Source organism: Chryseobacterium sp. C3 (assembly GCF_014218905.1).
GTDB lineage: Bacteria > Bacteroidota > Bacteroidia > Flavobacteriales > Weeksellaceae > Chryseobacterium > Chryseobacterium mucoviscidosis.
Window position 1 is genome coordinate 57672 of the sequence record NZ_JACLCU010000008.1, and the last position, 55618, is coordinate 113289.

General features: G+C 35.4%; 73 protein-coding genes (2 of these 73 only partly in view). 58 read left to right on the plus strand and 15 right to left on the minus strand.

All coding sequences use genetic code 11. The features are described from left to right. Positions 1–443, minus strand: the 5' portion of a protein-coding gene (gene rmuC / locus H6W53_RS17215) for a DNA recombination protein RmuC (RefSeq protein ID WP_410500803.1). 1066 nt of this gene lie to the left of the window's left edge; only the first 443 of its 1509 coding nucleotides appear in the window; the start codon lies at positions 441–443; its stop codon lies off the left edge, out of view. Between the two features lie 274 nt (positions 444–717). Between rmuC and H6W53_RS17220 the strand changes: the two genes are divergently transcribed. Beyond that, positions 718–1377 (plus strand): SGNH/GDSL hydrolase family protein, encoded by a 660-nt coding sequence (locus H6W53_RS17220; RefSeq protein WP_185208580.1) that lies wholly within the window; start codon positions 718–720, stop codon positions 1375–1377. Between the two features lie 49 nt (positions 1378–1426). Here the strand turns inward: H6W53_RS17220 and H6W53_RS17225 are convergent, their stop codons facing one another. Beyond that, positions 1427–2182 carry a DUF5995 family protein gene (locus tag H6W53_RS17225; protein WP_185208581.1) on the minus strand — a complete coding sequence of 252 codons (756 nt, stop codon included), beginning with the start codon at positions 2180–2182 and terminating at the stop codon, positions 1427–1429. A gap of 142 nt (positions 2183–2324) precedes the next feature. Between H6W53_RS17225 and H6W53_RS17230 the strand changes: the two genes are divergently transcribed. Next, positions 2325–2498 carry a bacteriocin-like protein gene (locus H6W53_RS17230; protein WP_157967225.1) on the plus strand — a complete coding sequence of 58 codons (174 nt, stop codon included), beginning with the start codon at positions 2325–2327 and terminating at the stop codon, positions 2496–2498. A 36-nt stretch (positions 2499–2534) separates the two neighbouring features. Here the strand turns inward: H6W53_RS17230 and H6W53_RS17235 are convergent, their stop codons facing one another. The 4 genes from H6W53_RS17235 to H6W53_RS17250 form a co-directional block, all read right to left on the minus strand. Beyond that, positions 2535–3269 carry a hypothetical protein gene (locus tag H6W53_RS17235; RefSeq protein ID WP_185208582.1) on the minus strand — a complete coding sequence of 245 codons (735 nt, stop codon included), beginning with the start codon at positions 3267–3269 and terminating at the stop codon, positions 2535–2537. Positions 3270–3281: 12 nt separating this feature from the next. Then, a complete protein-coding gene (locus H6W53_RS17240) occupies positions 3282–3794 on the minus strand; it encodes a YciI family protein (RefSeq protein ID WP_185208583.1) in 513 nt (170 codons plus the stop codon). A 4-nt stretch (positions 3795–3798) separates the two neighbouring features. After that, on the minus strand, positions 3799–4977 hold the full coding sequence (pncB, locus tag H6W53_RS17245) for a nicotinate phosphoribosyltransferase (protein ID WP_185208584.1): 1179 nt from the start codon (positions 4975–4977) through the stop codon (positions 3799–3801). Positions 4978–5071: 94 nt separating this feature from the next. Then, positions 5072–5548, minus strand: a complete 477-nt coding sequence (locus tag H6W53_RS17250) for a Dps family protein (protein ID WP_087706511.1) — start codon at positions 5546–5548, stop codon at positions 5072–5074. A gap of 231 nt (positions 5549–5779) precedes the next feature. On the opposite strand from H6W53_RS17250, the gene H6W53_RS17255 reads away from it, so the two are divergent. From H6W53_RS17255 to H6W53_RS17285, 7 genes are all read left to right on the plus strand, one after another. Then, the gene (locus tag H6W53_RS17255) at positions 5780–5989 is read left to right on the plus strand and encodes a hypothetical protein (protein ID WP_185208585.1); all 210 of its coding nucleotides are present in this window, start codon (positions 5780–5782) and stop codon (positions 5987–5989) included. A 515-nt stretch (positions 5990–6504) separates the two neighbouring features. After that, positions 6505–7254 (plus strand): hypothetical protein, encoded by a 750-nt coding sequence (locus tag H6W53_RS17260; protein ID WP_185208586.1) that lies wholly within the window; start codon positions 6505–6507, stop codon positions 7252–7254. 103 nt (positions 7255–7357) lie between these two features. Further along, positions 7358–7771, plus strand: coding sequence for a 30S ribosomal protein S12 (rpsL, locus tag H6W53_RS17265; protein WP_027381287.1), 414 nt, complete (start codon positions 7358–7360; stop codon positions 7769–7771). 23 nt (positions 7772–7794) lie between these two features. Further along, positions 7795–8271, plus strand: a complete 477-nt coding sequence (gene rpsG, locus H6W53_RS17270; RefSeq protein WP_066695920.1) for a 30S ribosomal protein S7 — start codon at positions 7795–7797, stop codon at positions 8269–8271. 6 nt (positions 8272–8277) lie between these two features. Next, positions 8278–10395, plus strand: coding sequence for an elongation factor G (gene fusA, locus H6W53_RS17275; RefSeq protein WP_076391836.1), 2118 nt, complete (start codon positions 8278–8280; stop codon positions 10393–10395). A gap of 17 nt (positions 10396–10412) precedes the next feature. Further along, the gene (gene rpsJ, locus H6W53_RS17280; protein ID WP_002661363.1) at positions 10413–10718 is read left to right on the plus strand and encodes a 30S ribosomal protein S10; all 306 of its coding nucleotides are present in this window, start codon (positions 10413–10415) and stop codon (positions 10716–10718) included. Positions 10719–10906: 188 nt separating this feature from the next. Then, positions 10907–11413 (plus strand): low affinity iron permease family protein, encoded by a 507-nt coding sequence (locus tag H6W53_RS17285; protein WP_076391838.1) that lies wholly within the window; start codon positions 10907–10909, stop codon positions 11411–11413. Between the two features lie 19 nt (positions 11414–11432). Here the strand turns inward: H6W53_RS17285 and H6W53_RS17290 are convergent, their stop codons facing one another. The 7 genes from H6W53_RS17290 to H6W53_RS17320 form a co-directional block, all read right to left on the minus strand. Then, positions 11433–14141, minus strand: a complete 2709-nt coding sequence (locus tag H6W53_RS17290) for a hypothetical protein (protein WP_185208588.1) — start codon at positions 14139–14141, stop codon at positions 11433–11435. A gap of 140 nt (positions 14142–14281) precedes the next feature. Beyond that, entirely contained in the window at positions 14282–15259 is a 978-nt protein-coding gene (locus H6W53_RS17295; protein WP_185208825.1) for a hypothetical protein, read from the minus strand. Further along, complete coding sequence (locus H6W53_RS17300) at positions 15259–15672, minus strand: hypothetical protein (protein WP_185208590.1); 414 nt, start codon at positions 15670–15672, stop codon at positions 15259–15261. Before H6W53_RS17300 ends, H6W53_RS17295 begins: the two co-directional genes overlap by 1 nt. 279 nt (positions 15673–15951) lie before the next feature. Then, on the minus strand, positions 15952–16752 hold the full coding sequence (locus H6W53_RS17305; protein WP_185208592.1) for a hypothetical protein: 801 nt from the start codon (positions 16750–16752) through the stop codon (positions 15952–15954). A 14-nt stretch (positions 16753–16766) separates the two neighbouring features. Then, positions 16767–17498, minus strand: a complete 732-nt coding sequence (locus H6W53_RS17310) for an MIP/aquaporin family protein (protein ID WP_185208595.1) — start codon at positions 17496–17498, stop codon at positions 16767–16769. A gap of 17 nt (positions 17499–17515) precedes the next feature. Next, positions 17516–19012: a glycerol kinase GlpK gene (gene glpK, locus H6W53_RS17315; protein WP_185208597.1), complete on the minus strand. Its 1497-nt coding sequence runs from the start codon at positions 19010–19012 to the stop codon at positions 17516–17518. Between the two features lie 20 nt (positions 19013–19032). Continuing rightward, complete coding sequence (locus H6W53_RS17320) at positions 19033–20622, minus strand: glycerol-3-phosphate dehydrogenase/oxidase (protein ID WP_076391850.1); 1590 nt, start codon at positions 20620–20622, stop codon at positions 19033–19035. Positions 20623–20737: 115 nt separating this feature from the next. Between H6W53_RS17320 and H6W53_RS17325 the strand changes: the two genes are divergently transcribed. From H6W53_RS17325 to rplQ, 30 genes are all read left to right on the plus strand, one after another. Beyond that, positions 20738–21502, plus strand: coding sequence for a DeoR/GlpR family DNA-binding transcription regulator (locus H6W53_RS17325; protein ID WP_185208599.1), 765 nt, complete (start codon positions 20738–20740; stop codon positions 21500–21502). 142 nt (positions 21503–21644) lie between these two features. Next, complete coding sequence (locus tag H6W53_RS17330) at positions 21645–22451, plus strand: GLPGLI family protein (protein WP_317169757.1); 807 nt, start codon at positions 21645–21647, stop codon at positions 22449–22451. Positions 22452–22747: 296 nt separating this feature from the next. Then, positions 22748–23374 (plus strand): 50S ribosomal protein L3, encoded by a 627-nt coding sequence (gene rplC, locus H6W53_RS17335; protein WP_076391854.1) that lies wholly within the window; start codon positions 22748–22750, stop codon positions 23372–23374. After that, entirely contained in the window at positions 23365–23994 is a 630-nt protein-coding gene (rplD, locus tag H6W53_RS17340) for a 50S ribosomal protein L4 (protein WP_076391856.1), read from the plus strand. The genes rplC and rplD overlap by 10 nt, the downstream gene beginning before the upstream one ends. Positions 23995–23997: 3 nt before the next feature. After that, positions 23998–24288: a 50S ribosomal protein L23 gene (gene rplW, locus H6W53_RS17345; RefSeq protein WP_042720941.1), complete on the plus strand. Its 291-nt coding sequence runs from the start codon at positions 23998–24000 to the stop codon at positions 24286–24288. 21 nt (positions 24289–24309) lie between these two features. Continuing rightward, positions 24310–25131 carry a 50S ribosomal protein L2 gene (gene rplB, locus H6W53_RS17350; protein WP_027381305.1) on the plus strand — a complete coding sequence of 274 codons (822 nt, stop codon included), beginning with the start codon at positions 24310–24312 and terminating at the stop codon, positions 25129–25131. Positions 25132–25133: 2 nt separating this feature from the next. After that, a complete protein-coding gene (gene rpsS, locus H6W53_RS17355; protein WP_002983209.1) occupies positions 25134–25412 on the plus strand; it encodes a 30S ribosomal protein S19 in 279 nt (92 codons plus the stop codon). A 2-nt stretch (positions 25413–25414) separates the two neighbouring features. Next, positions 25415–25813, plus strand: a complete 399-nt coding sequence (gene rplV / locus H6W53_RS17360; RefSeq protein ID WP_050020604.1) for a 50S ribosomal protein L22 — start codon at positions 25415–25417, stop codon at positions 25811–25813. An 8-nt stretch (positions 25814–25821) separates the two neighbouring features. Further along, complete coding sequence (rpsC, locus tag H6W53_RS17365) at positions 25822–26574, plus strand: 30S ribosomal protein S3 (RefSeq protein ID WP_087708000.1); 753 nt, start codon at positions 25822–25824, stop codon at positions 26572–26574. Positions 26575–26671: 97 nt separating this feature from the next. Next, positions 26672–27097, plus strand: a complete 426-nt coding sequence (gene rplP, locus H6W53_RS17370; protein ID WP_029297776.1) for a 50S ribosomal protein L16 — start codon at positions 26672–26674, stop codon at positions 27095–27097. Positions 27098–27109: 12 nt separating this feature from the next. Then, positions 27110–27295, plus strand: coding sequence for a 50S ribosomal protein L29 (gene rpmC / locus H6W53_RS17375; RefSeq protein ID WP_027381309.1), 186 nt, complete (start codon positions 27110–27112; stop codon positions 27293–27295). Positions 27296–27307: 12 nt separating this feature from the next. Then, positions 27308–27562 (plus strand): 30S ribosomal protein S17, encoded by a 255-nt coding sequence (gene rpsQ, locus H6W53_RS17380; RefSeq protein ID WP_029297775.1) that lies wholly within the window; start codon positions 27308–27310, stop codon positions 27560–27562. A gap of 2 nt (positions 27563–27564) precedes the next feature. Further along, on the plus strand, positions 27565–27933 hold the full coding sequence (gene rplN, locus H6W53_RS17385) for a 50S ribosomal protein L14 (protein WP_007839504.1): 369 nt from the start codon (positions 27565–27567) through the stop codon (positions 27931–27933). Positions 27934–27952: 19 nt separating this feature from the next. Further along, positions 27953–28279 carry a 50S ribosomal protein L24 gene (gene rplX / locus H6W53_RS17390; RefSeq protein ID WP_076391862.1) on the plus strand — a complete coding sequence of 109 codons (327 nt, stop codon included), beginning with the start codon at positions 27953–27955 and terminating at the stop codon, positions 28277–28279. Positions 28280–28292: 13 nt separating this feature from the next. Next, entirely contained in the window at positions 28293–28844 is a 552-nt protein-coding gene (rplE, locus tag H6W53_RS17395) for a 50S ribosomal protein L5 (protein WP_072883928.1), read from the plus strand. 3 nt (positions 28845–28847) lie between these two features. Beyond that, positions 28848–29117, plus strand: coding sequence for a 30S ribosomal protein S14 (gene rpsN / locus H6W53_RS17400; RefSeq protein WP_029297771.1), 270 nt, complete (start codon positions 28848–28850; stop codon positions 29115–29117). 146 nt (positions 29118–29263) lie between these two features. Next, on the plus strand, positions 29264–29662 hold the full coding sequence (gene rpsH / locus H6W53_RS17405) for a 30S ribosomal protein S8 (RefSeq protein ID WP_029297768.1): 399 nt from the start codon (positions 29264–29266) through the stop codon (positions 29660–29662). A 17-nt stretch (positions 29663–29679) separates the two neighbouring features. Next, positions 29680–30225 carry a 50S ribosomal protein L6 gene (gene rplF / locus H6W53_RS17410; RefSeq protein ID WP_087707999.1) on the plus strand — a complete coding sequence of 182 codons (546 nt, stop codon included), beginning with the start codon at positions 29680–29682 and terminating at the stop codon, positions 30223–30225. Between the two features lie 15 nt (positions 30226–30240). Then, a complete protein-coding gene (rplR, locus tag H6W53_RS17415) occupies positions 30241–30594 on the plus strand; it encodes a 50S ribosomal protein L18 (protein ID WP_185208602.1) in 354 nt (117 codons plus the stop codon). A 19-nt stretch (positions 30595–30613) separates the two neighbouring features. After that, positions 30614–31135, plus strand: a complete 522-nt coding sequence (rpsE, locus tag H6W53_RS17420; protein WP_047401284.1) for a 30S ribosomal protein S5 — start codon at positions 30614–30616, stop codon at positions 31133–31135. Between the two features lie 11 nt (positions 31136–31146). Then, positions 31147–31323 carry a 50S ribosomal protein L30 gene (rpmD, locus tag H6W53_RS17425; RefSeq protein WP_007839493.1) on the plus strand — a complete coding sequence of 59 codons (177 nt, stop codon included), beginning with the start codon at positions 31147–31149 and terminating at the stop codon, positions 31321–31323. Positions 31324–31342: 19 nt separating this feature from the next. Beyond that, positions 31343–31792, plus strand: a complete 450-nt coding sequence (rplO, locus tag H6W53_RS17430) for a 50S ribosomal protein L15 (RefSeq protein ID WP_087707997.1) — start codon at positions 31343–31345, stop codon at positions 31790–31792. Between the two features lie 9 nt (positions 31793–31801). After that, positions 31802–33181, plus strand: a complete 1380-nt coding sequence (gene secY / locus H6W53_RS17435) for a preprotein translocase subunit SecY (RefSeq protein WP_072953559.1) — start codon at positions 31802–31804, stop codon at positions 33179–33181. A 3-nt stretch (positions 33182–33184) separates the two neighbouring features. Then, positions 33185–33400 carry a translation initiation factor IF-1 gene (infA, locus tag H6W53_RS17440; protein ID WP_055861802.1) on the plus strand — a complete coding sequence of 72 codons (216 nt, stop codon included), beginning with the start codon at positions 33185–33187 and terminating at the stop codon, positions 33398–33400. 64 nt (positions 33401–33464) lie between these two features. Next, positions 33465–33581: a 50S ribosomal protein L36 gene (gene rpmJ / locus H6W53_RS17445; protein WP_007839480.1), complete on the plus strand. Its 117-nt coding sequence runs from the start codon at positions 33465–33467 to the stop codon at positions 33579–33581. A 9-nt stretch (positions 33582–33590) separates the two neighbouring features. After that, entirely contained in the window at positions 33591–33968 is a 378-nt protein-coding gene (gene rpsM / locus H6W53_RS17450) for a 30S ribosomal protein S13 (protein ID WP_076391870.1), read from the plus strand. Positions 33969–33980: 12 nt separating this feature from the next. Then, entirely contained in the window at positions 33981–34370 is a 390-nt protein-coding gene (gene rpsK / locus H6W53_RS17455) for a 30S ribosomal protein S11 (RefSeq protein ID WP_002983263.1), read from the plus strand. A 97-nt stretch (positions 34371–34467) separates the two neighbouring features. Next, complete coding sequence (gene rpsD, locus H6W53_RS17460; protein ID WP_029297746.1) at positions 34468–35076, plus strand: 30S ribosomal protein S4; 609 nt, start codon at positions 34468–34470, stop codon at positions 35074–35076. A gap of 33 nt (positions 35077–35109) precedes the next feature. After that, entirely contained in the window at positions 35110–36105 is a 996-nt protein-coding gene (locus H6W53_RS17465; protein WP_185208605.1) for a DNA-directed RNA polymerase subunit alpha, read from the plus strand. A gap of 6 nt (positions 36106–36111) precedes the next feature. After that, positions 36112–36636, plus strand: coding sequence for a 50S ribosomal protein L17 (gene rplQ / locus H6W53_RS17470; RefSeq protein WP_076391872.1), 525 nt, complete (start codon positions 36112–36114; stop codon positions 36634–36636). 58 nt (positions 36637–36694) lie between these two features. On the opposite strand, the gene H6W53_RS17475 is transcribed toward rplQ, so the two are convergent. Next, positions 36695–37114 (minus strand): hypothetical protein, encoded by a 420-nt coding sequence (locus H6W53_RS17475; RefSeq protein WP_185208607.1) that lies wholly within the window; start codon positions 37112–37114, stop codon positions 36695–36697. Between the two features lie 182 nt (positions 37115–37296). Here H6W53_RS17475 and H6W53_RS17480 point away from each other — a divergent pair, with 182 nt between their 5' ends. The 6 genes from H6W53_RS17480 to H6W53_RS17505 all read left to right on the plus strand — a co-directional run bounded on the left by H6W53_RS17480 (position 37297) and on the right by H6W53_RS17505 (position 44709). Further along, positions 37297–37929, plus strand: a complete 633-nt coding sequence (locus H6W53_RS17480; RefSeq protein ID WP_087707992.1) for a response regulator — start codon at positions 37297–37299, stop codon at positions 37927–37929. Between the two features lie 5 nt (positions 37930–37934). Continuing rightward, positions 37935–38666, plus strand: coding sequence for a hypothetical protein (locus tag H6W53_RS17485; protein ID WP_185208609.1), 732 nt, complete (start codon positions 37935–37937; stop codon positions 38664–38666). 579 nt (positions 38667–39245) lie between these two features. After that, positions 39246–40031 (plus strand): sensor histidine kinase, encoded by a 786-nt coding sequence (locus tag H6W53_RS17490; protein ID WP_185208611.1) that lies wholly within the window; start codon positions 39246–39248, stop codon positions 40029–40031. A 133-nt stretch (positions 40032–40164) separates the two neighbouring features. Next, positions 40165–41916 (plus strand): hypothetical protein, encoded by a 1752-nt coding sequence (locus H6W53_RS17495; protein ID WP_185208613.1) that lies wholly within the window; start codon positions 40165–40167, stop codon positions 41914–41916. A gap of 123 nt (positions 41917–42039) precedes the next feature. Beyond that, on the plus strand, positions 42040–43332 hold the full coding sequence (eno, locus tag H6W53_RS17500; RefSeq protein WP_076391886.1) for a phosphopyruvate hydratase: 1293 nt from the start codon (positions 42040–42042) through the stop codon (positions 43330–43332). Positions 43333–43422: 90 nt separating this feature from the next. Then, the gene (locus H6W53_RS17505) at positions 43423–44709 is read left to right on the plus strand and encodes a citrate synthase (RefSeq protein ID WP_076391888.1); all 1287 of its coding nucleotides are present in this window, start codon (positions 43423–43425) and stop codon (positions 44707–44709) included. Between the two features lie 74 nt (positions 44710–44783). On the opposite strand, the gene H6W53_RS17510 is transcribed toward H6W53_RS17505, so the two are convergent. Next, complete coding sequence (locus tag H6W53_RS17510; protein ID WP_185208615.1) at positions 44784–45215, minus strand: hypothetical protein; 432 nt, start codon at positions 45213–45215, stop codon at positions 44784–44786. Positions 45216–45756: 541 nt separating this feature from the next. Here H6W53_RS17510 and H6W53_RS17515 point away from each other — a divergent pair. From H6W53_RS17515 to H6W53_RS17575, 13 genes are all read left to right on the plus strand, one after another. Then, complete coding sequence (locus tag H6W53_RS17515; RefSeq protein WP_185208617.1) at positions 45757–46671, plus strand: dimethylarginine dimethylaminohydrolase family protein; 915 nt, start codon at positions 45757–45759, stop codon at positions 46669–46671. An 88-nt stretch (positions 46672–46759) separates the two neighbouring features. Beyond that, positions 46760–47155 carry a four helix bundle protein gene (locus H6W53_RS17520; RefSeq protein ID WP_185208619.1) on the plus strand — a complete coding sequence of 132 codons (396 nt, stop codon included), beginning with the start codon at positions 46760–46762 and terminating at the stop codon, positions 47153–47155. An 82-nt stretch (positions 47156–47237) separates the two neighbouring features. Further along, the gene (gene ctlX / locus H6W53_RS17525; protein ID WP_185208621.1) at positions 47238–48161 is read left to right on the plus strand and encodes a citrulline utilization hydrolase CtlX; all 924 of its coding nucleotides are present in this window, start codon (positions 47238–47240) and stop codon (positions 48159–48161) included. Between the two features lie 24 nt (positions 48162–48185). Then, positions 48186–48545 (plus strand): S-adenosylmethionine decarboxylase family protein, encoded by a 360-nt coding sequence (locus H6W53_RS17530; RefSeq protein WP_076391896.1) that lies wholly within the window; start codon positions 48186–48188, stop codon positions 48543–48545. A 3-nt stretch (positions 48546–48548) separates the two neighbouring features. Continuing rightward, positions 48549–50021, plus strand: a complete 1473-nt coding sequence (locus tag H6W53_RS17535; protein ID WP_185208623.1) for a DUF4178 domain-containing protein — start codon at positions 48549–48551, stop codon at positions 50019–50021. Positions 50022–50024: 3 nt separating this feature from the next. Then, positions 50025–50222, plus strand: coding sequence for a hypothetical protein (locus H6W53_RS17540; RefSeq protein ID WP_185208625.1), 198 nt, complete (start codon positions 50025–50027; stop codon positions 50220–50222). 11 nt (positions 50223–50233) lie between these two features. Next, positions 50234–50449: a DUF350 domain-containing protein gene (locus H6W53_RS17545; protein WP_185208627.1), complete on the plus strand. Its 216-nt coding sequence runs from the start codon at positions 50234–50236 to the stop codon at positions 50447–50449. Then, complete coding sequence (locus tag H6W53_RS17550) at positions 50442–51956, plus strand: polyamine aminopropyltransferase (protein WP_185208629.1); 1515 nt, start codon at positions 50442–50444, stop codon at positions 51954–51956. Before H6W53_RS17545 ends, H6W53_RS17550 begins: the two co-directional genes overlap by 8 nt. A gap of 58 nt (positions 51957–52014) precedes the next feature. After that, positions 52015–52353 (plus strand): hypothetical protein, encoded by a 339-nt coding sequence (locus tag H6W53_RS17555; RefSeq protein ID WP_029297707.1) that lies wholly within the window; start codon positions 52015–52017, stop codon positions 52351–52353. Beyond that, the gene (locus H6W53_RS17560) at positions 52337–52636 is read left to right on the plus strand and encodes a type II toxin-antitoxin system RelE/ParE family toxin (RefSeq protein WP_185208632.1); all 300 of its coding nucleotides are present in this window, start codon (positions 52337–52339) and stop codon (positions 52634–52636) included. The genes H6W53_RS17555 and H6W53_RS17560 overlap by 17 nt, the downstream gene beginning before the upstream one ends. A 121-nt stretch (positions 52637–52757) precedes the next feature. Next, complete coding sequence (locus tag H6W53_RS17565; protein ID WP_228457827.1) at positions 52758–54245, plus strand: NAD(P)-binding protein; 1488 nt, start codon at positions 52758–52760, stop codon at positions 54243–54245. A gap of 69 nt (positions 54246–54314) precedes the next feature. Beyond that, positions 54315–55340, plus strand: coding sequence for a hypothetical protein (locus tag H6W53_RS17570; protein ID WP_185208634.1), 1026 nt, complete (start codon positions 54315–54317; stop codon positions 55338–55340). Positions 55341–55369: 29 nt separating this feature from the next. Further along, on the plus strand, positions 55370–55618 hold the beginning of the coding sequence (locus H6W53_RS17575; protein ID WP_185208636.1) for a discoidin domain-containing protein. Its footprint extends 1509 nt past the window's final position; only the first 249 of its 1758 coding nucleotides appear in the window; its start codon is at positions 55370–55372; the stop codon falls past the right edge of the window.

Here is a 55618-nt window from a genome sequence, read left to right on the forward strand (position 1 = left end):
GCGATCTCTTCTTTCTGCGTCTGCAAAGATTTCTGTAAGCTTTCGTTAATTGCGGAAAGCTCGGAGTTTTTTGCAAACAAAGTCTGTTTTTCTGTTAAAAGATTTTCGATCTGAAGATTCTGTTTCGCATTAAATTCTTTCTGTTCGGAAAACTGAGTGTTTAAAGAAGCGTGTTCCGCAGAAATTTTGGCAAATTCATTTTTCAAATCATTAAGAAGATCGCTCTGCTGTGCATTGATTTCTTTTTCCCTGCTGATATTTTGTGTTAATTCCTGAATTTTCTGATTGGAATTTTCTAAATCGGAACTGTTTTTAATGTGTAAATTATTGAGTTCATCGTAAGAATTCCTCGAAACGGTAGAAGATTTCTGGGCGAAATATAAAATAACCGCACCAAGAATTCCTCCGGCTATAAATCCTATAATTAAATATGTCATCTCCATTTTTCAAAATTACAAAAAGGAAAATTGATTTCTTTTATGGAAAACCGTAAGTTTTATATTAGGAATTATTTTTTTTAGCGGCAAAAGCTGCAAAAGATCATTATAATACGTTGATTACGATATTCAAAATTTTCGGTGTAATAAAAAATTAAAAATCTTTTGTGACATTGTATTTAAAAATTAATCAACTAAAAGTTTTGGTTTTTCGGAAAAGATATTTGCAGGATCAATTTGTTTTCCGTTATTTCATCTTTTCAAATCAAAAATAAGTTTCATGAAATTCTTAAGCATTGCGGCCGTTATGTTTTCAGCATTGTTTTCCGCACAGGATTTTGCCAATTATGCGAAATACGAAAAGCAAAATCAGGAAGTTGTAGCGAAAAAAATGGCTCCAAATTCTGTTTTTATGGGAGATTCTATTACGGAAGGCTGGTTTTCTACAGATCCTTCATTTTTTACAAAGAATAATTTTGTCGGAAGAGGAATCAGCGGACAAGTGACTTCGCAGATGCTTTTGAGATTCCGTGAAGATGTTATCAATTTAAAACCGAAAAGAGTCATTATTCTTGCCGGAACCAATGATATTGCCGAAAATCAGGGGCCGATTTCTCTGGATAAAGTTTTCGGAAATATTGTTTCGATGGTGGAACTGGCAAAAGAAAATAATATAAAAGTGGTGCTTTGTTCGGTGCTTCCTGCTTACGATTTCGGCTGGAGAAAAGATATGCATCCGGCGGAAAAAGTAATTGCCCTGAATAAAATGATCGAAGCGTATGCGAAAAAGAACAATATTCCGTACGTGGATTATCATTCCGAAATGAAAGATTCCCGAAACGGACTGGACAAAATCTATACCGAAGACGAAATTCATCCAACGGCAAAAGGCTACGAAAAGATGGAAGCCATTTTGATGAAAAAACTGGGCAAAAACTAAGAATCTTATTTGGGTCGGATTAAATTAATTGTAAGGTTACATAAGAAACTTAAACATTTTTGGTAGAAGCCAAAATTTCTATGTTTTTTACAACGTCATTGCTTTCACATTTTTTCAATTCCTTTAATAAAGAAGGAGTGAGGATTTTAGGATTCAAAATTTGGGTGGCAACTTTTGCGGCGGCATAATCTACGATTCCGATTACGTTTTCTCTCAGAAAGTTGGGTGTATTTGATGCAATAACGGCGGTTGCCCATGAAGTGTCTCTTGCTTTTGAAATGGCAAAATCCAGAATGACGTTGTCTTTTCCGTTCGAAAGCTTATCAATTAATTCTACTGGATAACAAATCTTGTTTAAAGAATCCTGAACTTTTTGATTAATGGAAGCGATTACATTATTGATGTTTTCAAAATCTTTTTTCAGCGGATTGATTTTTCGGTAGGGCATAATGGAAGAAGCGGAAATTCCCAGATCGAGATTGATGTGAGCATTCATGCCTAAGAAAATGTGCTGTAAGATGAGCAGATTTTTATTCTTTGCGGCTTCAAAAGCGATAAACCAGGAGTTGGTGCATTTTTGTCCTTTCGAATAAGCTTCCCAAGCTTCAAGATAACGTGTGGCAAAAGCAATATCCAGTACAGTCATTCTCGGATTGTCTTCAAATTTTTTCTGTTGAATTCCTTTAAGAACCTGCGCCGTCATAATTCTGTAGGTACAGGCAAAATATCCGACCGGACTTTGATTTTCTTTCGCCCAGATGATGATTTCGTCTAATTTTTTCAGAACTTCTTCTATGGTTTTCATAATGTTTTGTTTTTTATAAAGATAAGAAAACCTTGTGTAAATTTTTGTGTGAAAATATTTTGTATATTTAAATCTCCATAAAAGGAATTATTATAGAGGTGTCCGAAAATCTTAAGAGTAGGAGCAAATTAAACAAAATACTATGAAAAATTTAAAGTCTTTAAACAGAAAAGAGCTGAAAGCAATTGCAGGTGGCGCTTATGAAAACTGCCAGGTTCCTTTAGAATACGGAGTCTGTAATCCGGGATATACCTTCTGCAGTAATCCTTATTGTTGTGTACTTGCGCGTAAACCTTATATTTGCATTGATTATTAGAAAAAACAGGCTGTCATAATTTTGACAGCCTGTTTTTTATTTTTCGTAATACGTTATCTGAATTTTATTATCATGAACTTTCATAATTCCTTTTTTAGGATGTTGGAAATATAATTCAATATCATTCTCTGCTTTTTTAACAATAATGGGTTCTGAATAAAAAATCTTTTCAGGAAGTTCAGTTACTGTTTCAAACCGGTTATTTTTTAATTCCGAAATGGTTGTTTTTGTTCCGTCAATACCTGAAATTATTGAATACAGTTTTTTGTTATAAACGAAACTTGATACGATGAGAACTCTTGTTGTATCAAGAATTTTTTTTGTTCCTAAAGTTGATTCTGATTCATATTCGCGAGTTATAATATCAGGATGATAAACCGGAATTTTTTGTGTTGTTGCCATTTTTTCAGGATCTGCAATTTCAAGAATCTCTGAAAATCCCATCATATGCGCCAAAGAATTCGAAACGTAATATTTTCCTTTTATTTTATTTACAGAAACAGGGCAGGTTGCCACTGCATAATGAATGACATTGTTTTGTCTGTTTTTAAAATAAACAGTTCCTCCCCATTCACCGGAGCAGCTTTTCCGCACTTCGTATTTTTCATCTTTATAAAGTAATCCGGAAAAGTTGGTTTCCTCTTCTTTTAAATGCTTAAGTTCATCAATAATATTTTTTGAAACATGATTTATTTTTACTTCGAATACGGAAGATTTATTCTTGCAGTTGATTAATGATAGTAATAATAAAACATAAGATAGTTTTCTCATTGACCTGAGTAATTAAGGATTTTCTTTCGCAATTTCCTCATGGTGCTTCAGGTACAATGGCAAAGCTGCCGATCCGTACCATGGGAAGATTTCATATCCGAAGACTCCTGCTTTTACAGCGGGATCTGTTTTTACCCATGATTCTGCTTCTTCTTTGGATTTTGTATTGAAGATGAACATCCCTTCAAAATTTTGTTTGTTATCTGAGGTGAACGGACCTGCCACTACAACTTTTCCTTCTTTAGCAAGTTTTCCGATATTGGCTAAATGTTCTTTCATTAACTCAGCCATTTTTGTCTTGTCTTCAATTTTTGTAGTTCCTGTTATCAGCATTACGATTACGTACGGCTTCATTCCGTATTTATCGGCTCCCAGTTCTGTAGCCAGTTCTTGATTAAATGTATTTTTGGAGCTTGTGTTAGAAGCGTTTTCTCCAGCTTTTCCAGATTGCCCGTCTTTCCCTTTTGTAATGACACATGAAGAAAGAAATAGAGACAAACCTATCAGCAATGAAAATTTTCTCATCGTTTTACTCTTTTATTCTTAAAAATTCTTTAGCCAATTCAATCATTTTAGGATCTCCGGTATATTTTCCGTGTTCATCTGATAATTTTACAGTTGGAATCCATTCTTTGTTCGGAGCCTGAACACCGATAAGTTTCATGACGATATTCATCGGTTTTAAACCGACATCATTCGTAAGATTGGTTCCGATTCCGAAAGAAACTCCGATTTTTCCTTTGCAGTAATTGGTGATTTCTTCTACTTTTTCAAGATTTAGACCATCTGAAAAAATGATATATTTGAATAGCGGATTAATGCCGTGTCTTTCATAATGAGCAATGGTTTTATCCGCGAATTCCAGAGGATCGCCGCTGTCGTGACGAACACCGTCGAAAAGTTTCGCAAACTTTTTATCAAACTGCTGGAAGAAAACATCTGTGGTATAGGTATCTGAAAGCGCAACTCCCAAATCTCCACGGTAAACATCCACCCAATGTTCCAAAGCCAGTTCGTTTGCCATTTTAAAACCGTATTCTGCTGCGTGGAACATAAACCATTCATGAGCATGGGTTCCGATAGGTTTTACACCGTATTTCATGGCGAAATGTACATTAGAAGAACCGATGAATGTAGAGTCTTTCTTTTGTGTTAAAGCTTCCATAACCAGATTCTGAACTTTATGAGAGTGTCTTCTGCGGGTTCCGAATTCTGCGAAATTAACGCCCAGTTTTGCCAGTGTTTCAGCTTTTTCCAGTGTTTTGTTCATCACCACTTCATTGGAGTCTCTTTCCATGTGGTTCATTTCGTAGTGAAGCTCGCTGATAAGCGCCAATAATGGGACTTCCCAAAGTATCGTTCTGTACCATAGTCCTTCAACGGTTACGGAAAGATCGTTTCCTTCCTGATGAATTTTAACTTCGGAAGGATCATAATGATAACCTTCAAGGAAATCAAGATAGGGAAGATCAATATAAGGGCAGGTTCTTGCCATGAACTTTTTTTCGTCTTTCGTCAGCTTCAGTTCTGCCATCTTATCAACGGCTTCTCTTAAAGCAGCGTCAAAGCCTTCCGGAAACTGGTGTTTTCCGCGGTTGATGAATTCATATTTTACCACAGAACTAGGGAATAATTTCACCACCGCATTCTGCATCGTTATTTTATAAAAGTCGTTATCTAAAATGGAGTTTAATCGTACGTTGTGCATGATTGTGTAATTTATACGCAAATATAGTTATTAAAAATAAAATCACCTAAATGTAAGGTGATTTTTTTTAATTTTCCGGATATTTTTTCTTTCTTTACTTTCCAAGATAGGAGTTGTACATCCAAACTTCTTTTTCCTGTTCTGTAATATAATCGCTCATTTGCGAGTTGGTTCCTTCGTCTCCTGCTTTTTCCGTCATATCCAAAAGTTCTCTCTGAAGATCGATAACTACTTTAAATGAATTTAAAATGTTTTCAACACTTTTTGTAGCATCGCTTACTTCCACGCTTTCTTTTATGGTTGACACTTTAAGGTAATCTGAATAATTATGAGCCGGTGTAGCACCTAACGTTAAAATTCTTTCTGCAATTTCATCAATCTTTAGAACAAGACTGTTGTAAAGCTCTTCAAATTTTGGGTGAAGCGTAAAGAACTGATCTCCTTTAATGTTCCAGTGAGAGCCTCTTGTATTCTGATAAAATACAGAATAGTTAGCTAAAAGAATATTTAATTTTTCTGAAATCTTTTTGCAGTCGGTTTCTTTAAGACCGATAATGTTGGCGTTTTTCATATCTCTATTGTAGTTTATTTTTCTGTAACAATATTAAGTAAATATTGTGCCGAAAATGCGGTTTCGTGATTGATGATACTTATCTTTGATATTTTTAGAATGAATTTAAACATGGAAGCTTCGTCAAAAGTTAATTTGAAAAGTTTTATAGTCTCTCTTCTTTTTTTTGCTGCTGTATGTGCAGTTTATTTTTTGATATCCTTATCGAAGACTGACGGACATTATATATATTTGATAGACGATGCATATATCCATTTGGCAATGGCTAAAAATTTTGCGCTGTATGATGTTTGGGGAGTAACGAAATATAAATTTTCTTCAACTTCTTCTTCTCCTTTATTTACCTATATTTTAAGTGTTTTAATAAAAGTTTCCGGAAATAATGATTTCCTTTCGCTTTGGGTAAATATTTTTTTGGAGTCGGAACGGTTTATTTTCTGAATAAATATTTTTCGGGTGTTTTCAATACGGCAAAAAATATCGTGCTTTCAGTGCTTTTTACCCTTTTCTTTTCTGTAATGCATTTGCAGGTTTTATCCGGAATGGAGCATGTTTTCCATGTTTTTTTATTTGTGATAAATATTTTTTGTCTTTCAAATTTTAAAAACAGATATTCTGTTTTTGGATTTTACCTCACTTTATTATTGATGGGGTTGGTACGTTTTGAAAGTATGTTTTATTTTGTAATTCTTGCTTTTCTGTTTTTTTTAATTAAAAAATGGAAGCATGTATTCTTGATTTTGCTGGTAGGTTTTATCCCGATTGTACTGCTTTGTTATTTTAATTTTCATCATGATGGCTATTTATTTCCGAATTCAGTAATTGTAAAAGGAACGAGGTTTACTTTTGATTCCCATTTTCCGAATCAGTTGAAAACTATTTTTCTTGATAATTTTTTGTTAAATGTGAGCTTTTATAAAATTGGGCTCTTTCCTATTATGATTTGTCTGATTTTAATGATTAGAGATTTTAGAACAAAGAACTTTCAACAAATAGTTAAAGATCATTTTTTACTGATTGTTATTTCTTTGCTAATGATCTGTCACTCTATGTTTGCTGATCTGAAAGGAATGTTCAGGTATGAAGCTTATATTCTTACGGGTTTTTCCATGGCTCTGATTCCAAAACTTAAGGGCTTATTTGAAAATTTCAGGACTTACATTAAAAAGGAATTAATTATTTCAGGATTTATCTTGGCAAATATTTTTTTGTTGATATATAAATTTTCCTTCGCTCACAAAATGCTGATTGACGGGGGCAAAAATATTTATGAACAGCAAATTCAGTCTGCAAGATTTCTGCATACCTACTATGATAAGTCAAAGGTTGTTGCCAATGATATTGGAGCTGTTACATATTATACAGATATTCATTTGCTTGATATAGCGGGTTTAGGTTCGAAGGAAACAATTGTCTTTAATGAAAATAAAAGGCATGCAGATTCTCAGTTTCAAATTTTTCTAACAAAATATACTACTGTAAGTAATTATGATATTGCCATCATTTACGAAGCATGGCTTCAAACTTACATCCCCAAAAACTGGACAAAGGTAGCCGAACTCAAGATCAGTAATCCTATTACGGTAGCAAAAGATAAGGTGTCCGTTTATTCAGTTAATGGTAATAATCTGGAAGAACTTAAAAATAATATCAAAGATTTTCACTGGAACAGAAATGTTCGTATTACAATTGTTGATAAACCGTAAGTATCTGTTAATTAAATTTTAAATAAAAATATTATTTCTATATAACTGCTTGTTAATTAAAAAAATATTACTATTTTTGCACCCTAAAATAAAAAGCAATTAAATGCCTACTATTCAACAATTAGTAAGAAAAGGAAGAGCCACGCTTGCCAAGAAGAGCAAATCGGCTGCCCTAGATTCTTGTCCACAAAGACGTGGTGTATGTACGAGAGTATATACTACTACACCTAAGAAACCTAACTCTGCACTAAGAAAAGTTGCAAGGGTAAGACTTTCTAACGGTAAAGAAGTGAATGCCTATATCCCGGGCGAAGGACACAATCTTCAGGAGCACTCGATAGTATTGGTTAGAGGCGGAAGGGTGAAAGACCTACCGGGAGTACGTTACCACATCGTAAGAGGTGCATTAGACACTGCAGGTGTAAATGGAAGAACGCAGAGAAGATCGAAGTACGGAGCTAAGAGACCTAAACCAGGTCAGGCACCAGCTGCACCAGCAAAAGGAAAGAAAAAATAATCATTAAATAAGGTACAGAAACAATGAGAAAGACGAAAGCGAAAAAAAGACCGTTGTTACCAGATCCAAAATTTAATGATCAGTTGGTAACGAGATTCGTAAACAATTTAATGCTTGACGGTAAGAAGTCAATCGCATTCAAAATTTTCTATGATGCGTTGGATATCGTAGAAACTAAAAAAGGAGATTCTGAAAAAACAGCCCTTGAAATCTGGAAAGATGCATTAACAAACGTTATGCCTCACGTAGAAGTACGTTCTAGAAGAGTAGGTGGAGCTAACTTCCAGATCCCAATGCCAATCAGAGCAGATAGAAAAATTTCTATGGCAATGAAATGGTTAATTAGCTACTCTAAAAAGAGAAATGATAAGTCTATGGCTTTGAAATTAGCTAATGAGGTAGTAGCTGCTTCAAGAGAAGAAGGTGCTGCTTTCAAAAAGAAAACAGATACTCACAAAATGGCGGAAGCAAACAAAGCTTTCTCACACTTCAAATTCTAATCTGAAATGGGAAGAGATCTTAAATTTACAAGAAATATTGGTATTGCTGCTCACATTGATGCAGGTAAGACTACCACTACAGAAAGGATTTTATTCTATACAGGTGTAAACCACAAAATTGGAGAAGTTCACGATGGTGCTTCTACAATGGACTGGATGGAACAGGAAGCAGAAAGAGGTATTACTATTACTTCTGCTGCAACTACTTGTAACTGGAATTTCCCAACAGATCAAGGTAAGAAATTACCTGAAACAAAACCTTACCACTTCAACATTATCGATACACCGGGACACGTTGACTTCACCGTAGAAGTAAACAGATCTTTGAGAGTATTGGACGGTTTGGTATTCTTATTCTCTGCAGTAGATGGAGTAGAGCCTCAGTCTGAAACAAACTGGAGATTGGCTGACAACTACAAAGTTGCGAGAATGGGATTCGTAAACAAAATGGACAGACAGGGTGCTGACTTCTTGAACGTTGTAAAACAAGTAAAAGAAATGTTAGGATCTAATGCAGTTCCAATCGTTTTACCAATCGGTGCTGAAGAAGATTTCAAAGGAGTTGTAGACTTAATTAAAAACAGAGCGATCATCTGGGATGAAGCAGGACAGGGAGCAACTTATGAAGTAGTTCCGATTCCTGAAGACATGAAGGATGAAGTTCTTGAATATAGAGAGAAATTAGTAGAAGCTGTAGCTGATTATGATGAGACTTTGATGGAGAAGTTCTTCGAAGATCCGGATTCAATTTCTGAAGAGGAAATCAACGAAGCATTAAGAAAAGCGACTATCGATCTTTCTATTATCCCAATGACTTGTGGATCTTCTTTCAAAAACAAAGGAGTACAGTTCATGCTTGATGCTGTTTGTAAATATCTTCCTTCTCCATTAGATAAGGATAATATCAAAGGAACAGATCCAAGAACTGACGCTGATATCGAAAGAAAACCATCTGTTGAGGAGCCTTTCGCTGCATTAGCTTTCAAAATTGCTACTGACCCATTCGTAGGTAGATTAGCATTCTTTAGAGCTTATTCAGGAAGATTGGATGCTGGTTCTTATGTACTAAACACAAGATCTGGTAACAAAGAAAGAATCTCAAGAATCTATCAGATGCACGCAAACAAGCAAAACCCGGTTGAATATATCGAGGCTGGAGATATTGGTGCTGCTGTAGGATTTAAAGATATTAAAACAGGAGATACATTATCTGATGAAAAGAACCCAATCGTTCTTGAATCAATGATCTTCCCAGATCCGGTAATCGGTATCGCTGTTGAGCCTAAAACGAAAGCTGACCAGGATAAAATGGGTAACGCTTTAGCTAAATTAGCTGAAGAAGATCCAACATTCCAGGTTAAGACAGACGAGGCTTCAGGACAAACTATTATCTCCGGGATGGGTGAGCTTCACTTGGATATCATCGTAGACCGTATGAGAAGAGAGTTCAAAGTAGAGGTTAACCAAGGTCAGCCGCAAGTAGAATACAAAGAAGCTCTTACACAAAAAGCCAGCCACAGAGAAGTTTACAAAAAACAGTCTGGAGGTAGAGGTAAATTCGCGGATATCGTATTCGAAATCGGTCCTGCAGACGAAGGTAAAACAGGTCTTGAATTCATCAACGAAATTAAAGGGGGTAACATTCCTAAGGAATTTGTTCCTTCAGTTGAAAAAGGATTCAGAGAAGCAATGAAGAACGGTCCTTTAGCTGGATTTGAGGTAGAATCTATGAAGATTACATTGAAAGATGGATCTTACCACCAGGTTGACTCGGATCAGTTATCTTTCGAATTGGCTGCGAAGCTAGGTTTCAAAGAATCTGGTAGAGCTGCTAAAGCGGTTATCATGGAACCAATCATGAAGCTTGAAGTAGTAACTCCTGAAGAGTACATGGGTGATATCGTAGGTGACCTTAACAGAAGAAGAGGTACTGTAAACGGTATGGACGACAGAAACAACGCTAAAGTTATCAAGGCTTTCGTTCCACTTTCTGAAATGTTTGGTTATGTAACTTCTCTTAGAACGTTATCTTCAGGTAGAGCAACATCTTCTATGGAATTCGAGAAATACGAAGCTGCTCCTACAAACGTTGCTGAAGAAGTAATCGCTAAGGCTAAAGGTTAATATTAAATTAGATTAAAATGTCACAAAGAATCAGAATAAAACTTAAATCTTACGATTACAACTTGGTAGATAAATCTGCAGAGAAAATCGTAAAAACGGTAAAGGCTACTGGTGCTGTTGTAAACGGACCAATTCCATTGCCAACCAACAAGAGAATCTTCACAGTGTTGAGATCTCCGCACGTAAACAAGAAAGCAAGAGAGCAGTTCCAATTATCAGCTCACAAGAGATTGATGGATATCTACTCTTCTTCTTCTAAAACTGTTGATGCTCTAATGAAATTAGAACTTCCTTCAGGTGTAGATGTTGAAATTAAAGTGTGATAATTGCATACTTTGCAATGATTATATAAAATCCGTTCCTTTCGGGGAGCGGATTTTTTATGTATTGTCATATTTTGTTTTTAGAAACAAGGTATAAAATGTAACTGAATTTAACATTTTAATTATCCACAAACTCATCTTTTTCGGCGGAGTTTTTGATGCTTTAAATCTCATTAAAACCAACGAAAATGGATAAGTCAGATAAAAGTTTTTTCGAGAAATTTTCAGACTGGGCAACAAAATTTACAGGAAGTTCCTACGCCTTCATCGGAGCAACCTTAATCGTTATTATCTGGGGTGCTTCAGGACCGATTTTTAAGTACTCCGAAACGTGGCAGCTCGTAATTAATACCGGAACAACCATCATCACATTCCTGATGGTATTTTTAATTCAGAAAGCACAGAATAAAGACTCGAAAGCCATTCAGATCAAATTAAATGAACTGATCGCCGCGAATGAAAAAGCCAGCAACAGAATTGTGGATATTGAAGATCTAACGGAGAAGGAACTCGATCAGCTCCATTGTTACTATGAAAAACTGGCAGATTTTGCCGAAGAGGATGAAGATATCCATTCCTCACACTCTATCGATGCGGCAAAAAGAAATCAGGATCGGAAGCATGATGCTTTCCGAAAAAAACATGAAGAGTGGTTGCAACAGCAAAAAGAAAATAAAAAAAAGGAATCGATCTGATTCCTTTTTTTATTGAATACTATTTCATAAAATACCCGAAATAAGAACAGCTTCCCATTAAATTTCTGGCAGTCTCCGTATCTGCATATTGCGTTTTCAGCATGGCAAAATACGTTCTGTATTTTTGGTTTTTAATCTGATCTAAATTCTTCTGGTAAGAATCACTTTTCTCACTGTATTTCGGATCCGAATAATCTACGTTCGAAGGATTTTTAGTTTCATACTGATAATATTTCCCCTGTTCCGCACTTGCCATCTGAAACAGAATTCTTGCTTTCTGTTCTTTATCCGTTGATGTATTCAATGCTTTTTTATAATAATTAATTGCCAGATCAAAATTATCAGGTTCAATAAAAGTAGTATTTGTAAAGTTCTTGTAGTAGTACTGATACGGCGTTTCACTGTCGGTGCTCCAGAAATTATATTTTCCGCCATTCGTATTGTCAACATCCATCACAAATAACTGTCTGTAATATCCCAAAGAAGAAGTATTGTAAAGAAGATTTCCAATGAGCTGATTGGCTTTTGTTGATCTTTCGTCCTTACCGCTTCCTATTTTTTTAAGCTGAATTAAAGCATCTGCCAATTCAAGTTTATTCATCATAGGTTTAATGAAAGAAAACTGAGAAAAATCTTCCTTCACTATACTTTCTTCTGGCGCACTCTGATAACTTTCCCAAACATTATGCCCGAAAACAAGATCCGAAATACTTCGGAAACCATTGTATTCTGAAGCTCCGTATTGATGAGGCGTTTTTTTCTGAGAATTCCCGTCCCAGTCATAATTGATTCTAGGAATTCCTGTGAAATTCTGAGCTTTTGCATAGTATGATTTAGCTTTCTCAAAATCTGCCTGTCTCATGGCTCTGTCACCATAAATCACTGCAAAAAAGGCATCGATATTTCCTACATCATCAATGTTTTTAGCAATAATCTGTTCCTCGAATTTCGTTTTGTTCGGCTTTCTGTAAAAATCTTCCACACTTTTTACCAGACTAGAGTTGGGGTTGTACTGAAGATCAGAAAGCGTATTGCTCATCAGGAAAGATTTTCCGTCTTCACCCTGCAGGAAATAACGGTTGGCAAGAACATCTTTCAGGAAATCTTTTGTAGAAGGAACCTCACCATAATAATCATATTCTGTTTCTGTACTGTCTTTTTTAGGTGGCTCCGGTTTATCCACAAAATATTCAGCATAATCTTTCATTAAATGATCTTCGAAATCCGCATCAATTTTAGGCTGCGAAACGATATCATTCAGAACCTTCATTCTTTTAATCTGTTCCTGATATTCGGGATTGCTGGTTTGAATGTCTGATAAAATCTCCGTACTGGCTTTATAATCTTTCTTAAGGAACTTCAGATAAGCATCTGCAATCTGCCAGTATTCGTCCTTAGATTTTTCTTTCGTTTTGCTTGTGAATTTTTCAAGATCATCTAAGAAATCTTTCGTCTGATCGTCATAGTAATAATTATTCTTGTTGAAAACCGGAATTCTGTTCGGGTTGTCCAGCAATTCATCATCGCTTTGATCGGCTTTCGTTTCAGCACTCGTTTTATCTTTAACTCCGAATAACTTCTTAAAAAAGCGCACAATTTTCTGCCAGAACGATATTTTTTCCTCTTTAGGAGCTTCCGCAACTTCAGTTTTTGGCTGATCCGCTGTAGTGTTTGCAGAAACTTTTACCGTAGATTTTTCATTATTGTTGGTGTAATAATAAATCGGGAGATAGTTTCTTTCCAGTTCATTGATGCTTCTCACCGCCATCACTTTCAGAATTTCAGAATCAGGATCTATTTCAAACATTTTCTCCATAATCGGAATCGGATTGTTGAAATCTTCATAGCCTAAAAGAAAATAAGCCATGTTTTTTTCTTCATTCGTTCCCGCTCTTTTCATAATATTATTAAAAGAAGCAGTGTCCGAAAGTTTCATAGACACGAAGGCAGACTCTTTACGGCTTTTACTGTTCATAAAGACCTGAAAGAAATTCCAGTTGGCATCACTTTTCAGATCCAGTCCGCGTTGTGCACCCGCCAATTGATCAAGAGCCATAAAATAAGTAGCTCCTCTTGATTTTATGGGTTCAACATAATTCTTGAAAGCCTCTGTCGCAGCTTCGTAATTTCTTGTATAATGGTTGAAACGCACCAATTGATATCCGTAACGCTGTTTGATTTCAGGATTTTTTGCCGCATTGTAAAGAGAGGTTAATGCAGTGATGGTTTTATTGTAATCAAGATTTGTTGCATTTTGTGAACTCTCGCTTTTACGGTAATAAAATGAATCCGGACTTTCAACGTAGTTGATTTTCATGTACGGTTCAAGATATTTTGCCTCAATCAGATAATCAATCGCTTCCTTATATTTAGAATAGAAACCAGATCCGAGTTTTGTAAGAAGCTGATTGTTCGTGCTGCCATTTTTCAGAGCATTCAGATCATTGATGTTCATTTTATTCACCAGATAATCTGTCTCCGCAAAAGTCAGTTGATTATTAAAGAATTTTTTCCAGGCATCCACATTTTCATTAGGAATCTGGGATTGTTTAAAATCAGTATAAAATCTGGTGGAATAGCTGTGAAGAAATGGCAGGTAAGATTTATCCTTTATGATACTCTGCGTAAACAGATTGAAATATTCATAATCCGGATCAGACCATGCGCATGCTTCAGTTTTACTGTAAAAAAGCGATAGAACCGCAAGCGAAAGAAAATACTTTTTCATTTTGTTAATGGTGTTTTTTTAAGTTTATAATTTTAATGAATGTATGTTTAGTTGAAATAAATCTTACGCCGTTTCGTTTAAAAATCTGTAAGAGTTATCTTTTTAAGCATAATGCAATTTACGCAGAATTTTAATTGAATTTACAAGCTAAAGTTCTGACCTGTAACAAATTTACTGTCTAGCTGATAATAAATCATAGTAAAGTTGGTTATTTTTTTCTCCAGAAAACGGATAACTTCCTGAAGCTGCTCATCTGAAATCTCTTCAATTTTAATTCTGAAACCTTTGTTAAGATAACTTCCGAAATAAAATCCGTCCTTCTGTATTTCAATTTCTGTGTCGGATATTCGCTTGAAATCGGGGTTTTTAAGATCCTTTTCAGATAAAGCATTAATCAGTTTATGTTTTCCCAAATGATTGGTGACAATTCCCCACGAATAAATTGGTAAGGCAACCTCAATCTTTTTAACAGGATAATCTTCCAGTTTGGAAAGATAATTTTTCAGAGTATTAACATCAAGAATTGAATTTTTATCGGAATTTTCCAGCGGTGAAGAAGTGGAGTAGCACATGAGAAAAACCTGCTCAACCGGTGGAATTCCCATGATATTTTTATCTTTTACCTGATGAAGACGAAGTGTACAGGTTACCGATTTTTTAGAAACTTCCTTTAATTTTTTCAGAAATTTAAAATAATCATCACGGGTTCCTGCAGTCCAGTCGCAGTCAATTTGTATTTGATTGCCGGTCTTCAACTGATATTCTGAAGTCTTCTTTGTAATTAAATCATGAATGCTTGCTGCAAGAAACTGTATTTCCTCATTGGTGATGTTGATAAACGCACGGTTTGTAATAAAAATCGTCGGAACAATATTTTTGTCGGTGCTGAAACTCTGATCTTTTGTAATAACTCCGACAGGCTGAAACTTCCCGTCCAATTTATCAACATCAAAAAAACGCGTATATAAATAAGGATCGGTTGCTTTTTGTAAAACGTCTTTCTCTGTTTTGTCTAAAGCCAAACGGGTTTTCCAGTAATAAAAAGTATATGGATGAGACTGTTTTTTACCACAGGAAACGGCGAGAAATAAAATTAACAGAAGTTGAGAGACTTTCATCATTGGTATAAGATTCCTGAGCATTCGCAATTTGTTTTTTCCATTTCAGAAACGGGACAGCAGTCGTCTGACTTTTTTACTTTTCCGTTTTCATCGGTCAGATAAATTTTTTCTTTATCAAATTTCACGTAAAATGTTTCATTATAGGTTTTAAAATAAACTTTCATCACTTTCGGATCATATTTTCCGGCATTGATTTCTTCTTTGGTTTCTGTTCCGTCTGCCTGATTGATCTGTACAAAACCGAAATAGACATCGCCGTTATCTTTTATGTTGATATAATAGCTTGGTGTTCCGGAGCCATTTGTTCCATCTTCTATATTGAAATCTTTTTTCCCTGAAAAAGGAGCTTTGGACTGTGCAAATGACAGGAAGCCTAAAAGAAGTGTGAGTAGAAATAAAAGTTTTTTCACAAGTGAATTTTTCCCAAAATTAAAAATATCCTATCAAAAATTACACCGTAAAATCACGGTAATTACTTTTATACAAGATTTTGTAAAGTTTAATTTAACTCTTTGTTTAACTTAGCGATGAAACTAAACGCAAAGAAAGACAAAGAAAATTCAAATTATTAACACCGTAGATTTAGATAAACAAAGGCATTTCACTTATTTTCGAAAAACAAAGTTTTTTAACAAAAGCAAAAAACCACCTCAAAAAGAGATGGTCTGTGCATCACTAACAATTAATTTTTAAAATACCGTTGCAGCTAATTGAATTCTTGCGAACTTATTGGAAGGATTCCACATTGCCATCATGGAAACAGGCAGGCTGTAATGATTGGTAATTTTTACGGTCTTACTAGCCTTCACGCCTACATTTACAATATCAAAACTGTTTTCTCCGTTTCCGTAAAGAAATCTTTTGTCATTTAACGCAAATCCGGCTCCAACAAATGCGTCAAGATTTACTTTTTTATCTTTAATAACAGGATAACTCGCCTGAACGTATGTTGAGTATTTATTCTTTTTATATGTTCCGTCAGATTCCAGAACCACTTCTCCTGCATTAGCTCCTCCATACAGCATAATGTCTGCTTCAATATTTAAAGGAAAAGAAGCTCCAAATGTATAATTGGTTCTTAAATCAATAATATGCGCTGTTCTCCTGTTGGAATAATTAAAAATATCTTCCGAAGCCACCGCAGTGTTTATATTTCTTGAATTAAATAAATCCCACAATCCAATGTAAAATCTTCCACTGGAAAACTGTACATAATAATTGATTTCTTTATAATGTGTATTGTCTTTATCGTCCGCTAAAGCAGATGCGCCCCAAATTCCGACTTTCCATTTTTTATCTTTATCCAGAGCATAAGAAAGATTTCCCATCACAACCGGCTTATCGGTAATAATTAAACCTCTCCAAAGATGGTTATTCTGAATGTTTGCGGTAAAATCCAGTCTGCTTTCTTCCTTTGTTTCTGTGTTTTCCTGGGCAAAAAGAGTTCCTGTACCTGATAAAATCAGGCATAAATAGATTAGTTTTTTCATAAAGTAAAGTGTTGTTAGCTCAGAATTCCGTGAAGTAACGCAGCAAGGGCAGCTCCGATGATTGGTCCTGCAATGGGAATCCATGCATAACCCCAATCGCTGCTTCCTTTTACCGGAAGAAGAGCATGCATAATTCTTGGTCCGAGATCTCTTGCCGGATTAATGGCGTAGCCTGTAGTTCCTCCTAAAGAAAGACCGATTGCCCAGACCAATAAAGTTACCGGTAAAGCTCCTACACTTCCTAATCCTATTTTTGCTGTCGGATCATTATTTAAAGTCATGCTTGGATCTGCGAAATGAAAAATCACAAACACCAAAACGAAAGTCCCGATCATTTCGCTGATTAAATTGGAAACAGGCTTTCTGATGGCAGGTCCTGTACTGAAACATGCAAGTTTTGCCCCTTCGTCTTCCGTAATGGCAAAATGATCTTTATTGAAAATCCAAACCAAAGATGCACCCAACATTGCCCCGATCACTTCTCCGGCAATATAGGTGGGAACCAGATCCCATGAAAATTTTCCTGCAAAAGCCAATCCTAAAGTCACTGCGGGATTCAGGTGCGCGCCGCTTACGGGACCTGCAACGGTTACACCCACAAAAACTGCCAAAGCCCAGGCGGTGGTAATAACGATCCAGCCGGAGCTGTTTCCTTTTGTGCCTTTCAAAACAACATTGGCTACTACGCCGTTTCCTAAAAGGATCATCAGCATTGTGCCGATTATTTCTGCTGTAAATGGAGTCATAGTTTTATTTTAAAAGGTTAATCTTCGATCCAGTTTTGAGAACGCTGTACCGCTTTTGTCCACGTTTTTACCATTTTTTCCACTTTTTCCTTTTCCAGTTGCGGGTGAAAATCTTTATCAATGATCCATTGAGACTGTATTTCATCAATGTTTTTCCAGTATCCGACCGCAAGTCCGGCAAGATAAGCCGCTCCCAAAGCGGTTGTTTCCAGCGTTTTTGGTCTTGTAATCTTAAATCCGAATAAATCTGATTGTATCTGCATCAGCAAATCACTTGCAGAAGCTCCGCCATCTACTCTTAATTCTAAACTTTCCGTTCCGGAATCAGCTTCCATTGCTTTTACAATATCATACACCTGAAAAGCAATACCTTCCAAAGTCGCTCTTGCGATATGTCCGTTCGTAGTTCCGCGGGTTACGCCAACGATATTTCCGCGGGCATACTGATCCCAATGGGGAGCGCCTAAACCCGTTAATGCAGGAACAAAGTACACCCCGCCATTATCCTCAACCGATTGTGCCAAAGTATTTACTTCCTCTGCGGAACGGATTAATTTTAAACCGTCTCTTAACCATTGAATGGCTGCACCGCCCACAAAAACGCTTCCTTCCAGAGCATAATTCACTTCGCCATTAATTTTCCATGCAACAGTCGTCAGTAAATTGTTTTTAGATAAAACAGCTTCTGTTCCTGTATTCATTAAAAGAAAGCAGCCTGTTCCGTAGGTGTTTTTTACCATTCCCGGAGTCGTACACATCTGTCCGAATAATGCAGCCTGCTGATCTCCCGCAATTCCTGCAATCGGAATTTTTGTGGAGAATAATGTAGTAGCTGTTTCTCCGTAGATTTCACTGCTTTGTTTTACTTCCGGTAAAATCGCTCTTGGAATGTTGAAAAGTTCCAGTAAATCCTCGTCCCATTCTAAAGTATGAATATTCAAAAGCATAGTTCTGCTTGCATTCGAAACATCGGTGATGAACATTTTTCCGCGCGTAAGTTTCCAGACAAGGAAAGTGTCTACTGTTCCGAAACATAATTTTCCGGCTTCTGCTTTTTCTCTTGCGCCTTCTACATTGTCTAAAATCCATTTCAGTTTTGTTGCTGAAAAATAAGCATCCAGTACAAGACCTGTTTTTTCTTTAATTTTCTCAGCATGACCCTGTTCTTTTAATTCGTCACAATATTTGGACGTTCTTCTGTCCTGCCATACAACGGCATTATACACAGGTTCTCCGGTTTCTTTATCCCATACAACGGTGGTTTCTCGCTGATTGGTAATTCCGATGGCTGCAACTTCTCTTCCGGAAATTCCGGCTTTGGCAATAACTTCTGCTGCTACGGAAACCTGAGAAGACCAGATTTCATTGGGATCGTGTTCTACCCAACCCGGTGTAGGAAAGATCTGTTCAAAACTTTTCTGAGAAACAAATTCAATTTCTCCGCTGTGATTGAATAAAATGGCTCTCGACGAAGTCGTACCTTGGTCCAGAGCGAGAATCAACTTTTCACTCATGCTGTAATCGTAAATTAAGGTTAAATGGATCTTGGAGAATAAGGAGTCAGTAAATATCCTTTCGCCAATTCGATAAATTCTCTTTCCTGTTCATCTGCCCATTCCGCAGAATGTCCGTTTTCTTTTGCAATAATCTGTGCAATCTTGTGCGCGCTGTCGATTGCCGCTCTTGCATCTAAAAATAAAAGCCGTACTCTTCGTGCTAAAATATCCTCAATGGTTTGTGCCATTTCGCTTCGTATTGCCCAGACTGCTTCTGCCATAGTGAAGGGATGATCAGGATGTATTTTTTCTGACAATTCAGGATTGTTCTGCTGTAGTTTTTTTATTTCCGGAATATCGGCTCCGTAAACATATAAATGATTCGTTCTGTCCACCGTTTCGGGTTTCACATTTCCATGTATCGAAAGGTGTTCTGTTTTGGAAGTGGTTATTCCGAGGTTATGAACTTTCATGGCTTCATCAATCGTGTCTTCCGCCATTTTACGGTAGGTCGTCCATTTTCCTCCGATAATCGAGATGAGTCCAGTGTCTGAGGTAACGACTTTATGACTTCTGGAAACTTCTTTTGTGCTTTTGCTGCCGTCTTTCGGAGCTGCGAGAGGTCTGAGTCCTGCGAAAACAGATTTTACGTCTTCTCGGGTTGGCTTTTTCGCTAAATATTGTCTTGCGGTATTCAGGACAAATTTAATTTCATCTTCCAAAGCTCTTGGCTCAAAACTTTCGTTTTCCAGTAAAGTATCTGTTGTTCCTACCAAAGCTCTGTCGTGCCAAGGAACGACAAATAAAACCCTTCCGTCCGAAGTTTTAGGAATCATGATGGCATCATCGCTTTTCAGAAACGATTTATCCAGAACCAAATGAATTCCCTGACTTGGAACGACGAATTTTCCGTGTTTCGGGTTATTCATATTTAAAATATCATTCGTGAAAACTCCGGTTGCATTGATGACTACTTTCGCTTTGATTTCGAATTGCTGTTTTGTAAACTGATCTTCTGCAACAACACCGATGATCTTATTGGAATCATTTTTCATCAGATTAATCACTTTAACGTAATTAACCGCTGTTCCGCCTTTTTCGATAATGGTCTGTGTTAAGTTGATCGCCAGTCTTGCATCGTCAAACTGCCCGTCCTGATAAACCACTCCGCTTGCCAAACCTTTTTGTTCGATGGTCGGAAGTTTCTCTACGGTCTTTGATTTGCTGATGTATTTCGTTCTACCCAAACTTAATTTTCCGGCAAGAAAATCGTAAACCGAAAGTCCTATTTTATAATAAATTCCTTCCCACCAAGTGTAATTTGGAATAATAAAAGACTGGTTTTTTACAACGTGTGCTGCATTTTTTGCCAGTAAACCTCTTTCTTTTAAAGCTTCTTTTACCAAACCGATATCTCCCTGTGCTAAATATCTTACGCCGCCGTGTACCAGTTTTGTACTTCTGCTGGAAGTTGCTTTTGCAAAATCGTGAGATTCTAACAGTAACGTTTTAAATCCTCTGCTCGTTGCGTCCAGTGCCGAACCTAATCCACTCGCTCCTCCGCCAATGATGATAAAGTCCCATTCTTTAACGGTGGATAATTTGCTGAGTTCTTCGTTTCGTTTCATAATATTTCGTTATGTTTCGTTTTCAAAGTTATAAATTAAAAACGAAACCAAAAAGAAAATAAATGAAATTTTTCGAATCAAAATAAAAATGGTATTTTTGAGAAAACGAAACGTAATGGAGAAATTGCTTCCAAGGCATAATGATATTTTAAAGGAATTAGACGAAAAAGATCATATTCTGGTTCAGGATCTTTGTGAGAAATTCAATGTTTCGTCGGTTACGATCCGAAAGGATCTGAATTATCTTGAAAGTCTGGGATTGTTGTTCCGGAATCACGGAGGAGCAAGTAAGCAGGTGAGGTATGCATACGAAAAAAATGTAGATGAAAAGGAAAATATCAATGTAGAGGCTAAGCAGAATATTGCGAAAGGTGCGCTTTCTCTGATTCAGGAGAACGACTGTATTATTCTGGCTTCAGGAACCACGATGCATTATCTTGCGCGTATGCTGGTTAATTTTGGCCCGTTGACGGTTCTCACATCTTCTTTACGGGTTGCGATCGAGCTTTGCAATAATCCGAATATTAATATTATACAATTGGGAGGAGAGGTGAGAAAAAGTTCGACTTCCATTGTAGGTTCCATCTCTGAGACGATTCTGAAACATTTCTCGTGCAATAAATTATTTCTGGGAGTAGACGGAATTGATATGGATTTCGGGATCAGTACTTCGAATGCTGCGGAGGCTCATCTTAATCAACTGATGATTGAATGTTCGGATAAAGTAGTGATTCTGGCAGATTCTTCCAAACTGAATAAAAAAGGTTTCGGAAAAATCGCAGATCTGGATAAAATTGACTTTCTGATCACAGACGGTGATATTTTAGAGGAGGATAAAAATAAGCTTGAAGAAATTGGCGTGAGTGTTATTGTTAAATAAATACGGCGTAATTTTTTAATTCAAATTATTATTGTCTTGTTTTTCTATATTATTCGCAATTAATTTTGATTATAGAATGTTTATTTATATTTTTAAGAACGCATATGCAGTCTCCAATCATAAAATATAAATAAGATGTCTTATAAAATTACATTTTTTTACTTTTTTATTCTTTTTTGCGCTTGTTAATTTTTCCGCTCAGGAAAAGGTAAATATTGATGATGTTGAATCCAGATATGTATATCTTTTGAAATATCAGATTGATTCTCTGGATAAATCCAGTTCTAATGAAGAGTATTTTATTTTGGAGAGGGGAAAAGAGAAATCTCAGTTTATGGGAGTAACTTCATATAACAGAGATTCTTTAGCTGGTGGAGCAAACCGTTTTGCTTTTGGTCTTGATCCTAAAAGTTTACCTAAAACCAACTTTACTTTTCGAGTCATTAAAAACTTTGAAAAAAACAATATTTCTTATTATGATTATATTATTAAGGACAATTTTATTTACGAAGAAAAGCCTGATTTTAACTGGAAGATTACCGGTGAAACAAAAGAAATAGGAAATTTAAAATGTCAGGCTGCGTTGGTTACGTATGCGGGACGTGATTATAAAGCGTGGTTCACGAACGAAATTCCGGTTTCTGATGGTTCTTATAAATTTTATGGTCTTCCGGGGCTGATTGTGGAGATTGAGGATTCTAAAAAACAATATACATTCGAGCTTGTGAGCTATAAAACCTTTTCAGAAAAGCCTAAGATGTGGATTTTCAAAAAGAGAGTTAAAGGAAAAACGGTAAAGAAATCTGAATTTTATAAAGCATTTAAAAATTTTCATGAAAATTTCGTCTCTGAAATTGCTAAAGGAGGTTTTAGTTTCGATTCAGGAACAGAGCGACAAATAAAGGATAGGATTAAAAAGAAAAATAATCCGATTGAACTGGCTCCTTAATTATTCAGTGATTAAGTCACACCATTTCCTTCTTATGGCTATTTCTTTCGTTTTTGCAAAAAAAGTCTGTAAAGTGAATAATTTTGACATCATTTAAAAACTCGTGATCTTAAGATTTTTCTGTAAATGATTAAAAATCAAAATATTTTACTGAAAATATTTGTCAGTTATAAAAATATTCATAAATTTGCACACTCATTTTAGGGGCGTAGTATGCCTATATTCAAAAGTAGAAATTACTTCAGACCTCCAAAAATGATGATAAATAAAGGATAAATTTTATTATAACATAAACAATGTCAGGTATTATTGGTAAAAAAATCGGTATGACTTCTTTGTTTGACGAAGCAGGGAAAAATATTCCTTGTACAGTTATTCAGGCTGGTCCATGCTCGGTTTTACAGGTCAGAACCATTGAAAAAGACGGTTATAAGTCAGTTCAATTAGGTTTCGATGACAAGAGTGAGAAGAACGTTGGTAAAGCGTTAGCTGGTCATTTCAAAAAGGCTGGTTCTGCTCCTAAAGCTAAATTGGTAGAATTCTACAGAGAATTCGTTGATGAAGTAAAAGTAGGAGAAGAAGTAAAGGTAGACTTGTTCAACGAAGGAGAATTCGTAGACGTAACAGGTACTTCAAAAGGTAAAGGCTTCCAGGGTGTTGTTAAAAGACACGGATTTGGAGGTGTAATGCAGGCAACTCATGGTCAGCACAACAGACTTAGAGCTCCAGGTTCTATCGGTGCAGGATCTGACCCTTCAAGAGTATTCAAAGGGATGAGAATGGCTGGAAGAATGGGAGGTAAGCAGGTAACTGTACAAAACCTTCAGGTATTAAAAGTGGATCAAGAACAAAATCTTTTAGTAGTAAAAGGTGCTGTTCCGGGAGCTAAAAATTCTTATGTAATTATCAGAAAATGGAACTAGTAGTATTAAATACATCAGGAAAAGAGACCGGAAGAAAAGTAACTCTAGACGAAACAGTATTCGGAATTGAGCCAAATCAGCACGCGGTTTACTTAGAAGTTAAACAGTACCTTGCAGCACAAAGACAAGGAACTCATAAAGCAAAAGAAAGAAGCGAAATCACAGCTTCTACTAAAAAACTTAAGAAGCAAAAAGGATCTGGTTCTGCTAGATATGGTGATATTAAATCTCCAACTTTCAGAGGTGGAGGTAGAGTATTCGGTCCAAAACCAAGAGACTACAGATTCAAATTGAACAAAGCTCTTAAGAGATTAGCAAAAAAATCTGTTTTATCTCAGAAAATGAGAGACAACAGCATTAAAGTTTTAGAAGATATGAGCTTCGAAGCTCCTAAGACTAAAGATTTCATTACTTTATTAGATGCATTAACATTAAACGGTAAAAAATCTTTGTTCATTCTTCCTGAAGCTAACAAGAATGTGTATTTATCTTCAAGAAACTTACCTAAGACTAAAGTAATGAACTTCAACGAAGTGAGTTCTTACGATTTAGTAAACGCAGGTGAGATCGTATTCTTCGAAGGTGCAGTAGAAAAATTCCAGGAAAATTTAAAGAAATAAATCATGTCTATTATCATTAAACCAGTTATCTCAGAAAAGGCTAATTACCTTACAGATTTAAGAGGTTCTTATTCTTTCTTGGTAGATACTAAGGCGAATAAAATCCAGATTAAGAAAGCTGTAGAAGCGGCTTATGGTGTAAAAGTAGCAGACGTTAATACAATGATTTATGCTCCGAAGGTTTCTTCGAAATACACTAAAAAAGGTCTTCAAGTAGGAAAGACAAACAAATTGAAAAAAGCGGTAATCAAACTTGCTGAAGGTGAGGTTATCGATATTTTTGCTGTAAATTAATTATAATTATAAATAATAGTAATGTCTGTTAGAAAATTAAAACCTATCACCCCGGGACAGAGATTCAGAATTGTAAACAATTTTGAGGAAATTACTACTAACAAACCAGAGAAATCTCTAACAGTTGGTATTAAAAAGTCAGGTGGACGTAACCAAACAGGTAAAATGACCATGCGTTACACCGGAGGTGGACACAAAAAGAAATACAGAATTATTGACTTCAAAAGAAACAAAGCAAACGTTGAAGCAACTGTAAAATCTGTAGAATACGATCCAAACAGAACTGCATTTATCGCTTTATTAGAGTACGCAGACGGAGAGAAGAGATATATCATCGCTCCAAACGGTATCAAAGTAGACCAAAAAGTAGTTTCAGGTGAAAGCGTAGAACCAAATGTAGGTAACGCAATGAAATTGAAAAACATTCCATTGGGTACTGTAATTTCTTGTGTTGAAATGAAGCCTGGTCAAGGTGCTATTTTAGCAAGAAGTGCTGGTTCTTCAGCGCAATTAACTTCAAGAGACGGGAAATATGCAATCATTAAACTACCTTCAGGAGAATCCAGAATGATCCTTACTGAATGTATGGCAATGATTGGATCTGTTTCCAACTCTGATCACCAATTAACTGTATCAGGTAAAGCTGGTAGAAGCAGATGGTTAGGTAGAAGACCAAGAACAAGAGCGGTAGTAATGAACCCTGTAGATCACCCAATGGGAGGTGGTGAAGGACGTTCTTCTGGAGGTCACCCAAGATCTAGAAACGGTAAACCGGCTAAAGGTTACAAAACTAGAAAGAAAAACAAAGTGTCTAACCGTTACATCGTATCTAAAAGAAAATAATTATGGCAAGATCACTTAAGAAAGGACCGTTCATTCATCATACTTTAGATAAGAAGGTTCAGGCAAATATAGAGTCTGGTAAGAAGACAGTTATCAAAACTTGGTCTAGAGCATCTATGATCTCTCCGGACTTCGTAGGACAAACTATTGCTGTACACAACGGGAAATCTTTTATCCCTGTTTATGTTACAGAAAACATGGTTGGTCACAAGTTAGGCGAATTTTCTCCAACAAGATCTTTCAGAGGTCATGGTGGTAACAAAAACAAAGGAAGCAGATAATCATGGGATCAAGAAAACAAGATAGCGCAATCGCAAGAAAAGAAGCTAACAAAGACGTTGTAAAAGCTTCATTAAATAACTGCCCATCTTCTCCGAGAAAAATGAGATTAGTTGCTGATATCATTAGAGGAGAGCAAGTAGATAAAGCTCTTTATATCCTTAAATATTCTAAGAAAGAAGCTTCTAACAAATTAGAAAAATTACTTCTTTCTGCAATTGCTAACTGGCAAGTGAAAAACGAAGGGGCTGACATTGAGGAAGCAAACCTTATAGTTAAAGAAATATTCGTGGATAGTGCAAGACAATTGAAGAGACTAAGACCAGCTCCGCAAGGTAGAGGGTACAGAATCAGAAAAAGATCTAACCACGTTACATTAATCTTAGGTAATAAAGAAAACTAAATCAAGGTATGGGACAGAAGACAAATCCAATTGGTAACAGATTAGGTATCATCAGAGGATGGGATTCTAACTGGTTTGGCGGAAACGATTATGGAGACAGAATCGCGGAAGACTACAAAATCAGAAGATACCTTGAAGCTAGATTATCTAAAGGTGGGATTTCAAGAATTTATATTGAAAGAACATTAAAATTAGTAACAGTTACAATTACTACTGCTAGACCGGGACTTATCATCGGTAAAGGAGGTCAGGAAGTTGATAAACTGAAAGAAGAGTTGAAAAAATTGACTAAAAAGGATATTCAGATCAACATCTTCGAAATCAAAAGACCAGAGCTTGATGCAGTATTAGTTGCAGACAGCATTGCTAAGCAGATTGAAAACAGAATCTCTTACAGAAGAGCTGTTAAAATGGCGATGGCAGGTACAATGAGAATGGGTGCAGAAGGTATCAAAGTTCAGATCTCTGGTAGATTGAACGGAGCTGAAATGGCAAGATCAGAATCTTTCAAAGAAGGAAGAATTCCATTGTCTACTTTCAGAGCAGATATCGATTACCATATCGGTGAAGCACTTACTCAGTACGGAAAACTAGGAGTAAAAGTTTGGATCATGAAAGGTGAAGTTTACGGTAAAAGAGAACTTTCTCCATTAGTGGGACAACAGAAAAAAGGAGGTCAGTCAGACAGAAGAGATAACAGAGGAGGAGACAGAGACAACAGAAGACCTAGAAAAAACAACAACAATAACAATAATAATTAAAATTTTAGATTAGAAATTTTGAATTTTAAATTACCGTTACTTTTTTAAAATAAAAAAAATCTAAAATCTAAAATCTAAAATCTAAAATTTAGAAATTATGTTACAACCAAAAAGAACCAAGTTCCGTAGAGTTCATAAGATGAAAATGAAGGGGAATGCCCAGAGAGGTAGTCAACTTGCTTATGGAACTTTCGGAATCAAGGCGACAGAAGGTGCTTGGATCACTGCAAGACAAATTGAAGCTGCTCGTATCGCTGCGACAAGATATATGAAGAGAGAGGGACAACTATGGATTAAAATTTTCCCGGATAAGCCAATTACTAAAAAACCTGCGGAAGTACGTATGGGTAAAGGTAAAGGTGCTGTGGAATATTGGGTAGCTGTAGTAAAACCAGGTAAAATTATGTTCGAAATCGGAGGTGTACCTTACGATATCGCTAAGGAAGCTTTAAGACTTGCTGCACAAAAATTACCAGTAGTTACTAAATTCATCGTTGCTAACGATTTTGTTAAACCTCTTTAATCTTTGAATACAATGAAAAAAGCTGATATTAAAAATTTAAGCGCGGGTGATATTCAAGCTCAATTAACTGAAGCAAAAGCTCAATATTCTAAATTGAAATTGGCTCATGCGATCAGCCCAATTGAAAACCCGATCCAAATCAGAGATTTGAGAAAAACAATCGCTAGACTAAACACTGAGTTAACTAACAAACAATAATTTCATTTTAAAATGGATAGAAATTTAAGAAAAGAAAGAATCGGAGTGGTTTCCAGCAATAAAATGGAAAAAACTATTGTTGTTAGTGAAACTACGAGAGTAAAGCACCCGATGTACGGTAAATTCGTATTAAAAACGAAAAAATATACTGCACACGACGAGAACAACGAATGCGCAGAAGGAGATACAGTTTTAATCCAAGAAACTAGACCTTTGAGCAAGAACAAGAGATGGAGATTAGTAAGAATCATTGAAAAAGCTAAGTAATAATGTTACAAACAGAATCAAGATTAAAAGTTGCTGATAACACAGGTGCTAAAGAAGTATTGGTTATCAGAGTTCTGGGAGGAACCAGAAGAAGATATGCTTCAGTTGGTGATAAAATCGTTGTTACTATCAAAGATTCTACACCATCAGGAAACGCTAAGAAAGGTCAGGTATCTAAAGCTGTAGTAGTAAGAACTAAAAAAGCAGTAAGAAGAAAAGATGGTTCATACATCAAATTCGAAGACAATGCTTGTGTATTGCTAAACGCAGCGGGAGAAATGAGAGGAACTCGTGTTTTCGGACCGGTTGCTCGTGAGTTGAGAGACAAAGAATATATGAAAATCATTTCATTAGCTCCTGAAGTACTTTAATATTTAAAATTGTAAAAAAATGTCAAAGTTAAAAATAAAAAGAGGAGATAACGTAATCGTAACTACAGGTAAGAAAGGTCTTAAAGGTGGTACAGGTGAAGTTATTGAAGTGATCAAAAAAGAAGGAAGAGACCCAAGAGTAGTAGTTGCAGGACTTAATATCGTTAAAAAACACGTTAAGCCTTCAGCTTCAAATCCTCAAGGAGGAATCGTTGAAAGAGAAGCTTCTATTCATATCTCAAACGTAGCTTTAGTTGGAAAAGACGGAAAAGCTATCAAAGTAGGTTACAAAATCGAAGGAGATAAGAAAGTAAGAATCAACAAAAAAACGGGTGAAACTTTATAATTTTAAATAACACATGGAATATATAGCAAGACCCAAAAAAGCATATAAAGAAACGATTGTTCCTGCAATGATGGAAGAATTCGGATACAAATCTGTAATGCAGGTACCTAGATTAGAGAAAATTGTTTTATCTCAAGGTTTAGGAGATGCTACAGCAGACAAAAAAATCATCGATTATGCTGTTGAAGAATTAACGAACATCACTGGTCAGAAGGCTGTAGGTACGATCTCTAAGAAAGACGAAGCTGCTTTCAAATTGAGAAAAGGAATGCCTGTAGGTGCTAAAGTTACTCTTAGAGCGAATAAAATGTATGAGTTCTTAGACAGATTAACTTCTTCTGCTTTGCCAAGAATCAGAGATTTCTCTGGAATCAAGGCTGATGGTTTCGATGGTAGAGGAAACTACAACTTAGGGATCACTGAGCAGATCATCTTCCCTGAGATCGTAATCGACAAAGTGAAAAAAATCCAGGGGATGGACATCACTTTCGTTACTACTGCGAAAACAGATAAAGAAGCGAAAGCATTATTAACTCACTTCGGTTTACCATTTAAAAAGAACTAAGAAATGGCTAAAGAATCAATGAAAGCGCGTGAGCGCAAAAGAGAAGCACTAGTTGCTAAATACGCTGCTAAAAGACAGGCTCTTAAAGAAGCTGGTGATTACGAAGGACTTCAAAAATTGCCTAAAAATGCTTCTCCTGTAAGATTACACAACAGATGTAAACTAACAGGTAGACCAAGAGGATACATGAGAACGTTCGGTATTTCCAGAGTAACTTTCAGAGAAATGGCAAACAACGGTCTTATCCCGGGAGTTAAAAAAGCTAGTTGGTAATAATTACTAATTAAAAAATCGGGACAATTAAGTTGTCTGGATACTAAAGATAAAAATATCAGACCAAGATTTCTGAGGTCTGATATTTTACTCTTCAAGTCCTTACAATACTGATTGTTCTTTAACCAATAATTTATAAAAGAAAAATGGTAACAGATCCAATTTCAGATTTCCTAACAAGAGTAAGGAACGCACAAAGCGCAGGCCACAAAGTGGTGGAAATTCCTGCATCGAAAATCAAAAAGGAGATTACTAAGATCTTATTCGATCAGGGGTATATCTTAAACTACAAGTTTGAAGATAGCGCTGTTCAGGGTACGATTAAAATCGCTTTAAAGTACGATAAGCAAACCAACAAACCAGCTATCAAGTCTATCCAAAGAGCTTCTAGACCAGGTTTGAGACAGTACAAAGGTTCTACTGAACTTCCAAGAGTACTAAACGGTTTGGGTATTTCTATCATCTCTACTTCTAAAGGAGTAATGACTGACAAGAAAGCTAGAGAAGAAAAAGTAGGCGGTGAAGTAATCTGCTATGTTTATTAATTTTTAATCACAGGAAAATGTCAAGAATTGGTAAAGCAATTATAACAGTTCCAGCAGGAGTTACAATCACTGAAAAAGATGGTGTGGTAACTGTAAAAGGTCCTAAAGGAGAACTTTCTCAGGAACTTACAGCAGGAATTACTATAGAACAGAAAGATGGAGAACTGAATGTAAACAGACCATCTGATGCTAAACAACACAAAGCGCTTCACGGTTTATACAGAGCGTTAATCAACAACATGATTGTTGGTGTAAACACAGGTTTCGAAAAGAAACTGGAATTAGTAGGGGTAGGATACAGAGCTTCTCACGCAGGTCAAAAACTTGAGTTAGCTTTAGGATTCTCTCACGGTATCGTGCTTGAACTTCCAAACGAAGTAAAAGTAGATACATTGACTGAAAAAGGTAAAAACCCAATTATTACTTTAACGTCTCACGACAACCAACTTCTAGGGATGGTAGCTGCAAAGATCCGTTCTTTCAGAAAGCCTGAACCATACAAAGGTAAAGGGGTAAGATTCGTAGGAGAAATTGTTAGACGTAAAGCTGGTAAATCTGCTTAATAAATTATAAGTATTATGGCATTAAGTAAATTAGAAAAAAGAATAAGAATCAAAAGAAGAGTAAGAGGAAAAATCTCCGGATCTTCTGAATTGCCAAGATTATCTGTATACAAAAGTAATAAGGAAATTTACGCTCAGTTAATCGACGATAACAGTGGAAAAACTTTGGCTTGTGCTTCTTCAAGAGAGAAAGGAGTTGACGCTAACGGAACTAAGACTGAAGTTTCTGCTGCTGTAGGTAAAGCTATTGCTGCTAAAGCTATCGCTGCAGGAATCGAAAATATTGTATTTGATAGAAACGGATTCGTATATCACGGGAGAATTAAAGCTCTAGCGGATGGTGCGAGAGAAGGTGGACTTAAATTCTAATCATTAAATTTCGGAAAATATGTTAGGACTAGATAATATAGAAAGAGTAAAACCGGGAGGATTAGAACTTAAAGATCGTCTCGTAGCTGTTAACAGAGTAACAAAAGTAACTAAAGGAGGTAGAGCTTTCGGATTCTCTGCTATCGTAGTTGTAGGTAACGAAGATGGAGTTATCGGTTACGGATTAGGAAAATCTAAAGAGGTTGCTTCTGCAATTGCTAAGGCAGTGGAAGATGCTAAGAAAAACCTTGTGAAAGTTCCTGTAATGAACCACACAATTCCTCACCAGACTACTGCTAGATACGGAGGTGCAGATATCTTCTTAAGACCTGCTTCTCACGGTACAGGTCTTATCGCCGGAGGTGCGGTAAGAGCGGTATTGGAGTCTGCTGGTATTCACGATATCCTTTCAAAATCTAAAGGATCTTCTAACCCTCACAACGTGGTGAAAGCTACTTTCAAAGCGTTATTGGACATCAGAAGACCTGAAGAAATCGCTAGAATGAGAGGAGTTTCTCTAAGTAAAGTGTTTAACGGTTAATATATAAAACAATGGCAACAATCAAAGTAAAGCAAGTAAGAAGCGCTATTGGAAGAACAAAAACCCAAAAGAGAACGCTTGAAGCATTAGGATTTAAGAAACTTCACCAAGTTGTAGAACACGAAGCTACTCCTTCTATCTTAGGAATGATAGCTGCAGTTAGTCACTTACTTGAAGTTCAAAAATAATTTTTAAAATAATTTTAAAATGAATTTAAACAACATAAAGCCAGCTGCAGGATCTACTTTCAATTCAAAAAGAATTGGTAGAGGACAAGGTAGCGGAAAAGGAGGTACTGCTACTAAAGGTCACAAAGGACAGAAAGCAAGAGCTGGTTATTCTCAGAAGATCGGTTTTGAAGGAGGTCAGATGCCTTTACAGAGAAGATTACCGAAATTCGGATTCAAAAACGTAAACAGAAAAGAGTTTAGAGGAGTTAACCTTGATACAATCCAGACTTTAATTGAAAATAAATCTATCACAGGAGATATTACAAGAGAAGTTATGATTGAGAATGGTTTAATTACTAAAAACGAATTAGTGAAAATTATGGGTAGAGGAGAATTGAAATCTGCGGTTTCAATCTCTGCTGACAAGTTCACTAAATCTGCTGAAGAGCTTATCGCTAAAGCAGGTGGAAAAGCAATTACCTTATAATAATCACTAATGAAAGAATTTATACAAACCCTCAAAAATATTTGGAGTCTTAAAGAACTTAGAGATAAAATTCTCTTTACTTTAGGAATTATCCTTGTGTATAGATTCGCATCTTATATCTCATTACCTGCAATTAACCTTGCGGAAGTAGGAGATCTCTTAGAGCATTATAAAAATCAAGGCGGTAACAAGCAAGGAGCAGGTCTCCTTGGCTTGCTTTCGTCGTTTACGGGGGGAGCTTTCAGCCACGCTTCCGTAATGGCGTTAGGTATCATGCCTTATATTTCTGCTTCTATTATTGTTCAGTTGATGGGAATGGCTATTCCTTATCTTCAGAAGCTTCAGAAAGATGGAGAGTCTGGTAGAAATACATTGAACCAGATCACAAGATGGTTAACAATCGGAGTTTGTCTTGTACAGGCACCTTCTTATTTAACATCGATCACTCAGTTGTTTTTACCGTATGCTCAGTTCTCATCTGCATATTATGTAGAGCCAAATTCTATTATGTTCTGGTTGCCAAGTATTGTTATTTTGGTGGCAGGTTCAGTATTCGCAATGTGGTTAGGTGAAAAAATCACCGACAAAGGTATCGGGAATGGTATCTCTATCCTTATTATGGTGGGGATTCTTTCAAGATTACCGGAAGCATTCGTTCAGGAAATGGCAGTGCAGAACGGAAAAGGTGGAATGGGATCTATCATGATCCTTATTGAAGTAATTTTCTGGATGTTAGTTGTTCTTTTAGCTGTGGTATTATCCGTGGCTGTTAGAAAAATCCCTATTCAGTATGTAAGCAGAGCTCAGGCAAGAGGAGGTGTAAACAGAAATCTTATGCAGGGAGCGAGACAGTGGATTCCATTGAAAGTGAATGCAGCTGGTGTAATGCCGATTATCTTTGCTCAGGCATTGATGTTCGTACCGGGTTTATTAACGAAAGTAGATGAGTCCAATACTTTTCTTGCAGGTTTCAAGAATGTTTTTAGCTGGCAGTACAACGTATTGTTCGCGCTATTAATTATTATCTTCTCGTTTTTCTATACTGCAATTACAATTCCGGTGAACCAGATGGCTGATGATTTGAAGAGAAACGGAGGTTTAGTACCGAAAGTAAGACCCGGAAAAGAGACGGCTGATTATTTAGATGATATTTTATCAAAAATTACCTTGCCAGGTGCAATATTTTTGTCTATCTTTGCAATCCTTCCGGCAATTGTGCATGGAACCTTTGTTCAGACAGATGCGTTCGCCCTATTTTTCGGGGGAACATCACTATTGATTATGGTGGGAGTAATTTTAGATACCGTTCAACAGATTAATACTTATCTGCTGAACCATCACTATGATGGCTTAATGCAGTCTAAATTATCAAGAACGACTGGATATTAATTTATGGCGAAACAAAAACATATTGAACAAGACGGCGTTATTACGGAAGCACTTTCGAACGCCCAGTTCCGTGTAGAGCTTGAAAATGGGCATGTACTCATCGCTCATATTTCTGGTAAAATGCGAATGCATTATATTAAACTTTTACCTGGTGATAAGGTGAAATTGGAAATGTCTCCCTACGATTTAACAAAAGGGAGAATTACATTTAGATATTAAAAACAATCTGCCAAATGGAGCATCCGTTCCATTTGGCTATTGTTAAAAAATAAATACTATCAAAATGAAAGTAAGAGCATCAATTAAAAAAAGAAGCGCTGATTGCAAAATCGTACGCAGAAAAGGTGTACTATTCGTAATCAACAAAAAGAACCCAAAATTTAAACAAAGACAAGGCTAAAATTAAATTATGGCGAGAATTTCAGGTATTGATTTACCAAAAAACAAAAGAGGCGTTATCGGTTTAACTTACATCTACGGGGTGGGAAGAAGCACTGCTTCAGAAATCCTTAAAGCTGCCGGTATCAGCGAAGACAAGAAAGTCAACGAATGGAATGACGATGAATTGGCTGCAATCAGAACATACATCTCTGAAAACGTAAAAGTAGAAGGAGAATTAAGATCTGAAGTGCAATTGAACATTAAGAGATTAATGGACATAGGATGCCAACGAGGAATACGTCACAGACTTGGATTACCTTTAAGAGGCCAGAGAACGAAAAACAACTCTAGAACCCGTAAAGGAAAGAGAAAAACTGTTGCTAACAAGAAAAAAGCTAGTAAATAATCGTTAGGAATTATGGCAAAACAAACTAAAGTAGTTAAGAAAAGAAAAGTAAAAGTTGAAGCTATTGGTGAAGCTCATATTCAGGCTTCTTTCAATAACATCATCATTTCTTTAACAAATAAAAACGGAGAGGTTATCTCTTGGGCTTCTGCCGGTAAAATGGGTTTCAGAGGTTCTAAAAAGAATACTCCATTTGCTGCTCAGATGGCAGCTGAAAATTGCTCTGCTGTAGCTCACGAAGCTGGATTAAGAAGAGTAAAGGTGTTTGTGAAAGGTCCGGGTGCAGGTAGAGAATCTGCAATCAGATCTATCCACAATTCAGGAATTGAAGTTAGCGAAATCATTGATGTGACTCCTATGCCGCACAATGGATGTAGACCACCAAAAAGAAGAAGAGTATAATCTAAAATTTTAAATTTTTGAATTTTAAATTTTAAATGTCTTTGATTACATTTATTAAAATCTAAAATCTAAAATTTAGAATCTAAAATCTAAAACAATGGCAAGATATATTGGACCTAAAACTAAGATTGCTAGAAAGTTTGGTGCTGCAATCTACGGAGATGACAAAAACTTCGAGAAAAGAAAAAACCAACCGCCAGGACAACACGGTCCTAACAAAAGAAGAGGTGCTAAAAAATCTGAATACGCAGTTCAGTTAGCTGAGAAGCAAAAAGCTAAATATACTTACGGTATTTTAGAAAGACAGTTTGCTAACCTATTCGACAAAGCACACAGAAGTAAAGGGGTAACAGGTGAAGTTCTATTACAACTTTGCGAATCTAGATTGGATAACGTAGTGTACAGATTAGGTTTTGCTAAAACAAGATCTGCTGCAAGACAATTGGTTTCTCACAGACACATTACGGTGAATGGAGAGCTGGTAAATATTCCATCTTATTTGCTAAAAGCTGGTGATGTAATCGCTGTAAGAGAAAAGTCTAAGTCTCTTGAAGTAGTTACAAACGCATTAGCTTCTAAAGCAAATTATGAGTGGTTACAATTCAACGATGAGAAGAAAGAAGGTACTTTCGTTTCTGCTCCTGAGAGAATCCAAATTCCGGAAGACATCAAGGAACAGCTTATCGTCGAACTTTACTCTAAATAATTTTTTAATCAAATTTTTGCTCAACCCAATAATATGGCAATTTTACAATTCATAAAACCCGATAAAGTAATTTTACTTAACTCTGATGAATTTAGAGGTCAGTTTGAATTCAGACCACTAGAACCAGGTTTCGGGCTTACAATCGGTAATGCTTTGAGAAGAGTGTTGCTTTCTTCTCTGGAAGGATATGCTATTTCATCTATCAAAATAGAAGGTGTAGAGCACGAATTTTCAACTATTCCAGGAGTAATTGAAGACGTTACCGAAATTATTCTTAACCTTAAGCAGGTAAGATTAAAAGCTACGGCAGAAAACCAATCGAATGAGCAGGTTGTTGCTAAAGTTTCAGGTCAAACGATTATTACTGCTGGTGATTTAGGTAAGTCTGTCAACGGATTTGAGGTATTAAACCCGGATTTGGTGATCTGCAACCTGAACAGTGATGTAACTTTCGAAATTACTTTCAATATAGAAAAAGGAAGAGGGTATGTTCCTTCTGAACAAAATAAGTCAAACAATGCACCTGTAGGTACAATTGCGATTGACTCTATTTTCACGCCAATCAAGAAAGTACAGTATAGCATTGAAAATTATCGTGTAGAGCAAAAAACAGACTACGAAAAACTTGTATTAGATATAGAAACTGACGGATCTATCAGTCCGCAGAATGCTTTAACAGAAGCTTCTAAGATATTAATTTATCACTTCATGCTGTTCTCTGATGAGAGAATCACGCTTGAAACTGAAGCTGTAAAAGCATCTATCCAATATGATGAGGAAACTCTTCATACAAGACAACTCCTTAAGTCTAAATTAGCAGATATGGATCTTTCCGTAAGAGCCCTTAACTGTCTGAAAGCGGCTGAAGTGGAAACTCTTGGAGAATTGGTTTCTTACAGTAAGTCTGATTTGATGAAATTCAGAAATTTTGGTAAAAAATCTTTGACAGAACTAGAAGAATTAGTGCATTCAAAAGGTCTTAACTTCGGTTTCGACGTTGCAAAATATAAGTTAGACGCTGATAAATAATTAATAATGAGACACGGTAAAAAATTCAATCACTTAGGAAGAACAGCTTCTCACAGAAGTGCTATGCTTTCTAATATGGCTTGTTCTCTAATTGAGCATAAAAGAATCAACACTACTGTAGCTAAAGCTAAAGCTTTGAGAGTATATGTTGAGCCTCTATTAACAAAAGCAAAAGAAGATACTACACACAACAGAAGAATTGTTTTTTCATATCTTCAAAATAAAGAAGCAGTTGCTGAATTGTTCAGAACTGTAGCTCCAAAAATCGCTGAGAGAAACGGTGGTTATACAAGAATCATCAAGACAGGATTCAGACCAGGTGATGCTGCTGATACTGCTCTTATCGAATTGGTAGACTTCAACGAGCTTTACAATCCAAATGCGGAAGAGAAAAAAGCAACAAGAAGAAGCAGAAGATCTGCAACAGCTAAGAAAGAAGCTGTAGTAGCTGAAGCTCCTGTAGTAGAAGAAAAAGCTGCTGAGCCAACGGCTGAAGCTGCAGATTCTACTGAAGAAAAAACTGAAGAATAATATTCATCAGATATAAAAAGAAAAACCGTTCAGATTACTGAGCGGTTTTTTTTATGTTTTAAATTTTGGTTTTTACAAGCTGGATGATATTGTCTCCCTGATTCAGAATTAAACTGTCTTTTTTCACAGTAGCTTTCATATCCATTTTTTCGTAGACGGTTTCACTGCCGTTGGATTCTACTTTATTCAGGATGAAAGTCTTATTATTGCTTCTTATACTCATTGTTTTTTCCGGATAATTAAAAACCACTTTTGCGAGGCTTCCGTCGGTGGCTTTGTATACATAATCTGTTTTTATACTTTTCTTGCCATTAATATCCGTATCATAACTTATCGTAGAGTCTACTTTGCCGTTATCTGCCAATATAGCTCCCGAATCGGAGGCTTTTAAAACATTTTTATTCCCTTCTTCACTTTTTTTACAGCTTAATAACGATAGAGAAATCGCTGAAATAGCGATGAAAAGTACATTTTTCATGATTTTAATTTTTTAATATATTGATTGTTAAATATTTTCGTTTGTAAAATAATTTTTACTAAATTTAATAAAAACAAAAACTAAACCAAAAAGCCATGAACTCAAACTCTGAAAATTACACAAAAGGGTAATTGACTCTGTTTTGTTTTCTGTTGAAATTTGTCTTAAACAAAATTACCGACATGAGCATTTCCATAGCCATAGTAGAAGACGAAAAAAACTACAACAATGCGTTGAAGAAAGTCATCAATTATCAGGATGACATGAAAGTCGTTGCGCAGTTTTTTGATGGAAATGAAGCTTTAAAAAATCTTTCTGATCTTTCTCCGGATGTGGTAATGATGGATATTCAGTTACAGGATATGCTCGGTATTGAAATTATCGAAAAGCTTAGGAAGGGATTGCCTCAAACACAGTTTATCATGTGTACCAGTTTTGAAGATGATGAAAAAGTCTTCAATTCCTTAAAAGCCGGCGCAATGGGCTACCTTGTAAAAGGGGAAAGCATGGATAAGATCCTTTCCTCAATAAGAGATGTCTACAACGGTGGTGCTCCCATGAGTTTCTCGATTGCCCGAAAAGTTCTCAGCCACTTCGAAAGAAAGCTCCCCGAAATAAAAGGGTATGATGAACTTACGGAAAGGGAAAAAGAAGTACTTGAACTTTTATCGCAGGGATTGCTCTACAAAGAAATCGCCGATAAAAAATTCATCAGCATCGATACCGTTAAAAAACATGTCGGAAACATTTACAGAAAACTCCACGTCAACAACAAAGTGGAGGCTATTAATAAATTTAACCATTTTAAAAACTAAGAATTATGGCAGATAATGAAACTTTAGAAAAATTTGAAGACATTAAAACAAAAATCAAATTTAGAATTGACGAGATTAATTATCAAGGTTTTGAAAGATATCTATTAAATGAGCGATCAAAAATATTGTTATATGATGTAGAAAGAACTGTTCAAAATCCTATAACAGATGCTCCAAATATGAGACGAAAATATAAAGATAATTTTAAATATCTTAAAGATTATGGGAGCTTATTAGAAGGATTTACAATTAAATCCGCTGTATTTAATAACTCATTATTAAATAAAAAGGATATTAAGTTAAGTTTAGTGCAATTAGGAGATAATTTTAATATTGTTTATATAGATCCTGATAATAAGTATTATTTTCTTTTAGATGATTTTGACGCTGTAGAAATTACTCAAGATCAATATGATAAAACTTTTAATCTATTTAGGGATCCACAGAATGGTTTAAAAAAATATTTTGATAAATCATTAACAGATTTAATTAATGACGGAAATTCTTATGAAAATACTCAATATATTACAATTAAGTTTAAAGATCATTTTGAGCATTTTGGAGGTCGCTATCCAGACTATATAATGTTTTTACCTGCCTTGTCAACTACCACTGGGGCGTATTTACATAGAATGACATTATTAATGGCATTTTCGGATGATCTTTTAGAGATTCTTTACCCTTCAATATCCGATTATTATGATACTTTTTGTTTAAACCCACCAAGTACATGTTAAAATGTTTCAGGCTTACATTTTTATAATTCTTCTTTGTCTTACAGTTTCAATATATCTAAAAACGCCAAGACAAAGAGGTTTATGGATATATTTCTTCATAATATTTACGATTGAAAATTTAATATATTTTAAATATTTAAAAATATATTCTTATAATTGGGCAAATCTTTTATATTTAATTTTTTTTTACGGATATTATTACAAGGAGATAGTTGGAAAAAAAAGTTATTTTATTATTTTATGGATTATAAGTTGCTTGTTGTGCTTATATTTTATTTTTAAAGAAAATATTTTTGGAGGAAATCTTAATATATTTCAAAGTCTAGTTTATATCTTTTTAAGCATGAATTGGTTTATTCAACAAATAAAAGCTCCCGACAATATAAGAATTTATAAGAAAATGAGTTTTTGGATAAGTATAAGTATTTTACTTTGGAGTATTACTTTTTTATTTAGAATAATTCCTATGTATTTCTTTGCTAATAATGATATTGGTTTCTTAGAAATTGTTAATAGGGCATATCAGGGAGTAACAATGTTTACATATATTCTAATGTTTAGAGGTTTATTATGTGAAAAATGAATCAACTACCAAATGAAATAAAACAAATATATATCGTTGCTATTATTGTAATGTTATCTTTTGTTGCATTTATTATTTTTGTTGTTATTACATATAACAAGCGGCAGCTACTAAACCTCAAAGAAAACCAGCTCAAAGAATCCGAACACCAAAACCAGCTCCTCCAAAAAGAACTCGAAAAACAAAAATCCATTGAAGCAGAGCGGGAAAGAATTTCCCACGATATGCACGATGATCTCGGTGCAGGAATTTCAGCTCTAAAACTTCAGGCAGAATTTTTAAAACAACGAGCCGAAAATGATGATCTGAAAAATGACATCGACGAACTCCTGAAAACCTCCGAAGAAATGAATCTTTCCATGCGGGAAATGCTTTGGAGTCTCAATTCAGGAAACGATACTTTGGGAAGCTTCATCGATTATTCAAAGATGTATGCACAAAATTTTTTGAAAAAAACAAAAATTCTCCTGCTTACAGAAAGCGAAGACGTTGTTTTGGAAACAGTAATCACTACAGAACAGAGACGAAATTTATTTCTATGTTTAAAAGAGGCTTTGAACAATGCTTACAAACACAGCCAGTCCAATCAGATTAAATTGTCATTCATCCAGAAAGACAAAGAATTCATGATGAAAATCTCCGACAACGGAATAGGAATTAACCACGAAAAATCAGAAGGAAACGGACTTCGAAATATGAAACGGAGAATGCAGGAACAAAATGGACACTGCGAAGTCACCACGGAAAACGGAACACATCTGTTTTTCAGAATCGATTTATAGTAAATTTTAAATATTGAATACAGACAGCATCATTTTTATGGTGCTGTTTTTTGTGTTAAATCACCCATTTGTGTAATTGACAGAAGTTTGTTTTTAAAGGAACTTTGAAGGACAAACTTAAAAATTAATAGCCATGAAAACTAAAATTTTATTATTAACATTATTTTTTCTATTAGTGAATAGTTTAAGTGCTCAAGATAGTCTAGCCGTGCCACAAAAAGAGACTTGCAAAGAAAGTAAGCCTCTTATAGAAGGGTTGACGAAACTCATAGTATATGATTTTGCGTCTGGGAAATTTGATGAGAAGAAAATTCAAGTTAGAAGAAATGAGCCTGTTGCTATTAAAATTAAAAATATTAATCCATTCTTCTATCGTATTAATGTAAAAAGTAATGATAAAACTATCTCCTATCAAAATACTGATAAAGAAGAGTTAAGTACGGTTATCTCTGAGGTTCAACAAATGAATTATTACAAAATTCAAGAACAGTATTCTTTTGAGCAAGGTATTTTCTTATCAAGTATAGAAAGTAAAACTAGTAATACAAATAAAACTAATGTTAGAAATATCAAGCAACAGATAGTGGAAAAAGATACACTAACATTGGAGCAAAATACTATTAAAATGAAAATTGAAAGTTTAGAGAATACAATGGAAAGCTCTAAAGATAATAACAGTAGAGAAATTACGAGACTACAGGAAGAACTACTTAAAAATCAAAAGCTACAAAAACTAAAAGAACTTCAAATATCTAATATTATTAAAGCGTCAGAAGATGCAGAAGTATTTAAAATAATAATATCAGATAAAATCTTAAAACTAAACAATAAATATGCGCTATTTGAAAAAAATGCCAGAGAGATTATTAAACTAAATCAGAATTATAATAATTATATAGATAAGGTTATTTCATCGGAGCTTAATTATAATATGTATCAGAATATTTTAAAAAATCAAAATAAAGATGACTCAAAATGTGAAATTATTCCTCAATTAGAGACTACATTTTTGTTAAATAAAAAAAACTTAAATGGAGCATATAAAACATTTAATAGCTATCGAAGAGAATATTTGGAGATTTTACAGGACTTAAATTTGTTCACAATTTTTTTAAACTTTAATCTGGAAAGCTTGAATGACAAGGATGTGGTAAAATTAAATATAATGAAAGATATTGACCGTATGCAAAAATCAGTTAGAAATATAGACGAGGTTGTTCAAAAGATTAATTTATCAAAAAAACTAAATCAAGTAGAAATTTTAGATAGATTGTTAAGAAAACAATCAACTTATGAATATGTTTCGGCTCCTATTCAAGGGGAAGAAGATTATCTTGAATTTGATGTGAAAATCAGAAGTAAAAGAAACATGGAAGATACTTTTCATGTAGATAATGATAAAAGTTTTGTTTACAAAGAATATATAAAAGGAGGTATTCGTTTTGACTTTAGTATAGGAACAGTTTTCGATTTCTTTACAACGGATAAAAAATATACATTAACTGACGAAAATATTGTACAGAGAATGAATAATAATAAATTTAATCCAACCATTGCCGCTATGTTTCATGCAAGTTTTAGAACCCCATGCAATATTGCTTATGGTGTTTCTTTGGGAACATCCTTTGGAACAAATTTTAGTTTTAATTCTCTTTTTCCTGGCTTTAGTATTTTATTTGGGAAAAAAAATAAATTCATTTTAACTGCAGGGCCATCTTTTCGCTCTGTTGATGAATTAAAATCAAACTATAAAGAAGGACATAAACTCGATTCAAAAATCGCCGATGAAGATTTATTAACAAAAAACTTCAGAGTAGGGGCATTTTTTGGAATTACTTATAATCTTACTCAAAAACAACAGTCATCCATGAAATTTGCACAGTAATAACTTTTAATAATCTTTAAAATTAACTAAAATTTAACTCACAATAACCCCATAAATTCTCATTCATTTGCTTTAAAAAGTTAAAAATTGATTAAATTTGTCTGAACTATAAAAAAACGAACAATGAGTTACATTTCTTACATAGAAGCGAGACAAATTTTGGATTCAAGAGGAAATCCTACAGTTGAAGTAGATGTATTCACGGAAAGTGGTGCGATGGGACGCGCTGCAGTACCTTCCGGAGCTTCTACAGGAGAACATGAAGCGGTGGAATTGCGCGACGGCGGTTCAGAATATATGGGGAAAGGAGTTCTTAAAGCGGTTGAGAATGTAAGAGAAGTGATTGCGCCAGAGTTGGTAGGTCTTCCTGTATACGATCAGAATCTTATCGACCAGATTATGATCGATCTTGATGGAACCAATAATAAAGGAAATCTTGGAGCAAATGCAATTCTTGGTGTTTCTTTGGCAGCAGCTAAAGCAGCAGCAGCAGAATTGAAAATGCCTTTGTACAAATATGTTGGCGGTGTAAATGCAAACACCCTTCCTGTTCCGATGATGAACGTGATTAACGGAGGTTCTCACTCCGATGCGCCGATTGCGTTTCAGGAATTTATGATCATGCCGGTAAAAGCAGATTCTTTCTCTCACGCATTGAGAAAAGGAACGGAAATTTTCCACAACCTTAAATCCATTCTTCACTCAAGAGGTTTGTCTACTGCGGTAGGTGATGAAGGAGGTTTCGCACCAACGTTCAAAGGAACAGAAGATGCTTTGGATACTTTACTTCAGGCTATTGAAAAAGCAGGTTATAAGCCGGGTGACGATATTATGTTGGCTCTTGACTGTGCTGCTTCTGAATTCTACAAAGACGGAATCTACGATTACAGAAAATTCCAGACGCCGGATGCCGCTCAGTTCTCAAGCAGCGAGCAGGTTTCATATCTTGCTGAATTGGCAGCCAAATATCCGATCATTTCAATTGAAGACGGAATGCAGGAAAATGACTGGGAAGGCTGGAAAATGTTAACCGATAAAATCGGAGACAGAGTACAGTTGGTAGGAGACGATTTATTCGTAACCAATGTTGAAAGACTGTCAAGAGGAGTAAAAGAAGGAATTGCAAACTCAATCTTGGTAAAAGTAAACCAGATCGGATCTCTTTCTGAAACAATGGCAGCGGTACAAATGGCGCAGAACAACAGATTCACTTCTGTAATGTCTCACAGATCAGGAGAAACTGAAGACTCTACAATCGCAGATTTAGCAGTAGCAATGAATTGTGGACAGATTAAAACAGGATCCGCTTCAAGATCAGACAGAATGGCGAAATACAACCAATTGTTGAGAATTGAAGAAGCTCTTGGTGAAACCGCAGTTTTCCCAGGCTTAGATGCTTTTAAAATCAAAAGATAATTAATCGAATTTATAAATAACGGCAAGCGAAATTTTTAGTTTGCCGTATTTTGTAATAAGTAGTATATTTAGAAAAAAATAAATTAAATAATGTCAGACAACAAGGTAATATTGAATTACGACGGTAATTCATATGAATATCCAATTGTGGATAGTACTATCGGAGACAGAGGAATCGATATTTCAAAATTAAGAGACCAGACAGGTCTAATCACTCTTGATTTAGGGTATAAGAACACCGGAGCTACACTTAGTGACATCACTTACTTAGACGGAGACAAAGGAGAATTATTCTACAGAGGATATCCGATCGAGCAGATTGCCGAGAAATCCAACTTCACAGAAGTGATGTACCTTTTATTACACGGTGAATTGCCTTCTCAGGATCAGTACAATTCTTTCGAATCAAACATTAAAAAATATAATTTCGTAGCAGAGGAGATGAAAAAGATCATGGATGCTTTCCCTCGTTCTGCTCATCCAATGGGAGTTTTATCTTCTTTAACTTCTGCGTTAACAGCGTTTAATCCAAAAGCGGTTAATGTAAACTCTAAAGAAGAAATGGATCATGCTGCAGAATTGTTAATTGCAAAATTCTCTCACCTTTGCGCATGGACGTACAGAAAAACTCAGGGATTGCCTCTTAATCATGGAGACAACAGCCTGAACTATGTAGAAAACTTCTACAAAATGGCTTTCAGAATGCCAAATCAGGAATTTGAAATCGATCCTGTTGTTGTAGGTGCTTTAGATAAACTATTAATTCTTCACGCAGATCACGAGCAAAACTGTTCTACTTCTACAGTAAGAATGGTAGGTTCTGCGCATACAGGTCTATTCGCTTCAGTTTCTGCAGGGGTTTCTGCACTTTGGGGACCACTTCACGGTGGAGCAAACCAGGCAGTTATCGAAATGCTTGAACTGATTGAAAAAGATGGAGGAGATGTGTCTAAATACATTGCGAAAGCAAAAGATAAAAACGATAACTTCCGTTTAATGGGATTCGGACACAGAGTATACAAAAACTTCGATCCGAGAGCAAAAATCATCAAGAAAGCTGCTGACGATATTCTTAATGCATTAGGAATTCAGGATAAAGCGCTTGATATTGCAATGCAGTTGGAAAGAGTAGCTCTTGAAGACGAATACTTCGTAGAAAGAAAACTATATCCAAACGTAGATTTCTATTCAGGAATTATTTACAGAGCATTAGGAATTCCTACAGAAATGTTCACCGTAATGTTCGCATTAGGAAGACTTCCGGGATGGATTTCTCAGTGGAAAGAAATGAGACTGAAAGGAGATCCGATTGGAAGACCAAGACAGGTTTATCAAGGGGCTCCAAAAAGAGACTATATCGATATGGTTAACAGATAATCAGTGTCGTAAAATATAAAAAACTCCCAAAGCTTGCTTTGGGAGTTTTTTGTTTCTCAGTTTTAGAAATCGTTTTATTTATACTGCTGTATTTGTATAAGTGTCCTTACTCCTTGAATCATTATCATCGAAGCTCTTCCTGTTTCAATAAAATATTCTAAAATTTCGCCATTTTCTAATTCTACTGAACCTAAGGAGAAGTCTTTTGTTTTATTTTTGAATTCTCCATATAATTTATCAGTTGCATTAATACAACTTCCCAAAGAAAGTCTACCGCTTTTTAAAGTGATGAGTTTCTTGGTAGTTAAAAAACTGAAATTATCTTCATTTATAATTGTGGAGCAGATGATTCGTTCTTCGTCAAGTAATTCAATTGGATAATCTCTAAACAATTCTTTTGAATCATCTTCATAGAATTGAGTCCACTTAAAATCATAAGGCTGTATTGTACTTCGTTTAATTTTTGCTATACAGATAGTGTGTAAAAATTTATCGGATTTTTTCATGATAAAGTACAAAAATAACATAAAAAATAAAACCTGCTTCAAAAGCAGGCTTTAAGTCTAATTTTCTGTTATGGACATTGACATCTGTCACAAGTCCAGAGTGTGCATGCGCCTGTTTCATAATCATATTCGCAGCAGCGTCTTGCAGCAGATGCTCCTCCGATAATCGATTTTTGCTGTTCTCTTCCTAGTTTTTGTGCTTTTAAAAGCACGGCTTTTTTTGTGTTCATGATGTTTTGGTGTTTGATTGTTAATGTTTTATGTTTTAATTTCTACAGAAATTATATCACTAAGGTAGGAATTTTAATTAAAACTTTTTACATTTTATCAAAAAATAATTCATAACCAATTATTGTGAATAAAATTATCTGATAAAATCGCTTATTTAAGTGAATAAATGCTTTAGTCTATCAATCTGCTGAAGTAAAAAACTGTAAGAAGATTATTTCATAGATTTATATTGCACAGATCGCCTAAAAACAGGACAAAAGTTTCCCAGATTCAGTCCTTTACTTATATTTGTAGCATTGCATAAATCTTTATGAAGCTAAATATAAAAAACGAAACGGGCAGGCTGAAATCAGTGGTTTTAGGACAACCCAATTCAATGGGAGCAGTTCCTACATTAGACGAAAGTTATGATGCAAAATCGTATCATTCTATCGAAAATAACATCTATCCGAAAGAATCGGATATCATCCATGAAATGAACGCTTTTGAAGCGGTTTTAAAAAAATATGACGTAGAAGTTCTTCGTCCGGACATCATTGCAGATTACAATCAGGTTTTTGCAAGAGATGTTGCCTTTGTAATCGATGATAAAATGATCATTTCCAATGTTATTGCAGACCGTGCAGACGAACAGGAAGCTTATAAAACGGTTTTTGAAAAAGTGGCGTGGAGAAAAATAATTAATCTTCCGGAAACAGCACACATTGAAGGTGGAGATGTTATTGTCTGGGACGATTTTCTGTTCATCGGAACGTGTTTCAGTGAAGATTACAGAAGTTATAAAACGGCAAGAACCAACGAATACGCCATCGAAATTCTTAAAGAATACTTTCCTAAAAAAAGAATCATCGATCTGGAACTGAAAAAGAACGACAGAATACCGTACGAAGGAATTTTACATTTAGACTGCACATTCAATCCTATCGGAAAAGATAAATGTATTATTTACAAAGACGGATTTGTAGACGAAAGCGATTACCGCCTGATTATTGATATTTTCGGGGAAGAAAACTGTTTCCACGTTACGGCGGAGGAAATGTTCGAAATGTTCCCGAATATTTTTTCAATCTCTCCTGAAATCGTAGTTTCCGACAAAGCATTCACAAGAATGAACAATCACCTCAGAAACGAATGGGGAATGACCGTTGAAGAAATTCCGTACCGCGAGATTTCTAAAATGGGAGGATTACTGAGATGCTCTACAATGCCACTTGTTAGAGAGTAGCTGAGTTTGAGAGTCTGAGTGTTTTAGAGTTAGAGAGTTTTGGGGCTGAGTTGTTGTTATTTTTTCTATTTTAGCTTAAAATACAAAGATGTCAACAATTAAATTTCACCAAGATTTAAAGGTGTTTCAAAAGTCAGTAGAATTTGCGATGATAATTTTTGAACTCACAAAATCTTTTCCTAAAGAAGAACTCTACTCTCTTACAGATCAAATAAGGCGTTCGTCACGATCCGTTTCGGCAAATATAAGCGAGGCTTGGGGAAAAAGAAAGTATGAAAAATCTTTCGTCGCAAAGCTTACAGATTCTGAAGGAGAAGCAAGAGAAACCCAAACATGGCTCTTGTACGCATGGAAATGCAAATATATAAAAGAAGAACAGTTTATTAGTTTAAATAAACAATACAATCAAATAATCGGGATGTTGGTCAATATGATGAGTCAGTCTGGAAAATGGTGTTCGTTTTCACAAAATAAGAATGAGTAGTAATTTTGCACTAAAACACTAAAACACTAAAACACTAAAACACAAAACACTCTCAAACCCAAAACATCCTCAAACCCAAAGTATGCAGACAACAGATACAGTACTAATGATAGAGCCGATTGCATTCGGATTTAATGCAGAAACGGCAAAAAACAATTATTTTCAGGTAGAGCAGAAAGGTTTCGATACCCAGTTTAAAGCTTTGTCAGAATTTAAAGCTTTTGTTGAAAGATTGAGAAGCAAAGGAATTAACGTCATCACAGTAAAAGATACATTAGATCCTCACACTCCGGATTCAATTTTCCCGAACAACTGGGTAAGTTTTCACAAAGACGGAAAAGTAGTTTTATATCCGATGTTTGCTTCCAACAGAAGAGTAGAAAGAAGAGACGATATCATTGAAACCATTAAAGAGCAGGGATTTGAAGTCGCTGAAATCGATGACTGGTCTTTTCCTGAAACCCAAGGATACTTTTTGGAAGGAACAGGAAGCATGATCTTCGATCACGATAACAAAATAGCTTACGGTTCGGTTTCTTTAAGGCTGGATGAAAACCTGTTCAGAGAATTTTGTGAGAAGTATGGTTTTACGCCGGTTGTTTTCCATTCATTCCAAACCGTTGGAGAAGAAAGACTTCCGATTTACCACACCAACGTGATGATGTGTGTAGCAGATAAATTTGTGGTAATCTGTCTGGATTGTATAGATGATGAACTCGAAAGAAGCAAAGTCATTGAAACCATTAAAAATTCAGGAAAAGAAATTATTGAAATTTCTGAAGAGCAGATGCAGCAGTTTGCCGGAAATATGCTTCAGGTAAATAATAAAGACGGACAGAAATTTTTGGTAATGAGTGAAACCGCTTATAAATCCTTACATCAGGATCAGGTTACAGCGATTGAAAAATACTGTGAAATCATCTATTCTGATCTTAATACGATTGAAGTAAACGGAGGCGGAAGTGCACGTTGTATGCTTGCAGAAGTTTTCTTACCAAAAAAATAATATATTTGCTGAAAATACATTGAATTGGAATCATTAACCAGCAAAGGTTTACATATTCTTCTGACTTTGGAAACGGAGTCAGAAGCTTTGTTAATAGACGGTGACGGTTTCTTGGCATTTACCAGAGATATGCTCGCAACAAAAGACGTGGAAATTGTAGGAATTACCAGTCATATTTTTGAAAATAAAAGCTTTACTTCCGCGGTTTGTCTTAAAGAATCTCACCTTTGTATTCATACGTGGCCGGAATTTAAACAACTTACTTTTGATGTTTTTCTCTGCAATTATCTGCAGGATAACACAGAAAAAGTTGAAAAAATTGCAGATGAAGTAATAGAATATTTTAAAGCTAAAACCATTCAGAAACACAAAATTTACAGATAAAAAATGTTTTACGTTTGTCCCGCCTGCGAATCCGGAAATAAGCTGGATCTTACTTTCGATATAAAAGAATATGTCTGTAAGACCTGTTCTTATCTTATTGATGTCGAAAATAATAAACATCAGAAACACATTAAAGTTCCTACAGAAAATGTTGTATTGGATATCGGGCAGAAAGGAATCATAGAAAATACAGAATATACCGTCACCGGAATTATCATCCGAAAATACGGAACCAGTATCTTTTGGAGAGAATATTATTTAAAAGATACAAAAGGAGAAGATGCTTTCTTAAGTGAGAGTGATGGACACTGGACTTTTCTTCATATCATTAATGCAATGGATGTAAAGAAAAAGATGAACGGAAAAGCAGTGGAAATGCACGGAAGAAATTACCGGTGGTATGAAACTACAGAATGCACCATTCATTCTGCTGCAGGTTTTTTTGAAGATAAACTGAATTTCGGACTGGCAACATACAAGGAATATGTGAATGCAACTCAGATGATTTCCCAAGAGCAGTCGAAGGGAAAAATTGAATTCTTCTTCGGCAAACACATCTCAAAATACAAAGTAAAAAAAGCGTTCGGGATTTCTAACCTTCCCAATTATTCAGGAATAGGAATTGTTCAGCCGTTTTATGTAAATGTAAAACACACCATTAATATTATGGCGGTTTCAGCATTACTAATTAGTCTGATTCAGTTATATGTCGTTGGGACGAGAACCAATAAATCTGTTTTTGAGCAGGAGATTAATTTTGCAGATGTCCGTAATAAAGAAATGGTCAGCAAAAGCTTTGATTTATCAGGCGGTTCTGCCCCGTTAAAAGTTGAGGTATATTCCAATGTGGATAATTCATGGGCAAATGTCGGTTTAGGATTGGTGAACGAGAAAACCAACGAAATTGTGTTTGCTTCAAAAGACATCGAGGAATACCACGGTTATGAAGACGGTGAAAACTGGAGCGAAGGAAGAAAGAATGAAAGTTTTAATTTCTGCGGAGTTGCTCCCGGAAAATACCACTTTATTATTTCGGCAGAAAAACAGGAAACTCCAAAGGTTATGCCTCCATCATATTACGCGACCCAAGACGGAAGTTTAACCTTATCCAGAGATAACAACGGAACCATTAATGTTACCAACAACAATACGATGGAAACAACGGCTTTCGGAGACTCTAAAATGATAAAGGAAGACACAGTAAGCAGCCTCGGACAGTTTGTTCATCAGACATTAGGAAAAGCGGATATCGACTCCCTTTTGAATACCAATCTTGCAGCCGGAACGACAACACCAGAGTTAACCGAAAACAAATCGGTTAAAATTAAAGCAGAATGGCTTCCTGTTTCCTTCAGGAATTTTGTGTTTATTCTTTTGTTTATCATCGGGTTTGTTGTAGCAGTCTGGTTCGGAAGAAAATCTTTCGAAAGATCAAAATGGTTCAACAGTTCAAATTCACCTTACACCTATTCATAAACGATGGAAACTATTATTAATTACATAAAAGAACACTGGATTCTCTGTCTCATTGGAGTTTTTTTTGTCGGCTGTTTTACTTATCTCACTTTTGACGGCAACCAGTTCTGCGACTGCGAAAAAACAGAAACCTACAGAGACGGAACCACAAGAAGACACCACTCTTCCGGAGTGGGATATTACAGATACTATCACAAATAAAATCTAAAATTATGGATCAGATCAACTTTTTACCGGTCATCAATTCAGTCATTTATTCCTTCTTAGGAATTGCAATCCTGCTGTTTTGTTATTTAATTATTGAAAAATTAACGCCGGAAAAAACATGGCACGAAATCGCTCACAATAAAAATACTGCTTTGGCGATTATTTTCGGAGCATTTATCATCGGGATTTCAATTATCATAAGCGCAGCGATTCATGGATAAAAAGAGGATTCCTCTTGAACTGCTGCTCATGTTTTCGGTGTTTGTCATCGCAACCTGCGGACTGATCTACGAATTGGTGGCGGGAGCTTTGGCGAGCTATCTTTTGGGCGATTCCGTAAAACAGTTTTCCTTCATCATTGGAGTCTATCTTTTTTCGATGGGAGTCGGATCGTATTTTGCCAAATTCATCAAAGGAAATTTAATTGATAAATTCATAGAAATTGAAATTCTGGTCGGGATCATCGGCGGAATCAGTTCTGTGGTTTTATTTATTCTGTTTAATACGTTGGCTCATTTTGAAGCCGTTTTATACCTTTTTGTGTTTTTTACTGGCTGTCTGGTCGGCGTGGAAATTCCGCTTTTAATGAATATCTTAAAAGACAGGGTTCAGTTCAAAGATTTGGTATCCAATGTTTTCGCATTTGATTATATCGGAGCATTGCTGGCTTCCATTTTATTTCCACTGGTCTTGATTCCGCAATTGGGAATCGTAAAAACGCCTTTATTTTTTGGTTTGGTTAATATTTCAATTGCCATATTTTTGTGCTTTTATCTGAAAAATGAACTTTCAAAACCAGTTTCATTAAGAGTTAAATCAATCGGAGCCTTTCTTTTGCTTGTTATTCTCTTTATCTTTTCAGACAGAATTTTATCATTTTCAGAAGAAAAATTATATGGTGAAAATGTCGTTTACACCAAAAGTTCACCTTACCAGAGAATCGTTTTAACCCGAAACAGTCGCGAATTCAGATTATATTTGAACAATAATCTGCAGTTTTCTTCAGTAGACGAATACCGTTATCACGAAGCGTTGGTTCATCCTGCGATGTCGATGGCTAAAAAGATCGATCATATTTTAATTCTCGGCGGTGGAGACGGTTTCGCAGTTCGTGAAGTTTTAAAATACAAAGAAGTAAAAGACATCACTCTGGTAGATTTAGACGGAGAAATGACAAATTTTTTCAGGAATAATGAAACGATGCGCCAATTGAACCAAAGCTCTTTATCCAATCCAAAACTTAAAGTAATCAACAAAGACGCTTATATTTGGGTAAAAGAAAATTCAAAAAAGTATGGTGTCATCATTATCGATTTTCCGGATCCTTCTAATTACAGTTTAGGAAAATTATATTCCTTACAGTTTTACAGAGAACTCGAAAGACTCACCACTTTAGATACAAAAATTGTGGTGCAGACTACTTCTCCCTATTTTGCTCCAAAATCTTTCTGGTGTATTGAGAAAACAATTAACGAGGTCTTTCCTTTTACTTCCGCTTATCACACGTATGTTCCGTCATTCGGAGAATGGGGATTTTCAATGGCTTCTTTTGAGCCGATCAGCAATAAAATCTATCGTAAAATTCCGAATCTGAAATTTTATGATTACAATTTCTCACAGCTTTCTTACTTTACAAAAGATATGAAGGCTAAAGATATCGAAGTCAATCGATTGGATAACCAGATTTTAGTACGGTATTTTGATGAAGAATGGGGTAAAGTTCAATAGAAAAGTGTCAATTATTTATTATATTTGTGTCATAAATTGATACTTAAATTGTAAAAATATGATAGCTGAAATCGAAAAATATATAGAAATCCAGAACAACATCGATCAGATTCTGAAAGATTCACCATTTAAAATTTCTTACATTATCGAAAAAACAGGAATTAAAAAACCTACCTTTTTCAAAAAAATGAAAGAAAAGAGATTTACTTCCGAAGAACTGCTTTCTATTGCTAAAGTAATGGAACCTGTTTATAGAAACGAAACCCATGAAGAGATTTTAGAATCGTTGAAAAGATCCGAAGAAGATTTCAGAATGGGGAGAACAATATCTCACCAGGAATTAATGAAGCAGGCTCGTGCAAGATTAGAACAGCGTAAGAATGAGGGTAGAATATAGTGATCTTTCCAAGAAAGATTTTGAAAATCTTCAGGATTATCTTTTTGATCAATGGGGCGTTCTGGTTTTAGAAAATTTTTTGGATAAATATGATCAGGCTATTCAAATGCTACTTTCAAAAAATGTATACTTTGAAAAATATAGAGATACAGGTTTTATGAAATATTTGGTAACGAAACATAACTACATTATTTATGATTATCAGGATGATATGTTGAGAATCCACAGAGTTATCAACAATTTCCAGAATCCCGAAGACAACTACGAAAGCATCTCAAAATAACCATTAAATCTTGCCAGCTCAACCCACTCAATTTTCCAGAAAAGATTTCCTTAAAACCATGTTCTTGGGCAGTCTCATGATTCCTTTTTTGCACTATTGCAGTAAAAAAGGCAAATCATTATTGCTAAAAATCACCGGAACCAATCATATTTTAGGGCACAAACTCTGGGCAAAAGATTTTCCTCAACCTACGGAAGAAATTCGCACAAAATACCTCGTTGTCGGCGGAGGAATTTCAGGACTTTCGGCGTGTAGATTTTTCAGTCAGAATCAGGAAAACAATTATCTGTTGCTCGAAATGGAAAACCATTTAGGCGGAAACTCTTCCAACGGACAGAACAAATTTTCAAAATTTCCTCTGGGAGCGCATTATTTACCATTGCCAAATAAAGAAAATACTGAAATCATCCAATTTCTGAAAGATTGCAAAATGTATCAGGGAAACGATGAAAACGGTGATCCTATTTTAGATGAATATCAAATGACTTTCCCGCAACAGGAACGGTTGTTTTTTAAAAATTCATGGCAAAATGATATCGTTCCGCAAAACGGAATTTCCTCAGAAGCAAAAGCGGAATTCGACCGTTTTTTTAAAATGATGGATCACTTTCAGCACAAAAAAGATGCGGAAGGAAAATTTTGGTTTGCCATTCCGGTTCACGATTCCAGCCGGGAAGATGAGGTTTTACAACTAGAGAAAATTATTTTCAAAAACTGGCTGAAACACGAAAATTTTGCTTCTGAAGAGCTACTCTGGCTGTTAGATTATTCCTGTCGCGACGATTACGGTTTGGGAATCGATTACGTTTCGGCTTGGGCGGGAATTCATTATTTTGCGGGAAGAAAAAACAACTGGAGCAAAAAATACAAAGATCAGGTTTTCACATGGCCGGAAGGAAATGCTCGTTTGGCAAAACATTTTTCAAAATATACAAAAGAAAAATCTTTACAGAATCATCTGGTTTTTGATGTTAAAATTAATGATAAAAATGTTGAGGTTTTAAGTTTCGACAATATTCAGAAAAAGACAAAAAAAATCATGGCTGAAAAAGTTCTTTTCGCGACTCCTCAATTCGTCAACGAAAGAATTTTCAACAATAAAAGGGCTGAACATTTTAACTATGTTCCGTGGCTTTTAACAACGATTACTTTACAAAACGATTTCGGAGGAGATGAAGAATTGGCTTGGGATAACGTAATTTACGGTTCTGATGGTTTAGGCTATATTTACGATCAGCATCAGAATGTAAACCAGATTATGGGCGAAAAAGTGATTACGTACTACAGAAGTTTTTCTACCAATGACTGTAAAAAAGCAAGAAAAAAATTATACGGTCTGAAAGAAGAACAGTTGAAAAGCCTTGTTTTGGAAGATTTAAAAAAAGCCCATCCTATGATCGAAGATTTTATCCTCGAAATGCAGTTTCACAAAATCGGTCATGCGATGATTGCGCCGGTTCCGAACCAGATTTTTGGAAATTCAGAAAAAGCAAAACAGCCGGTTGACGGAAAAATTTTCTTTGCCCATTCTGATCTTTCAGGAATTTCAATTTTTGAAGAAGCATTTTATCAGGGATTGAGAACCGCAAAAGAGATGCAGCGATCTTAATGAATTGAATATGAATTTAAACCAAACCTAACAGGTTTTTAAAACCTGTTAGGTTTCCCAAAAATAAAAATGAAACAACCCTGGATCCATAACGCAAAAACAGACGGCTGGTTTATCCTGTCGCCGCCTTTTATTATTTTGCTGATTGTTTTCTTATTTCAGAAACAGATTCAGGGACTGGAAAATCATTATTCCTTTTACACATGGCTTTTCCTGATTGTTTTCGTAGATGTTGCGCATGTGTATTCAACGTTATTTAAAACGTATTTCGTTAAAGAAGAAGTCAGGAAAAGAAAACTGTTGTATTATGGAATTCCTGCATTGAGCTGGATTTTAGGGTTGATTTTATACCAGTTCGGAAGTCTTACCTTTTGGTCGGTGTTGGCTTTGATTGCTGTTTTTCATTTTATCAGGCAGCAATATGGTTTCATGAGAATTTATGCCAGATTTGAACCTAATAACTGGGGTAAAACAGCTGATGAAATTGCGGTATATTCTGCCACGATTTTTCCAATGCTGTATTGGTTTAAAACACCGAGAGCTTTTACTTGGTTTGTCCAAAATGAATTCAACTGGTTTCAGAATCTTCCGGATTATATTCCAGTCATTAAGATTTTATATTTCGGGATTTTAATGATTTGGATCGTAAAAACGATTTATGAAATTGTTAAAACCAGACAATTTAATATTCCGAAAATCGCCTTAATTTTAGGGACTTATCTTTCGTGGTATTTCGGAATTGTTTATTTCAACAACGATTTGGTTTTCACTTTCCTGAATGTTATTTCGCACGGAATTCCTTATATCGCCTTAATTTACATCAGAGAAATAAAGCAAAAAGAAGATCAAAATTTAAACCGTCTTTCTTTATTCAAATCTGCTTTCGGGATATTTTTATTTATTCTCGTTATTCTTGCTTTTGCATTTTTCGAGGAGTTTTTATGGGAAATTTTGGTTTGGAACGAACATTTTTCATTACATCTGAATGTTTCTTTGGACTGGTTTCAGTTTTTAGTTCCTTTATTAGTCGTTCCTCAGCTTACACATTACTTATTGGATGGCTTTATTTGGAGAAAACCGAAAAAAGTTAATTAATTTTGTCCTCAAAGTTAAAACATATGAAAATGCAGAAGTGCCTCCTTTCATTCATGCTTTTGTTGGGATTTTTCAGTTTAAATGCTCAGCAGAAGACATTTTGTAACCCGATTAATATCGATTACGGGTATACTCCGTTCGAAGTTTTTTCAAAACAGGGAAAACACCGTGCAACAGCCGATCCGGTGATTGTTAATTTTAAAAATAAGCTCTTTCTTTTTTCCACCAATCAGGAAGGATACTGGTACAGCGACGATATGCTCGACTGGAAGTTTGTC

Coding starts and splice junctions, on each gene's coding strand:
- H6W53_RS17490 (WP_185208611.1), top strand. CDS start 39,246: ATGAATCAACTACCAAATGAAATAAAACAAATATATATCGTTGCTATT.
- H6W53_RS17475 (WP_185208607.1), bottom strand. CDS start 37,114: ATGAAAAATGTACTTTTCATCGCTATTTCAGCGATTTCTCTATCGTTA.
- fusA (WP_076391836.1), top strand. CDS start 8,278: ATGGGAAGAGATCTTAAATTTACAAGAAATATTGGTATTGCTGCTCAC.
- rplV (WP_050020604.1), top strand. CDS start 25,415: ATGGGATCAAGAAAACAAGATAGCGCAATCGCAAGAAAAGAAGCTAAC.
- H6W53_RS17555 (WP_029297707.1), top strand. CDS start 52,015: ATGATAGCTGAAATCGAAAAATATATAGAAATCCAGAACAACATCGAT.
- H6W53_RS17260 (WP_185208586.1), top strand. CDS start 6,505: ATGATTAGAGATTTTAGAACAAAGAACTTTCAACAAATAGTTAAAGAT.
- rpmD (WP_007839493.1), top strand. CDS start 31,147: ATGGCAACAATCAAAGTAAAGCAAGTAAGAAGCGCTATTGGAAGAACA.
- H6W53_RS17510 (WP_185208615.1), bottom strand. CDS start 45,215: ATGAAAAAATCCGATAAATTTTTACACACTATCTGTATAGCAAAAATT.
- H6W53_RS17230 (WP_157967225.1), top strand. CDS start 2,325: ATGAAAAATTTAAAGTCTTTAAACAGAAAAGAGCTGAAAGCAATTGCA.
- H6W53_RS17505 (WP_076391888.1), top strand. CDS start 43,423: ATGTCAGACAACAAGGTAATATTGAATTACGACGGTAATTCATATGAA.
- glpK (WP_185208597.1), bottom strand. CDS start 19,012: ATGAGTGAAAAGTTGATTCTCGCTCTGGACCAAGGTACGACTTCGTCG.
- rplD (WP_076391856.1), top strand. CDS start 23,365: ATGGAACTAGTAGTATTAAATACATCAGGAAAAGAGACCGGAAGAAAA.
- eno (WP_076391886.1), top strand. CDS start 42,040: ATGAGTTACATTTCTTACATAGAAGCGAGACAAATTTTGGATTCAAGA.
- H6W53_RS17540 (WP_185208625.1), top strand. CDS start 50,025: ATGGAAACTATTATTAATTACATAAAAGAACACTGGATTCTCTGTCTC.
- rplR (WP_185208602.1), top strand. CDS start 30,241: ATGGCATTAAGTAAATTAGAAAAAAGAATAAGAATCAAAAGAAGAGTA.
- H6W53_RS17545 (WP_185208627.1), top strand. CDS start 50,234: ATGGATCAGATCAACTTTTTACCGGTCATCAATTCAGTCATTTATTCC.
- H6W53_RS17310 (WP_185208595.1), bottom strand. CDS start 17,498: ATGACTCCATTTACAGCAGAAATAATCGGCACAATGCTGATGATCCTT.
- H6W53_RS17225 (WP_185208581.1), bottom strand. CDS start 2,182: ATGAAAACCATAGAAGAAGTTCTGAAAAAATTAGACGAAATCATCATC.
- rpsJ (WP_002661363.1), top strand. CDS start 10,413: ATGTCACAAAGAATCAGAATAAAACTTAAATCTTACGATTACAACTTG.
- rpsE (WP_047401284.1), top strand. CDS start 30,614: ATGTTAGGACTAGATAATATAGAAAGAGTAAAACCGGGAGGATTAGAA.
- pncB (WP_185208584.1), bottom strand. CDS start 4,977: ATGCACAACGTACGATTAAACTCCATTTTAGATAACGACTTTTATAAA.
- rpsM (WP_076391870.1), top strand. CDS start 33,591: ATGGCGAGAATTTCAGGTATTGATTTACCAAAAAACAAAAGAGGCGTT.
- rpsC (WP_087708000.1), top strand. CDS start 25,822: ATGGGACAGAAGACAAATCCAATTGGTAACAGATTAGGTATCATCAGA.
- secY (WP_072953559.1), top strand. CDS start 31,802: ATGAAAGAATTTATACAAACCCTCAAAAATATTTGGAGTCTTAAAGAA.
- H6W53_RS17465 (WP_185208605.1), top strand. CDS start 35,110: ATGGCAATTTTACAATTCATAAAACCCGATAAAGTAATTTTACTTAAC.
- rpsH (WP_029297768.1), top strand. CDS start 29,264: ATGGTAACAGATCCAATTTCAGATTTCCTAACAAGAGTAAGGAACGCA.
- rpsS (WP_002983209.1), top strand. CDS start 25,134: ATGGCAAGATCACTTAAGAAAGGACCGTTCATTCATCATACTTTAGAT.
- H6W53_RS17220 (WP_185208580.1), top strand. CDS start 718: ATGAAATTCTTAAGCATTGCGGCCGTTATGTTTTCAGCATTGTTTTCC.
- H6W53_RS17320 (WP_076391850.1), bottom strand. CDS start 20,622: ATGAAACGAAACGAAGAACTCAGCAAATTATCCACCGTTAAAGAATGG.
- infA (WP_055861802.1), top strand. CDS start 33,185: ATGGCGAAACAAAAACATATTGAACAAGACGGCGTTATTACGGAAGCA.
- rplF (WP_087707999.1), top strand. CDS start 29,680: ATGTCAAGAATTGGTAAAGCAATTATAACAGTTCCAGCAGGAGTTACA.
- rpsK (WP_002983263.1), top strand. CDS start 33,981: ATGGCAAAACAAACTAAAGTAGTTAAGAAAAGAAAAGTAAAAGTTGAA.
- H6W53_RS17285 (WP_076391838.1), top strand. CDS start 10,907: ATGGATAAGTCAGATAAAAGTTTTTTCGAGAAATTTTCAGACTGGGCA.
- H6W53_RS17535 (WP_185208623.1), top strand. CDS start 48,549: ATGTTTTACGTTTGTCCCGCCTGCGAATCCGGAAATAAGCTGGATCTT.
- rpsN (WP_029297771.1), top strand. CDS start 28,848: ATGGCTAAAGAATCAATGAAAGCGCGTGAGCGCAAAAGAGAAGCACTA.
- H6W53_RS17325 (WP_185208599.1), top strand. CDS start 20,738: ATGGAGAAATTGCTTCCAAGGCATAATGATATTTTAAAGGAATTAGAC.
- rplN (WP_007839504.1), top strand. CDS start 27,565: ATGTTACAAACAGAATCAAGATTAAAAGTTGCTGATAACACAGGTGCT.
- ctlX (WP_185208621.1), top strand. CDS start 47,238: ATGCAGACAACAGATACAGTACTAATGATAGAGCCGATTGCATTCGGA.
- H6W53_RS17240 (WP_185208583.1), bottom strand. CDS start 3,794: ATGAGAAAATTTTCATTGCTGATAGGTTTGTCTCTATTTCTTTCTTCA.
- rpsQ (WP_029297775.1), top strand. CDS start 27,308: ATGGATAGAAATTTAAGAAAAGAAAGAATCGGAGTGGTTTCCAGCAAT.
- H6W53_RS17295 (WP_185208825.1), bottom strand. CDS start 15,259: ATGAAAGTCTCTCAACTTCTGTTAATTTTATTTCTCGCCGTTTCCTGT.
- H6W53_RS17290 (WP_185208588.1), bottom strand. CDS start 14,141: ATGAAAAAGTATTTTCTTTCGCTTGCGGTTCTATCGCTTTTTTACAGT.
- rpsG (WP_066695920.1), top strand. CDS start 7,795: ATGAGAAAGACGAAAGCGAAAAAAAGACCGTTGTTACCAGATCCAAAA.
- rplQ (WP_076391872.1), top strand. CDS start 36,112: ATGAGACACGGTAAAAAATTCAATCACTTAGGAAGAACAGCTTCTCAC.
- H6W53_RS17250 (WP_087706511.1), bottom strand. CDS start 5,548: ATGAAAAACGCCAACATTATCGGTCTTAAAGAAACCGACTGCAAAAAG.
- rpmC (WP_027381309.1), top strand. CDS start 27,110: ATGAAAAAAGCTGATATTAAAAATTTAAGCGCGGGTGATATTCAAGCT.
- H6W53_RS17305 (WP_185208592.1), bottom strand. CDS start 16,752: ATGAAAAAACTAATCTATTTATGCCTGATTTTATCAGGTACAGGAACT.
- rpmJ (WP_007839480.1), top strand. CDS start 33,465: ATGAAAGTAAGAGCATCAATTAAAAAAAGAAGCGCTGATTGCAAAATC.
- rplB (WP_027381305.1), top strand. CDS start 24,310: ATGTCTGTTAGAAAATTAAAACCTATCACCCCGGGACAGAGATTCAGA.
- H6W53_RS17235 (WP_185208582.1), bottom strand. CDS start 3,269: ATGAGAAAACTATCTTATGTTTTATTATTACTATCATTAATCAACTGC.
- H6W53_RS17550 (WP_185208629.1), top strand. CDS start 50,442: ATGGATAAAAAGAGGATTCCTCTTGAACTGCTGCTCATGTTTTCGGTG.
- rplE (WP_072883928.1), top strand. CDS start 28,293: ATGGAATATATAGCAAGACCCAAAAAAGCATATAAAGAAACGATTGTT.
- rpsL (WP_027381287.1), top strand. CDS start 7,358: ATGCCTACTATTCAACAATTAGTAAGAAAAGGAAGAGCCACGCTTGCC.
- rpsD (WP_029297746.1), top strand. CDS start 34,468: ATGGCAAGATATATTGGACCTAAAACTAAGATTGCTAGAAAGTTTGGT.
- H6W53_RS17480 (WP_087707992.1), top strand. CDS start 37,297: ATGAGCATTTCCATAGCCATAGTAGAAGACGAAAAAAACTACAACAAT.
- H6W53_RS17520 (WP_185208619.1), top strand. CDS start 46,760: ATGTCAACAATTAAATTTCACCAAGATTTAAAGGTGTTTCAAAAGTCA.
- H6W53_RS17560 (WP_185208632.1), top strand. CDS start 52,337: ATGAGGGTAGAATATAGTGATCTTTCCAAGAAAGATTTTGAAAATCTT.
- H6W53_RS17570 (WP_185208634.1), top strand. CDS start 54,315: ATGAAACAACCCTGGATCCATAACGCAAAAACAGACGGCTGGTTTATC.
- H6W53_RS17515 (WP_185208617.1), top strand. CDS start 45,757: ATGAAGCTAAATATAAAAAACGAAACGGGCAGGCTGAAATCAGTGGTT.
- H6W53_RS17495 (WP_185208613.1), top strand. CDS start 40,165: ATGAAAACTAAAATTTTATTATTAACATTATTTTTTCTATTAGTGAAT.
- rplC (WP_076391854.1), top strand. CDS start 22,748: ATGTCAGGTATTATTGGTAAAAAAATCGGTATGACTTCTTTGTTTGAC.
- H6W53_RS17485 (WP_185208609.1), top strand. CDS start 37,935: ATGGCAGATAATGAAACTTTAGAAAAATTTGAAGACATTAAAACAAAA.
- rplW (WP_042720941.1), top strand. CDS start 23,998: ATGTCTATTATCATTAAACCAGTTATCTCAGAAAAGGCTAATTACCTT.
- rplP (WP_029297776.1), top strand. CDS start 26,672: ATGTTACAACCAAAAAGAACCAAGTTCCGTAGAGTTCATAAGATGAAA.
- rplX (WP_076391862.1), top strand. CDS start 27,953: ATGTCAAAGTTAAAAATAAAAAGAGGAGATAACGTAATCGTAACTACA.
- rplO (WP_087707997.1), top strand. CDS start 31,343: ATGAATTTAAACAACATAAAGCCAGCTGCAGGATCTACTTTCAATTCA.